At 70.6% G+C, this 56,039-nt stretch carries 54 protein-coding genes and 1 pseudogene (2 of these 55 only partly in view); 27 read left to right on the top strand and 28 right to left on the bottom strand.

Annotation, left to right across the window (positions count from 1 at the left end):
* On the bottom strand, positions 1–2,364 hold the 5' portion of the coding sequence (locus AA23TX_RS00795; protein WP_155540688.1) for a sacsin N-terminal ATP-binding-like domain-containing protein. 456 nt of this gene lie to the left of the window's left edge; only the first 2,364 of its 2,820 coding nucleotides appear in the window; its start codon is at positions 2,362–2,364; its stop codon lies beyond the left edge, outside the window.
* Positions 2,345–4,282: a DUF3027 domain-containing protein gene (locus tag AA23TX_RS50905; protein ID WP_338422480.1), complete on the bottom strand. Its 1,938-nt coding sequence runs from the start codon at positions 4,280–4,282 to the stop codon at positions 2,345–2,347. The genes AA23TX_RS00795 and AA23TX_RS50905 overlap by 20 nt, the downstream gene beginning before the upstream one ends.
* Positions 4,283–4,332: 50 nt before the next feature.
* Between AA23TX_RS50905 and AA23TX_RS00785 the strand changes: the two genes are divergently transcribed.
* From AA23TX_RS00785 to AA23TX_RS00775, 3 genes are read left to right on the top strand one after another with little or no spacing between them, the layout of a single operon-like run.
* A complete protein-coding gene (locus AA23TX_RS00785) occupies positions 4,333–5,100 on the top strand; it encodes a glutaminyl-peptide cyclotransferase (protein WP_155540687.1) in 768 nt (255 codons plus the stop codon).
* Between the two features lie 49 nt (positions 5,101–5,149).
* Complete coding sequence (locus AA23TX_RS00780) at positions 5,150–7,036, top strand: MFS transporter (RefSeq protein WP_155540686.1); 1,887 nt, start codon at positions 5,150–5,152, stop codon at positions 7,034–7,036.
* A gap of 11 nt (positions 7,037–7,047) precedes the next feature.
* Positions 7,048–7,524: a DUF2771 family protein gene (locus AA23TX_RS00775; RefSeq protein WP_155540685.1), complete on the top strand. Its 477-nt coding sequence runs from the start codon at positions 7,048–7,050 to the stop codon at positions 7,522–7,524.
* Here AA23TX_RS00775 and AA23TX_RS00770 read toward each other — a convergent pair.
* Positions 7,521–7,910, bottom strand: coding sequence for a cold-shock protein (locus tag AA23TX_RS00770; RefSeq protein WP_155544163.1), 390 nt, complete (start codon positions 7,908–7,910; stop codon positions 7,521–7,523). The genes AA23TX_RS00775 and AA23TX_RS00770 overlap by 4 nt on opposite strands.
* Positions 7,911–8,142: 232 nt before the next feature.
* On the opposite strand from AA23TX_RS00770, the gene AA23TX_RS00765 reads away from it, so the two are divergent.
* Positions 8,143–8,385 (top strand): hypothetical protein, encoded by a 243-nt coding sequence (locus tag AA23TX_RS00765; protein ID WP_196425132.1) that lies wholly within the window; start codon positions 8,143–8,145, stop codon positions 8,383–8,385.
* On the opposite strand, the gene AA23TX_RS00760 is transcribed toward AA23TX_RS00765, so the two are convergent.
* A complete protein-coding gene (locus tag AA23TX_RS00760) occupies positions 8,382–9,005 on the bottom strand; it encodes an HAD family hydrolase (protein ID WP_155540684.1) in 624 nt (207 codons plus the stop codon). The genes AA23TX_RS00765 and AA23TX_RS00760 overlap by 4 nt on opposite strands.
* 94 nt (positions 9,006–9,099) lie before the next feature.
* Here AA23TX_RS00760 and AA23TX_RS00755 point away from each other — a divergent pair, with 94 nt between their 5' ends.
* Together AA23TX_RS00755 and AA23TX_RS00750 are read left to right on the top strand one after the other, a co-directional pair.
* Positions 9,100–9,699, top strand: coding sequence for a TetR/AcrR family transcriptional regulator (locus tag AA23TX_RS00755; protein ID WP_155540683.1), 600 nt, complete (start codon positions 9,100–9,102; stop codon positions 9,697–9,699).
* Positions 9,696–10,664, top strand: coding sequence for a R2-like ligand-binding oxidase (locus AA23TX_RS00750; RefSeq protein ID WP_155540682.1), 969 nt, complete (start codon positions 9,696–9,698; stop codon positions 10,662–10,664). The genes AA23TX_RS00755 and AA23TX_RS00750 overlap by 4 nt, the downstream gene beginning before the upstream one ends.
* A gap of 145 nt (positions 10,665–10,809) precedes the next feature.
* On the opposite strand, the gene AA23TX_RS00745 is transcribed toward AA23TX_RS00750, so the two are convergent.
* Positions 10,810–12,468, bottom strand: a complete 1,659-nt coding sequence (locus tag AA23TX_RS00745) for an AMP-binding protein (protein ID WP_155540681.1) — start codon at positions 12,466–12,468, stop codon at positions 10,810–10,812.
* Positions 12,469–12,597: 129 nt separating this feature from the next.
* Between AA23TX_RS00745 and AA23TX_RS00740 the strand changes: the two genes are divergently transcribed.
* The 11 genes from AA23TX_RS00740 to AA23TX_RS00690 all read left to right on the top strand — a co-directional run bounded on the left by AA23TX_RS00740 (position 12,598) and on the right by AA23TX_RS00690 (position 21,095).
* Positions 12,598–14,217, top strand: coding sequence for a Ycf46 family AAA ATPase (locus tag AA23TX_RS00740; protein WP_155540680.1), 1,620 nt, complete (start codon positions 12,598–12,600; stop codon positions 14,215–14,217).
* On the top strand, positions 14,214–14,438 hold the full coding sequence (locus AA23TX_RS00735; RefSeq protein WP_155540679.1) for a DUF2997 domain-containing protein: 225 nt from the start codon (positions 14,214–14,216) through the stop codon (positions 14,436–14,438). Before AA23TX_RS00740 ends, AA23TX_RS00735 begins: the two co-directional genes overlap by 4 nt.
* The gene (locus AA23TX_RS00730) at positions 14,426–15,001 is read left to right on the top strand and encodes a 4Fe-4S single cluster domain-containing protein (protein WP_155540678.1); all 576 of its coding nucleotides are present in this window, start codon (positions 14,426–14,428) and stop codon (positions 14,999–15,001) included. Before AA23TX_RS00735 ends, AA23TX_RS00730 begins: the two co-directional genes overlap by 13 nt.
* Positions 14,998–15,441: a hypothetical protein gene (locus tag AA23TX_RS00725; protein WP_155540677.1), complete on the top strand. Its 444-nt coding sequence runs from the start codon at positions 14,998–15,000 to the stop codon at positions 15,439–15,441. The genes AA23TX_RS00730 and AA23TX_RS00725 overlap by 4 nt, the downstream gene beginning before the upstream one ends.
* Positions 15,438–16,631 (top strand): hypothetical protein, encoded by a 1,194-nt coding sequence (locus AA23TX_RS00720; protein ID WP_155540676.1) that lies wholly within the window; start codon positions 15,438–15,440, stop codon positions 16,629–16,631. The genes AA23TX_RS00725 and AA23TX_RS00720 overlap by 4 nt, the downstream gene beginning before the upstream one ends.
* A 33-nt stretch (positions 16,632–16,664) precedes the next feature.
* Positions 16,665–17,357 (top strand): ESX secretion-associated protein EspG, encoded by a 693-nt coding sequence (locus AA23TX_RS00715; RefSeq protein WP_230862289.1) that lies wholly within the window; start codon positions 16,665–16,667, stop codon positions 17,355–17,357.
* A gap of 70 nt (positions 17,358–17,427) precedes the next feature.
* Entirely contained in the window at positions 17,428–17,922 is a 495-nt protein-coding gene (locus tag AA23TX_RS00710) for a hypothetical protein (protein WP_155540675.1), read from the top strand.
* A complete protein-coding gene (locus AA23TX_RS00705; RefSeq protein ID WP_155540674.1) occupies positions 17,922–18,473 on the top strand; it encodes a DUF3558 family protein in 552 nt (183 codons plus the stop codon). Before AA23TX_RS00710 ends, AA23TX_RS00705 begins: the two co-directional genes overlap by 1 nt.
* 14 nt (positions 18,474–18,487) lie before the next feature.
* Positions 18,488–19,903: a hypothetical protein gene (locus tag AA23TX_RS00700; protein ID WP_155540673.1), complete on the top strand. Its 1,416-nt coding sequence runs from the start codon at positions 18,488–18,490 to the stop codon at positions 19,901–19,903.
* 68 nt (positions 19,904–19,971) lie between these two features.
* The gene (locus AA23TX_RS00695; RefSeq protein ID WP_155540672.1) at positions 19,972–20,721 is read left to right on the top strand and encodes a PhzF family phenazine biosynthesis protein; all 750 of its coding nucleotides are present in this window, start codon (positions 19,972–19,974) and stop codon (positions 20,719–20,721) included.
* Positions 20,721–21,095, top strand: coding sequence for a YccF domain-containing protein (locus AA23TX_RS00690; RefSeq protein WP_155540671.1), 375 nt, complete (start codon positions 20,721–20,723; stop codon positions 21,093–21,095). The genes AA23TX_RS00695 and AA23TX_RS00690 overlap by 1 nt, the downstream gene beginning before the upstream one ends.
* Here the strand turns inward: AA23TX_RS00690 and AA23TX_RS00685 are convergent.
* Positions 21,092–21,892, bottom strand: coding sequence for a metallophosphoesterase (locus AA23TX_RS00685; protein WP_155540670.1), 801 nt, complete (start codon positions 21,890–21,892; stop codon positions 21,092–21,094). The genes AA23TX_RS00690 and AA23TX_RS00685 overlap by 4 nt on opposite strands.
* 37 nt (positions 21,893–21,929) lie before the next feature.
* Positions 21,930–22,724, bottom strand: coding sequence for an HAD-IIA family hydrolase (locus AA23TX_RS00680; RefSeq protein ID WP_155540669.1), 795 nt, complete (start codon positions 22,722–22,724; stop codon positions 21,930–21,932).
* Between the two features lie 192 nt (positions 22,725–22,916).
* Between AA23TX_RS00680 and AA23TX_RS00675 the strand changes: the two genes are divergently transcribed.
* Positions 22,917–24,689 carry a multicopper oxidase domain-containing protein gene (locus AA23TX_RS00675; RefSeq protein WP_155540668.1) on the top strand — a complete coding sequence of 591 codons (1,773 nt, stop codon included), beginning with the start codon at positions 22,917–22,919 and terminating at the stop codon, positions 24,687–24,689.
* A gap of 10 nt (positions 24,690–24,699) precedes the next feature.
* On the opposite strand, the gene AA23TX_RS00670 is transcribed toward AA23TX_RS00675, so the two are convergent.
* The 5 genes from AA23TX_RS00670 to AA23TX_RS00650 form a co-directional block, all read right to left on the bottom strand.
* A complete protein-coding gene (locus tag AA23TX_RS00670; RefSeq protein ID WP_155540667.1) occupies positions 24,700–25,767 on the bottom strand; it encodes a sulfate/molybdate ABC transporter ATP-binding protein in 1,068 nt (355 codons plus the stop codon).
* On the bottom strand, positions 25,764–26,528 hold the full coding sequence (locus AA23TX_RS00665) for an ABC transporter permease (RefSeq protein WP_155540666.1): 765 nt from the start codon (positions 26,526–26,528) through the stop codon (positions 25,764–25,766). Before AA23TX_RS00665 ends, AA23TX_RS00670 begins: the two co-directional genes overlap by 4 nt.
* A 61-nt stretch (positions 26,529–26,589) precedes the next feature.
* Entirely contained in the window at positions 26,590–27,399 is an 810-nt protein-coding gene (gene modA / locus AA23TX_RS00660) for a molybdate ABC transporter substrate-binding protein (protein ID WP_155540665.1), read from the bottom strand.
* Between the two features lie 59 nt (positions 27,400–27,458).
* Positions 27,459–27,863: a TOBE domain-containing protein gene (locus AA23TX_RS00655; protein WP_086675206.1), complete on the bottom strand. Its 405-nt coding sequence runs from the start codon at positions 27,861–27,863 to the stop codon at positions 27,459–27,461.
* Positions 27,864–27,896: 33 nt separating this feature from the next.
* Entirely contained in the window at positions 27,897–28,376 is a 480-nt protein-coding gene (locus tag AA23TX_RS00650) for a MarR family winged helix-turn-helix transcriptional regulator (protein WP_155540664.1), read from the bottom strand.
* 151 nt (positions 28,377–28,527) lie between these two features.
* Here AA23TX_RS00650 and moaA point away from each other — a divergent pair, with 151 nt between their 5' ends.
* The 3 genes from moaA (at position 28,528) to AA23TX_RS00635 (ending at position 31,419) form a co-directional block, all read left to right on the top strand.
* The gene (gene moaA / locus AA23TX_RS00645; RefSeq protein ID WP_155540663.1) at positions 28,528–29,535 is read left to right on the top strand and encodes a GTP 3',8-cyclase MoaA; all 1,008 of its coding nucleotides are present in this window, start codon (positions 28,528–28,530) and stop codon (positions 29,533–29,535) included.
* 1 nt (position 29,536) lies between these two features.
* On the top strand, positions 29,537–29,797 hold the full coding sequence (locus AA23TX_RS00640; protein ID WP_196425131.1) for a MoaD/ThiS family protein: 261 nt from the start codon (positions 29,537–29,539) through the stop codon (positions 29,795–29,797).
* A gap of 989 nt (positions 29,798–30,786) precedes the next feature.
* Complete coding sequence (locus AA23TX_RS00635) at positions 30,787–31,419, top strand: transglycosylase family protein (RefSeq protein ID WP_155540661.1); 633 nt, start codon at positions 30,787–30,789, stop codon at positions 31,417–31,419.
* A 244-nt stretch (positions 31,420–31,663) separates the two neighbouring features.
* On the opposite strand, the gene AA23TX_RS00630 is transcribed toward AA23TX_RS00635, so the two are convergent.
* The 6 genes from AA23TX_RS00630 to AA23TX_RS00605 all read right to left on the bottom strand — a co-directional run bounded on the left by AA23TX_RS00630 (position 31,664) and on the right by AA23TX_RS00605 (position 36,967).
* Positions 31,664–32,593, bottom strand: coding sequence for a molybdenum cofactor biosynthesis protein MoaE (locus AA23TX_RS00630; RefSeq protein WP_155540660.1), 930 nt, complete (start codon positions 32,591–32,593; stop codon positions 31,664–31,666).
* Positions 32,590–33,060 (bottom strand): cyclic pyranopterin monophosphate synthase MoaC, encoded by a 471-nt coding sequence (gene moaC / locus AA23TX_RS00625; protein ID WP_155540659.1) that lies wholly within the window; start codon positions 33,058–33,060, stop codon positions 32,590–32,592. Before moaC ends, AA23TX_RS00630 begins: the two co-directional genes overlap by 4 nt.
* A gap of 9 nt (positions 33,061–33,069) precedes the next feature.
* The gene (locus tag AA23TX_RS00620; protein WP_230862288.1) at positions 33,070–33,717 is read right to left on the bottom strand and encodes a hypothetical protein; all 648 of its coding nucleotides are present in this window, start codon (positions 33,715–33,717) and stop codon (positions 33,070–33,072) included.
* Complete coding sequence (locus AA23TX_RS00615) at positions 33,678–35,192, bottom strand: alpha/beta hydrolase (protein WP_155540658.1); 1,515 nt, start codon at positions 35,190–35,192, stop codon at positions 33,678–33,680. Before AA23TX_RS00615 ends, AA23TX_RS00620 begins: the two co-directional genes overlap by 40 nt.
* A gap of 77 nt (positions 35,193–35,269) precedes the next feature.
* Positions 35,270–36,658 carry an NAD-dependent malic enzyme gene (locus AA23TX_RS00610; RefSeq protein ID WP_155540657.1) on the bottom strand — a complete coding sequence of 463 codons (1,389 nt, stop codon included), beginning with the start codon at positions 36,656–36,658 and terminating at the stop codon, positions 35,270–35,272.
* 129 nt (positions 36,659–36,787) lie between these two features.
* Complete coding sequence (locus AA23TX_RS00605) at positions 36,788–36,967, bottom strand: hypothetical protein (RefSeq protein ID WP_155540656.1); 180 nt, start codon at positions 36,965–36,967, stop codon at positions 36,788–36,790.
* A gap of 90 nt (positions 36,968–37,057) precedes the next feature.
* Between AA23TX_RS00605 and AA23TX_RS00600 the strand changes: the two genes are divergently transcribed.
* Both AA23TX_RS00600 and AA23TX_RS00595 read left to right on the top strand, forming a co-directional pair.
* Complete coding sequence (locus AA23TX_RS00600) at positions 37,058–39,295, top strand: helicase-associated domain-containing protein (RefSeq protein ID WP_155540655.1); 2,238 nt, start codon at positions 37,058–37,060, stop codon at positions 39,293–39,295.
* 84 nt (positions 39,296–39,379) lie between these two features.
* Positions 39,380–39,973 carry a hypothetical protein gene (locus AA23TX_RS00595; protein ID WP_230862287.1) on the top strand — a complete coding sequence of 198 codons (594 nt, stop codon included), beginning with the start codon at positions 39,380–39,382 and terminating at the stop codon, positions 39,971–39,973.
* A gap of 43 nt (positions 39,974–40,016) precedes the next feature.
* Here AA23TX_RS00595 and AA23TX_RS00590 read toward each other — a convergent pair whose 3' ends face one another.
* The 6 genes from AA23TX_RS00590 to AA23TX_RS00565 all read right to left on the bottom strand — a co-directional run bounded on the left by AA23TX_RS00590 (position 40,017) and on the right by AA23TX_RS00565 (position 46,790).
* Complete coding sequence (locus AA23TX_RS00590; protein WP_439328761.1) at positions 40,017–40,631, bottom strand: DUF742 domain-containing protein; 615 nt, start codon at positions 40,629–40,631, stop codon at positions 40,017–40,019.
* 300 nt (positions 40,632–40,931) lie between these two features.
* Positions 40,932–41,348, bottom strand: a complete 417-nt coding sequence (locus AA23TX_RS00585) for a roadblock/LC7 domain-containing protein (protein ID WP_155540653.1) — start codon at positions 41,346–41,348, stop codon at positions 40,932–40,934.
* A gap of 380 nt (positions 41,349–41,728) precedes the next feature.
* Complete coding sequence (locus AA23TX_RS00580) at positions 41,729–42,337, bottom strand: GTP-binding protein (RefSeq protein ID WP_155540652.1); 609 nt, start codon at positions 42,335–42,337, stop codon at positions 41,729–41,731.
* Complete coding sequence (locus AA23TX_RS00575) at positions 42,318–43,106, bottom strand: DUF742 domain-containing protein (RefSeq protein ID WP_155540651.1); 789 nt, start codon at positions 43,104–43,106, stop codon at positions 42,318–42,320. The genes AA23TX_RS00580 and AA23TX_RS00575 overlap by 20 nt, the downstream gene beginning before the upstream one ends.
* Positions 43,107–43,131: 25 nt before the next feature.
* A complete protein-coding gene (locus AA23TX_RS00570) occupies positions 43,132–43,593 on the bottom strand; it encodes a roadblock/LC7 domain-containing protein (RefSeq protein WP_155544159.1) in 462 nt (153 codons plus the stop codon).
* Positions 43,594–43,607: 14 nt separating this feature from the next.
* A complete protein-coding gene (locus AA23TX_RS00565) occupies positions 43,608–46,790 on the bottom strand; it encodes a sensor histidine kinase (RefSeq protein WP_155540650.1) in 3,183 nt (1,060 codons plus the stop codon).
* A gap of 716 nt (positions 46,791–47,506) precedes the next feature.
* Between AA23TX_RS00565 and AA23TX_RS00560 the strand changes: the two genes are divergently transcribed.
* From AA23TX_RS00560 to AA23TX_RS00545, 4 genes are read left to right on the top strand one after another with little or no spacing between them, the layout of a single operon-like run.
* The gene (locus AA23TX_RS00560; RefSeq protein WP_196425130.1) at positions 47,507–48,514 is read left to right on the top strand and encodes an ABC transporter substrate-binding protein; all 1,008 of its coding nucleotides are present in this window, start codon (positions 47,507–47,509) and stop codon (positions 48,512–48,514) included.
* A 1-nt stretch (position 48,515) separates the two neighbouring features.
* Positions 48,516–49,286, top strand: a complete 771-nt coding sequence (locus AA23TX_RS00555; protein WP_155540648.1) for an ABC transporter permease — start codon at positions 48,516–48,518, stop codon at positions 49,284–49,286.
* Positions 49,283–50,116, top strand: coding sequence for an ABC transporter permease (locus tag AA23TX_RS00550; RefSeq protein ID WP_155540647.1), 834 nt, complete (start codon positions 49,283–49,285; stop codon positions 50,114–50,116). The genes AA23TX_RS00555 and AA23TX_RS00550 overlap by 4 nt, the downstream gene beginning before the upstream one ends.
* Positions 50,117–50,135: 19 nt before the next feature.
* On the top strand, positions 50,136–50,996 hold the full coding sequence (locus tag AA23TX_RS00545; RefSeq protein WP_155540646.1) for an ABC transporter ATP-binding protein: 861 nt from the start codon (positions 50,136–50,138) through the stop codon (positions 50,994–50,996).
* Positions 50,997–51,062: 66 nt separating this feature from the next.
* Here the strand turns inward: AA23TX_RS00545 and mdlC are convergent, their stop codons facing one another.
* The 4 genes and pseudogenes from mdlC to AA23TX_RS00525 form a co-directional block, all read right to left on the bottom strand.
* Complete coding sequence (gene mdlC, locus AA23TX_RS00540; RefSeq protein ID WP_155540645.1) at positions 51,063–52,649, bottom strand: benzoylformate decarboxylase; 1,587 nt, start codon at positions 52,647–52,649, stop codon at positions 51,063–51,065.
* A 60-nt stretch (positions 52,650–52,709) separates the two neighbouring features.
* Positions 52,710–53,543, bottom strand: a complete 834-nt coding sequence (locus tag AA23TX_RS00535) for a helix-turn-helix domain-containing protein (protein WP_155540644.1) — start codon at positions 53,541–53,543, stop codon at positions 52,710–52,712.
* Between the two features lie 84 nt (positions 53,544–53,627).
* Positions 53,628–55,274: a S53 family peptidase gene (locus AA23TX_RS00530; protein WP_155540643.1), complete on the bottom strand. Its 1,647-nt coding sequence runs from the start codon at positions 55,272–55,274 to the stop codon at positions 53,628–53,630.
* A 167-nt stretch (positions 55,275–55,441) separates the two neighbouring features.
* A pseudogene (locus tag AA23TX_RS00525) lies at positions 55,442–56,039 on the bottom strand (NsdA family TPR-like regulatory protein) (its annotated part continues 530 nt past the right edge of the window); the annotation flags it as partial.

The following is a 56,039-nucleotide window of genomic DNA, read 5'->3' as shown; positions in this document are numbered from 1 at the left end:
CGCTTCCGGCGGCCGGGGCTGGAACCCGGACTCGACAACGGCGTCGTAAGCGCGGGTGGCCAGTCCGGCCGAGATCGTCCGGTCCGGGTCGGCGAGCCGGTTCAGGACGTCTTCGGCTTCGTCCACACTGGACAGTTCCAGGTCGGTGCGCACGCCGGCGACCCTCAGGAGGTCTTCGCCAAGGCCAAGTTCGGGAACCTCGTCGTAGAGCCCGGCCAGGTCGGCGCCGGGCAGGCGCCACTCGCTCGGGGCGAGCCCGCCGAGCACGGCGTACTGCGCGATCCACCAGGCCGCGTGCCCACGGGGTACGCGCAGGGCGCGCAGCGTTTCGGGCCGCGCGGCGAGCAGGCGCAGCGCGGCGGGCCAGGCGCCGTCGGCGACGAGGTCGAGGTCCCGGATCGCGACGAGCGTCGACGGCGGTTCCGGCAGCGAGTCCCACCAGGCTTCCTCGTCCGGCAGGTCGTGGTCGGGCTCGTGCGGCTCGTCGTCGACGACCAGCGCGAACGAGTCGAGCACGCCGGCGGCCTTGAGCGTGTCGTCCAGCCAGTCTCCGGCGAAGTCCTCGTCGAGGACGTCGAGCGCACCGTCCTCGTCGAAGACCTCCTCGTCGAAGACGTCCAGCAGCGGCGACGCGGGGAGCACGAGCTCGTCGGCGCGTCGCCAGGTGTCGGTGGCGGGCAGGGCGAGGGCGCCGACCCACCGCGGGGCGTCGTCCCCGCAGTCGGCGATCAGCCGGAGGACGGCGCCGGCGAGCGTCGTACCGTCCAAACCGGACCGGACGTCTTCGACACTGCGCTCGACGGCGTCACGCAGCTGATCGGCGTTGAGCAGCTCACGGGCGTCGGCTTGCTTGGCGCCCAAGCGTTCCAGCAGCGGGTGCGACGCGGCGGGGTGCACCAGCCGCAGCCCCGGAATGTCCACATCGGACAGCAGTTCGAGCAGTTCGGCCGAACCTTCGACCAGCAGGCAACCCCGCGCACCGGGCAGCGTCCGGCCGTCGGAGAGGGGCACGGGCAGCCCGTCGAGCCGCTCACTCGCGAGCGCGTGCGACTCGACCGCCTTGGCGAGCGCCGCGTAGACGTCGTGCCACCAGGTCGGCTCACGGGAGGCGCCAGTCAGCGTTTCCAGCACCTCTTCGATGCTGACGACCTGCGCCGCGACGGCCTTCAGCACCCCGGCGGGCGCCGAGCCCTTGAGCAGCCCGGGAACGACGTCGGCGATCAGTTCGGGCAGACCGGGCACGTCGACGTCGAGGACCTTGGCCTGCCGACCCGCGACTTCGCCACCGTCCTGAGTGGACAACCACGGCTCGGCGCTGAGGTTCGCCAGCACTTCTTCGCGCAGCTTCGCGTCCACAGTGGACTTCGGGAACCCCGGCACGGGTACGAGCGCGAACCGCTGTTCGGCCGGCAGCAACCGCACCAGCCGAACGTATTCCTTGGCCGCGTCCTCGAGTGCCTTGTCGAGTTCAGCCCCGGGCAGCGCCCGGCGTCGCGAAGGTTCGACGGGCACGGAGGCGATCAGCCTGGCCGGCAAGGAAAGCCCGTCGTCGGTCGGAGTGGGCGCGCGCAGGACATCGTCGCCGAGCGGCTTCGGGACTCCGTCGGAGTCGACCGGTACCGCCCAGACGACGTCACCACGATGGGTGAGCCACCGGGTTTCCTGCTGCGGGCCACGGATCTCGACCAGGTCGCCGTCGGTCGTTCGTGTCCAAACGCGACCGTCCACATCGGCCTCGGCCAGCCACGGCAAGGCGAGGAGCAGGTCCCCGATGTCTTCGCCGAGCTGATCGAGCAGAGCTTGTCCGTCGACGTCATCCCGGAGCGGAAGCCGGACTTCGGTGTCGAAGCCCTCCGGCGGGCTCGCCTCGACCGGCCAAGGCAGCCGCAGGACGGGAACGTCCCCCTGGATATCGGCGGCATCGCGGGTCTTCTCGGCGGAGAAGGCGACGCCACCCGTGGTGGAGACGACGCTGGGAGCGTCGGAAACGGTGCGGACGGCGGCAAACCCGACCCCGAAGCGCCCGACGGTGTCCCCGGTCTTCCCGGAAGCCCGCAGCGAGGCAAGGGAAGCAACCCCGCGCGCGTCGAGCGGGGCGCCGGTGTTGGCGAACCTGAGTTCCCGGTCCACAAGGGACACCCGGATCCGCCCGGGCCGCCCGGCGGCCATGGCGGCATCGGCGGCGTTCTGGGCAAGCTCGACGAAGAGCCGATCCCGATAGGCGCCGACGCGCAGGTCCTGCTCGACGTTGGTGTCCTCGAGCAGCCGGGTGGGCGAGTCCCGCCAGGAACGCAGGGTGGAGTCACGAAGCCGCGCGGCGCCGAAGGGATCGGCCCCGTGCGGCTCAGAGGTTCCGCTGCTCACCGGAGGAATCGCGAGCGGCGTCGAGGTGCGCGGTCTCGGCCGCGGCGGCATCGGCCTGGGCTTCGTCGGCCTGGGTGGGCTCAGTTGTCTCGGACTGGGCTTCGTCGGCCTGAATGGAATCCGCCGCAGTCTCATCCGCCTCGGCGGGCTGCGCCGTCTCGGTCTGAGCGGGCGCAGCGTCGCCCTGGGCGGACTCCGCCACGGGCTGAGCGGATTCCGTTTCGGGCTCATCTGCTCGGGCGTGTTCACGCGCCTCGTGGGCATCGCTCCGCGCGGTTTCGGGCTCGTGAGCGCCAGTCGGCTCCTCTGCCTCGGTGACCACACTGTCGGTGAGCGCAGCCTCAGGCAGCTCATTGACCTGCGCCACGTTCCCGACCGCGAGAACCGCATCGGTGACCTCGGCCTGAGTGGGCTCAGCCTCGGCAGGCTCCGGCACGGAAGCCTCGACCGGCGCGGCACCCGCATCGGTTACCTCGGTCCGCCCAGAGTCCGCGCCGGCGGTCAGATCGGTCGCCTCGGCTTGCGCCGGCCCGGCGGCCGCATCGGCCTGGGCCGGAGTCACCTCGGAAGCCTGCGGTTCGGCAACCACACCGGCAGCCTCAACCGACTCGGGCGCCGCAGGCTGCTCCGCCCCGACCGGCTCAGCCGCCACACCAGCTGCCTCAACCTGCGCCGAGTCGGACTCAGCTGCTTCAGCCTCAGCGACAACCGGCTCGGCGACCGCGCCCGGCTCAGCCGCCACCGGCTCGGCAACCACATCAGCCCCCGCTTCGGCGACCCCGCCAGCCGATTCGGCCGCCGCCGAGTCAACCTCAGCCGCGCTCTGCTCCCCCGCAACCGGCTCAGCAACTCCACCAACCACGTCAGGCTCAACCGCCGCCGGCTCGGCAACCACGCCGGCCACCTCAGACCCAGCCGACTCGGCGACCACACCCGCGGCATCGACCTGCGCCGACTCGGCACCGGCGGCAACCGCACTCTGCTCAGCCGCTTCGGCCTCAGCCGCAACCGGCTCGGCAACTACGCCAGCAACCTCGGCCGGCTCCGCAACCCCGCCAGCCGCGTCAGCGGCGACCTCCGGCTCCACCTCGGCCGGCGACACGTCCGCCTCCGCGATCGCCGTCTCGGGCTCGGCCGCCGGGGTCTCCACCACTTCACCCGGATCCGGGGTGAAGTCCAGCAGCGAGTCGTCGTAAACCAGCTCGGCCACCGGGATCGAGGATGTCACCTCGACCTCGACCTCCGAGTGCGCTCCGCAGCCGTACTCCACGTCCACCACGTGGCCGTCCGCCGGGGAGATGTCGTTGGTGCACACCCCGAACGCGCCGCGCAGGGAGCCCGCCAGCGGTACGAAGAACCCGCACGTCCCGCACACGTCCGGCGCGCTGCGGGCCATGTCGGACCGGGGCCCGAACTCGCCGCCGTGCCAACGGGACGCTGCCTCCGTACGGCCGAAACGGGACAGCACGTGGACGCGGCCAAGGCCCGCGTCGTGGGCGACCTCCTCCACCGCCGGGTCGTCCGACTGCAGGTACGCCGGGACCAGACGGGGGTCGTTCTCGTCCGTCGGGAAGATGTCGCCGACGCCAAGGTCGCCCGCCCGCACGCGGCGCTCCCACGGCACCCATGCCGGCGCGATCCGCGCCTCGGGTCCGGGCACCAGCACGACCTCGCTGACCGTCACCGGCTCGTCGTCGCCCGCCAAGGCGACCGTCACGCACCAGCGCCAGCCGCGGTAGCCCGGTACCTGGGCCTCGAACAAGTGACTCGCCGTGACCGCGTCCTCACGCGAGACACCCACGTGGGTGCCGATCTGCTCCTCGGGCGTTTCGTCGAGCACCGCCGCGCGCGCGAACTCCACCGCATCGGCGAGCTTGCGCTGCACGGAACCGTCATCGAGGGTCAGCAGCAGCGTCATGCGGCCAATTGTGCCGCACGCATCCTCGGCGCCCGTGCCAGGCTGTTCATGTGCGCACGCCGATCATCACCACGCTGCTGGTGGCCGCCGCGCTGGGCGGCTGCGCCGGGGCCCCCGGCCAGGAGACGAGCCCGGAACAGCTGACCGTCGAAGTGGTCTCGACCCTGCCGCACGACCCCGCCGCCTTCACCGAAGGCCTCGAGTTCGCCGGCGACACGCTCTACGAGAGCACCGGCCTCGCCGGGCAGTCGATGCTGACCGCGGGGCCGCCGGGCGGACCGCCGAGAACCACCGCCACGCTCCCCTCGCCCCTCTTCGGCGAGGGCGTCACCGTCCTCGGGCCGACGCTGTGGCAGCTCACCTGGCAGGACGGCTTCGCCATCGAACGCGATACCAAAACCCTCGCCGAGCTGCGCCGGGTGCCGTTCCAAGGCGAAGGCTGGGGGCTCTGCCACCAGGCCGACGGCCGCCTGGTGATGAGCAACGGCTCGTCCCGGCTGACCTTCCGCGATCCGAAGACCTTCGCCGTCACCGGCAGCGTCGACGTCGGGCGCGACCAGCTCAACGAGCTCGAATGCGTGGGCGGCGACGTCTACGCAAACGTTTGGCACACCGACACCATCCTCCGCGTCGACGCCGCCACCGGGCACGTCACCGGAACGATCGACGCAGGTCAGCTGCGCGCGCAGCTGAACACAACCGGCGCCGAGGACGTGCTGAACGGTATCGCCGCCGTCCCGGGCACGGACGAATTCCTCCTCACCGGGAAGCAGTGGCAGATCACGTTCCGGGTGAGGTTCGTCCCGAAGAGCGCGTAAAGCACGGATGAGCAGGCGGAACCGACCCCCGGTAAGGCAGGATTGAGACGTGGCACTCTTCGGCTCCCGCTCCGACGGCTCCGGCTCGCAGCAGCGCGGCCGGAAGCCGAAGCGACGCTGGACGCCGGAGCCGGGCGCCGCGCAGGCCAAGCCGTGGCGGGAGGCCGTCGCCGAACACACCCGCGCCGAGCACCGGAGCGCGCCGCCGCCCACCCGCGTCGAACGGCCCGTCCCGCCGCCTCCGCCTCCTCCGCGGGGCGGCTACTACGGCGACCCCGTGCCGAACGCGAACGAAGCCCCGACCGCCGCCGCGCCGATGGGGCACCGGCCGCCGCCCCCGCGTGGCGCCCGGCCGTACGACCCGAACCGCACCGAGCCGGTCCGGCGCGAGCAGCCCGGCTTCTACCAGGGCGAACGTCGTCCCGGCAGCGGTGAGTACGAGCACTACGACACCGGCGGCTACGCGGGCGAGCCACGGCCGCCCGAGCCGGAACCGCTGCCGCCGCGCGAAGAGCCGCTGACGCCGGGCGGCACACCGAAGCTGCCGAAGAAGATCACCGTCACGCGGGTCGCGGCGATGCGCAGCCGGCAGCTGACCGGCCAGGCCGTCGGCGCCTTCCAGCGCGCGACGAAGGCCGACGGCGCCGAGAAGTCGGGCCTCACCTCGCTGACCTACGCCGTGATGCTGAACTACGCCAGCGACGCGGCGATGGCGATCGCGCTGGCCAACACCCTGTTCTTCGCCGCGACCAGCGGCGAGAGCAAGGGCAAGGTCGCGCTCTACCTGCTGATCACGATCGCGCCGTTCGCGCTGGTCGCGCCGGTGATCGGCCCCGCGCTCGACAAGGTGCAGCGCGGACGGCGGCTCGCGATGTGCGCGTCTTCGGTCGGCCAGGGGCTGATGGCCGTCGTGATGGCGCTGCACTTCGACGACTGGCTGCTCTACCCCGCCGCGCTCGGGATGATGGTGCTCTCGAAATCGTTCACCGTGCTGAAGGCCGCGGTGACACCCCGGGTGCTGCCGTCGGAGATCACGCTCTCCAAGACCAACGCCCGGCTGACGACGTTCGGCCTGGTCGCCGCGGGCGCGTTCGGCGCGGTGGCCAGCGGCATCAACGCGATCTCCGGCTCGGCGGGCGCGCTCTGGTTCACCGCGCTGATCTGCGTCGCCGCCGCCGTGCAGTCGATGCGGATCCCGGCCTGGGTCGAGGCGACCGAGGGCGAGGTGCCGACGTCGCTCTCGGCGCACCCGACGGAGAAGAAGCGGCGCCAGCCGATGGGGCGCCAGATCGTCGTCGCGCTGTGGGGCAACGGCTCGGTGCGCGTGCTCACCGGCTTCCTCATGATGTTCGCCGCGTTCGCGGTGAAGGCCCAGACCGAAGGCAGCGGGCAGACGCCGTTCATGCAGCTGCTGCTGCTCGGCGTGATCGGCGCCGCCGCGGGGGCCGGCGGGTTCCTCGGCAACGCGCTGGGCTCGCGCCTGCACTTCGGCAACCCGGACCAGGTGATCGTCGGGTGCGTGGCGGGCTGCGTGCTGGCCGCGCTGGTCGCGACGATCCTGCCCGGCCTGGCCACGGCCGCGATCGTCGGCCTGGTCGGCGCGACGGCCAGCGCGCTGGCGAAGATCAGCCTCGACGCCGTCATCCAGACCGACCTGCCCGAGGAGTCGCGCGCGTCGGCGTTCGGCCGCTCGGAAACCGTGCTGCAGCTGGCCTGGTGCCTCGGCGGCGCGGTCGGCCTGCTCCTGCCGCCGACGTACTGGATCGGCTTCCTCGTGATCACCGTGCTGCTGGCGGTCGGGACGACCCAGACGTACCTGGTGCGCCGCGGCGGTTCGCTGGTGCCGGGCCTCGGCGGCGACCGGCCGCTGCGCCCCGAGCCGACCGGCAGCTTCCCCGCCCAGGGCCTGCCCAGGGACCCGTCGGCCCGCCGGTAGGGTCTGAGCCCATGCGACGTTCCCGGGTGGTGGCCCTGCTTGCGGCCGGTGGGTTCGCGGTGGCCGGCTGCTCGGCGCCCGGCCCGGCCGAGGTCACCTTCTACGCCGACGGTCACACGATCAACACCACGCCGGTGCTGTCGTGCGACTACTCCCAGCAGCTCGCGCAGCCGTGCAGCGCCAAGGGCGACACGAAGACGCTGAAGGTCCGCCCGGGCAAGCCCGTGCAGATCTCGGTGCCCGGCGAGGTCGCGGACGCGCCGTGGCAGATCGTCTACGAGTACGTGACCCCGCAGGGCGAGTTCAAGCAGAGCGACCCGATCCCGTTCACCTCGCTGGACCGCTACGCCTACACGGTCACGCCGCCGACGCCCGCGGACCGCATTTCGGCGGTCGACGTGCAGCGCTACACCGCCGTGCTGAACTCGAACACCGGCGAATCGGGCCTGCTGCCCAGCGACGTGTGGGGTCTCCGGCTGGAGGCCTAAGGATCGATGTCCCGGGCCACCGCGCGCATGATCTCGCCGATCTGCTTGGTGTGCTTGCGGTCCGGGTAGCGGTTGCGCCGCAGGTCCGGCTGCACCTTCAGCTCGAGGAGCTTGATCATGTCCTCGATCAGGCCGTGCAGTTCCTCCGCCGGGCGACGGCGCGCCTCGACGACGGACGGCGGCGCGTCGATCAGCCGGACGGAGAGCGCCTGCGGCCCGCGGCGGCCGTCGGCGACGCCGAACTCGAGCCGCTGCCCGGCCTTGAGCCCCTCGACGCCCTGCGGCAGCGCGGCCTTGCGAATGTAGACGTCGGCGCCACCGTCATCCTGCGTGACGAACCCGAAGCCCTTCTCCGCGTCGTACCACTTGACCTTGCCGGTCGGCACTTCCCTCACCAGTCCTTCTGCTGTCCGCTCACGACGAACGCGCCCGGGGGCGTACCCAGGGCGCGCTCCTGAAAGGGTATCTCGCCACCTGCCCCGGAGAGAAGTCGATACTCTGCCGTTCGGTGCCGATCCGACCTCAGCCACGGCCGATGGCGCTCGTACCAGCGGTTTCTCACCGCTGGGGGTCGGCCTGCTTCCAGTCGGATCGATACCGCCGGATACCCTCTCCGTCATGAGTAAGGCGACGAAGGAGGGCACCGTGTCCGCCCCCGGCAAACCGTTCCTGATGCGCCTCGGCATCGGCTTGTTCGGCATCGGCATGCTGGCCGTGCTCGCCGTGTTCATCATGTTCGCCGCCGGTCTGGAGAACCTGCCGATCTGGCTCTCCGTCGGCGCCGGTGTCGTCACCCCGCTGGGGCTTTTGCTCGGCCTGCTCGCGCTGGTCTTCGAGGCCAGGGGCAAGAAAAAGAGCTAGGGCACCACGCTCCCCGCGAAGGTCCGCTCGAACCAGTCCGGGAACTCCGTCAGCGAGTCGAACACCACCTCGGCGCCTTCGCTCAGCAAGAGCGTGCGGTCACACGGGCCCGTCGTGACGCCGACCGCGATCGCCTTGGCGGCCAGCGCGCCGCGGATGTCGCCGGCGTGATCTCCGACATACACGCGCGCGTCGTGCGCCAGGAGCGCCTCGGCCTTCCGCGTCGACCACAGCTCGCCGACGACCTCGTCGACCTCCAGGCCGAGCGCGTCGACGTGCAGCTGCGCGTTGGGCCCGTACTTGCCGGTGACGACCAGCGTGCGCCCGCCCGCCTCGCGTACGGCCCGCAGGGACTCGACCGCGCCCGGCAGCGCGACCGTGCTCGGCACGACCATGTCCGGGTACAGCGCGCGGAACCGGTCGACGAGGCCGGGGATGCGTTCCTCGGGCGCCTCGAAGCCGCGCAGGATGTCGTCCAGCGGCGGGCCGAGGTTGGCCGCGAACGCGTCGCCGTCCAGCGGCAGGCCGGACTCGACGCCGAGCGCGTTCATCGCCGCGGCCATGCCCAGCCGCGCGTCGATCAGTGTCATGTCGAGGTCGAACCCCACCGTGATGCCCACACCAGCACCGTAGCCGGGACCACCGACAGATTTACACGTCACCTGATCATGTACAGCGTCTTGACAGCGGAGACATCTGTGTCAAGGTGAGGGTGTGACCAGCTTCACCGACCGGACGAAGGCGTCCCTCCGGGAATCCCTGCTCGACGCCGCCGCGGACCTGCTGCCGGAGGCCGGCTACGCGGGACTGCGGATGGCCGACGTGGCGGCCAAGGCCGGGGTGAGCAGGCAGACCGTCTACAACGAGTTCGGCAACAAGGCGGCGCTGACCCAGGCGGTGGCGCTGCGCACCGCGTCGGAGTTCCTCGACGGGATCCGGCAGCGGTTCGAAACGGCGGACGGGCTCCTTCCGGGCATCCACCACGCCGTCGTCTACACGATCGAGCACGCGCGGGAGAACCGCCTGGTCGCGGCGGCGCTCGGCACCGAAGCCGGCGAGGACCTGCTACCCCTGCTCACGACCAGGGGCGAGCCGATCCTCAGCGCGGCCGCCGAGCTCGCCGCCGAGCAGTACCGCGAGCTCGAACCGGGCCTGTCGGCCGAATCCGCCGCTCTGCTCGCGGAGACCGCGGTGCGGCTTTCCCTGTCGCACCTGGTGCTCTCCACGCATTCGGCGGCGGAGGCGGCCGACGCCGTCACCGCCGTGCTGGCACCCGCCATCCGCCAATTCGTCCACAATGGAGTGAAACGATGACCGACACGCTCTCGGAACTGCGGACCGGTTTTTCCTCCCTGCGCAAGGGTGGCCTGAACTGGGACTCGTTCCCGTTGCGGCTGTTCGTCAAGGGCAACAAGAAGTTCTGGAACCCCGCCGACATCGACTTCAGCCACGAGCGCGAGGGCTGGGACACGCTGAACGACGAGCAGAAACGCAGCACGACGTACCTGGTCGCGCAGTTCATCGCCGGCGAAGAGGCCGTCACCGAGGACATCCAGCCGTTCATGCGGGCAATGTCGGCGACCGGCCGCTTCGGCGACGAGATGTACCTGACGCAGTTCTGCTTCGAAGAGGCGAAGCACACGGAAGTGTTCCGCCGCTGGATGGACGCGGTCGGGCTGACCGAGGACCTCCACCCGTACGTCGCGGAGAACCCGCACTACCGCAAGCTGTTCTACGAGGAACTACCGCAGTCGCTGCGGGCGCTGGAGGACGATCCCAGCCCGCTCAACCAGATCCGCGCGAGCGTGACGTACAACCACGTGATCGAGGGCAGCCTCGCGCTGACGGGTTACTACTCGTGGCAGCTGATCTGCACCCAGAACGACATCCTGCCGGGCATGCAGGAGCTGGTCCGCCGCATCGGCGACGACGAGCGCCGCCACATGGCGTGGGGCACGTTCACCTGCCGCCGCCACGTCGCGGCGGACGACTCGCTGTGGGACGCGGTCCAGCAGCGGATGGGCGAGCTGCTCCCGCACGCGCTCAACATGATCCAGTGGGTGCAGGACCAGTTCGAGGAAGTGCCGTTCGACAACGACCCGGAGGAGATCATCCGGTACGCGGCGGACCGGGCCCAGCGCCGGCTGGGCGCGATCGAGTCGGCGCGCGGGATGCCCGTGGAGCAGATCGACCTGGACTACTCGCCCGAACACCTCGAAGACACCTTCGGCGAAGAAGACGCGAAGGCGATCGCCGAGGCCGCGGCCGCGGTTTCCTGACGACGAGCCGTGCATGGCCCATCGAGGGACTCGAAGTCCCTCGATGGCCGTTCACGGACCGCTCACCAGTCCCAGCTGAGGATGATCATCTTCGCCCTCCCTTCGCACGATCGCGAAGGGAGAACGCCCGGACGTCCCGCGCGGTTTAAGCGTGCTTCGCGGACGCGGCGGCTTCGAGGCCCAGCAGCGTGATCGACTTCTCGCGCATCTCGACCTTGCGGACCTTGCCGGTCACCGTCATCGGGAACTCCTCGACGACGTGCACGTACCGCGGGATCTTGTAGCGCGCCAGCTTGCCTTCGCAGAACTCGCGCACCTTCTCCGGCGTCAGCGGCTCCGCGCCTTCGCGCATCCGGACCCAGGCCATCAGCTCTTCGCCGTACTTCTCGTCCGGGACGCCGATGACCTGCGCGTCGAGGATGTCCGGGTGCGTGTAGAGGAACTCCTCGATCTCCCGCGGGTACAGGTTTTCGCCGCCGCGGATGACCATGTCCTTGATGCGGCCGGTGATGTTGAGGTAGCTGTCGGCGTCCATGACGGCCAGGTCGCCGGTGTGCATCCAGCGGGCCGCGTCGATCGCCTCCGCCGTCTTGTCCGCCTGCTCCCAGTACCCGAGCATCACCGAGTACCCGCGCGTGCACAGCTCGCCCGGCTCGCCGCGCGGCACCGTCAGCCCGGTTTCCGGGTCGACGACCTTGACCTCCAGGTGCGGCCCGACCCGCCCGACGGTCGACACACGGCGCTCGATCGAGTCGTCCGCGCGGGTCTGCGTCGACACCGGCGACGTCTCGGTCATGCCGTAGCAGATGGACACCTCGGCCATCCTCATCCGGTCGATGACCTGCTTCATCACCTCGACCGGGCACGGCGAGCCCGCCATGATCCCGGTCCGCAGCGACGACAGGTCGAAGCTCGCGAAGTCCGGGTGGTTCAGCTCGGCGATGAACATCGTCGGCACGCCGTAGAGGGAGGTGCACTGCTCGGCGGCGACGGCTTCGAGCGTCGCATTCGGGTCGAACGCCGGCGCCGGGATCACCATGCAGGAACCGTGGGTGGTGCACGCGAGGTTGCCCATCACCATGCCGAAGCAGTGGTAGAAGGGCACCGGGATGCACACCTTGTCCTGCTCGGTGTAGTTGCAGAGCTCGCCGACGAAGTAGCCGTTGTTGAGGATGTTGTGGTGGCTGAGGGTGGCGCCCTTGGGGAAGCCGGTCGTGCCCGAGGTGTACTGGATGTTGATCGGGTCATCGGCGGAGAGAGCGGCTTGGAGCTCGGTCAGCGACGACGGATCGCCCTGCCAGCCGGCGTCCATCAGCGCCTGCCAGCTCGCGCTGCCGAGGATCACGACGTGGTTCAGGTCCGCGCACTTTTCGCGGACTTCGTCGACCATCGCGGGGTAGTCGGAGGTCTTGAACTTGTCAGAGGCGACCACCAGCTTCACGCCGGCCTGGTTGAGCACGTACTCGAGCTCGTGCGACCGGTAGGCGGGGTTGATGTTGACGAGGATGGCGCCGATCTTGGCGGTCGCGTACTGCAGGAACGTCCATTCCGCCCGGTTCGGTGACCAGATCCCGACCCGGTCCCCCTTCCCGATGCCCTGCGCGACGAGTCCGAGCGCGAGCGCGTTCACCTCGGCGGCCAGTTCCCGGTAGGTCCACCGCCGTCCGGCGGTCCGATCGACGAGGGCATCCCGATCGGGGTGCGCCGCCACCGTCCGGTCGAAGTTGTCGCCGATGGTGTCCCCGAGCAGCGGAACCTCGGAGATCCCCGAGGCATAGCTCGGCAGTGCGGGCGCGTCAGGCATGGTGCCTCCCGTAGACGTCTTCGTCGGGCGACCCGAGTCTAGGAAGCGAACCCGCCGGTCGCGACTGCTCGGGGCCGTTCCGTGATCGAAGCGCTGGTAATGTCCGGGCGGGATTCGAGGGGGCGATCGATGGCCGGCCAGGGGTTTCGCGATGAGCTGACCCAGTTGCTGCAGGCTCGGTACCCGCTGCTGGTCGTCGAGACGCACGAAGAGCAGCGCGTGCTGCGGGAGATCCGCGCCGTCGCCGAAGACCAGACCCGGCTTCGCACGCCTCGGCGCGTCTACGTCTGGTCGTCCACCACCGGGCTCGCCCCCGCCGGCGGGCCGCCGATCTCCGAGACGCGGGCCGCGTCCGCCGCGCTCGAGCGCGTCTACGGCTGGGGCGAACCCGCCGTCTTCGTCTTCGCCGACCTGCACCCCCAGCTCGTCTCCGAGGGCGGCCACCGCCCCGATCCCGAAGTCGTGCGCCGGCTGCGGGAGCTCGCCGCCGCTTTCAAGACGCGGCCGGTTCCGCTCAGCCTGATCCTCGTTTCGCCCTCGCTGCCCGTGCCGCCCGAGCTGGAGCACGACGCCACCGTCGTCGACTTCCCGCTGCCCGACCAGCGCCAGATCGGCGAGCTGCTCGACGGCATGGTCGCCGCGCACCGGCAGAACGTGCGGATCAGCATCGACCGCGACGACCGGGACATGATCGTCGCCGCCGCGCGCGGCCTCACGCTGCCCGAAGCCGAAAACGCGTTCGCCAGGGCGCTCGTCGAAGGCGGCGGCCTCGACCCCAGCGACCTCGAGCTGATCCTCGCCGAGAAACGCCAAGCCGTCCGCCGGTCCGGGATGCTCGACATCGTCCCCGCGGAAACCAGCTTCGACGCCGTCGGCGGCCTCGACCGGCTCAAGCGGTGGCTCACCAAGCGCACCGGCACCTGGACGCCCGCCGCGTCGGCGTACAACCTCGCTGCGCCGAAGGGCCTGCTGCTCACCGGCGTCCCCGGCTGCGGCAAGAGCCTGTCCGCGGTGTGCGTCGCGAACATGTGGCGGCTGCCGCTGCTGCGCCTGGACCTGGGCCGCGTCTTCGCCGGCCTGGTCGGCTCGAGCGAGAAGAACATCCGCACGGTCATCCGCACCGCGGAGGGCATCGCGCCGTGCGTGCTGTGGGTCGACGAGATCGAGAAGGGCCTCGCCGGCGCGGGCGGCGGTGGCGACGGCGGCACCGCGCGGCGCGTCTTCGGCACGTTCCTGTCGTGGATGCAGGAGAAGTCGGCGCCGGTGTTCGTGATGGCGACCGCGAACCAGGTCGGCTCGCTGCCGCCGGAGTTCCTGCGCAAGGGCCGCTTCGACGAGATCTTCTTCGTCGACCTGCCTTCGGCGCCCGAGCGCGTCGCGATCTGGCGGATCCACCTGCGCCGTCGCGTCACGGACGACTTCGTGGCCAGCGAGCTCCGGCTAAACGACGCGCTGTTCACCGAGCTCGCCGACGTCAGCGCGGGCTACAGCGGCGCCGAGATCGAGCAGGCCGTGCTGGCCGGCCTGGTCGACGCCTTCGCCGAGAAGCGGCCGCTGCGCCGCGAAGACCTCGTGCGGGCGGTCAAGTCGACCGTGCCGCTGTCGGTCACCCAGGCCGACGAAATCCTGGCCATCCGGAACTGGGCGGAGACCCGGGCCGTCGCGGCGACGGACACTTCCGGCGACGTCGAGGCTCCCGTCGCACCGCCGCGGCCGGAGTCCCCGAGGGGGAGGACGATCGACGTATGACGCACCGCGTGACCGTCACCATCGGCAAGGACGGCTCGATCAGCGCCGAGACGCACGGCGTGACCGGGTCGAAGTGCCTCGACTACATCCCGCTGCTGGAGGACCTGCTCGGCGCGGAGACCGTGACGTCGGAGTTCACCGAGGACTATCGGCGGACGTCCGCTTCCACCGAAGACACTGCGAACACGGCTTCGCGGCAGCAGTCGCAATGGAACTCCTGAACCTCCACCGGATCGTCGACGTCACCGCGGCCGAAGGCCCGGGACTGCGGTGCGCGGTGTGGACGCAAGGCTGCTCGGTGCGCTGCCCCGGCTGCTTCAACCCGCAGACGTGGACGACCCGCGGCGGTTTTCGGCCGGCGTGGCCGGACCTGGCGTCCCGGGTGCTGGCGATCGACGGCATCGAAGGCGTCACGCTGCTCGGCGGCGAGCCGTTCGACCAGCCGGAACCGTTGGGGGAGTTCGCGGCCGCGGTGCGGGCCGAAGGACTTTCGGTGATGACGTTCACCGGGCACGTCCTCGAGGAGCTGCCGCCGTCGAAGCTCCTGGACTCGACGGATCTGCTGGTGGACGGCCCTTTCCTGGCCGACCGGCCCGAGACCTCGCGGCCGTGGGTGGGCTCGGTGAACCAGCGGTTCCACTTCCTGACCGGCCGCTACGACGAGTCGATCTTCACCACCCCGAACCGCCTCGAACTCACGATCGCCCCGGACGGCGCGATCGAGCTGAACGGGTTCGCCACCACCGAAGTGCTCGAAGCGCTGCTCGAAGGGGACCGCCGATGAGTGTCACGCTCAAGCTGCGCAGCGAAGCGCTGGCTCAGCTCAACGCCGCCACGATCGCCGCGCACACGCAGGCGCAGCCCGGCGTCGTCACCGTGCGGACCCGGATGCGCCACCGCGACCTGCTGGCCCGCGCGCTCACCGGGCTGCGGGCGCAGGTCACCGACGACGGCAATTCCGTCGTCGCCGCGTGGGAAGGACGGCGGATCACGTTCGTCTACGGCCCCGAGGGCGTCCAGCTGGCGCACGTCGACGGGCCTGGCCTCGCCGAGGCCGAAGCCCAGCGGCTGGTCCTGTCGGTCGACGAGGCCTACGCCGCCCAGGTGCAGCAGGCGGTGCTCGCGCGGCTCAAGGAGCGCGCGGCGTCGAACGGCATGCGCGTCGAGTCCGAGCGCGTCAACGCCGACCAGTCGATCAGCGTCACCCTGGCCGCCACGTCGTGACCGAGGTCAGGGTCGGGCTCATCGAGTTCGGCAAGGCGCTCAACGACTCGGTCGCCCTCCCCGGCCTCGGGGAGCTGCCCGGCGGCCAGGTGAGCCTCGGACGCGCGGTGCGCGGCGCCCGCGCGCGGTTGAAGCGCGCCGACCGGATCCTGGCGGACAACCTGCGCCTCGGGATCATGGTGCGGAAGAAGTTCTTCTCCAGCGACGTCGAGCCGGTGACCGACGCCGGGTTCCTCAAGGACGTCTTCGTCGCGGTGGGGCGGCGCGACCTCGGGAATGGCGACGCGCTGGAGCTGTACACGGATGACACCGTCGGACCCGACATGAGCCGTCAGGACGGTGTGGCGCAGGTCGTCGCGCCGGCTTACGACGAGCTGACCGGGTTCCGCGTGCAGGTGCTCGTCCGGGACGGTGTCCTGCGCTTCGGCGCGTTGACGGCGTTCTCGCGCGGCGGCCAGCCGATGCGGGTGCTCGGGCTGTTCGGCCCCGGACCGGTGGACGAACTGCCGGCGGGCCGGCCGGGCACGGTGCTGCTCGGCTTCCAGTGCGACGTGCCGCCCCTGGCGGGCGACACGCTGACCGCGTTCGACGAGCCGTCGCACGACCACTTCGAGCGGCGCGAAGGCGTCGCGGTCGTGCACGGCCTGAACGACCTGGGCAACGGTTCGGTGGTCGCGGCGGTCGAAGTCCCGGAGGGGCGCGGGTCGGTGTTCACGGTGGGCACGCGGGCGCGGGTGCTGCGGCCGGCGGGAACGACGTTCAACGAGCGGAGCACGGTCGTCGCCGCGGACCTGCGGATCCTGTCGCTGGCCCGGGGCGGGGTGGCCGTGCGGACGAACGGCGGGGTGCGGACGTTCACCGTCGGGCTGGCGTTCCGCGACCTCCGGCAGAACGACGTGATCGAGGCTTATGTCCCGGCCGACGCGGTCGCGCTGGCGCCTCCACCACCTGCTCCTGCGCCGCTGGTGGACGTCAACGCGGCTTCGGGGCCGGAGCTGGCTCAGCTGCTTTCGCCGGAGCAGGTGGCCAAGGCGCTGGAGCTGCGGCAGCGCCAGGGCGGGTTCCCGGACGTGGAGGCGTTCGGCGTCGCGATCGGGTTGCAGCCGCACGAAATCGTCCGCTTGCGCAAACGGGCGACGGCCGGTCGGGTGGCGTTGCGCGAGACCGGCGTGCGGCAGCTCGACATCTGAGCGCGGGGTGGCCGTTCCGCTACGCTCGGGGACGTGCCGGAGGAATTTTCACTGGGCCTGGCTGAGGTCGACACGGCGGTCCGGCGTACCGGTCTTCCGGCGAACTGGCACCCGTTCGAGATCCGCAGCCCCGGCCGCACGCTCGCGGAGAACGAGCGCATCGCGGCGGCTTCGTGGGACGCCATGCGGGCGCGAGGCCTGGCCGGTCCGGACAAGCTGGACATCGAGGTGGAGCAGACGCTTCGGGCGTGGACCCAGCCGGACGTGCTGGTGATCGTCCGCGCGGTGGAGGAGGGCCGCCAGGTCTTCTACCGCGCGGCGGTCGGCCACGGCCTCGGGGTGTTTTCGGAGCTGGTGGGCGAAGAGATCCTGTTCGCCCAGACCCGCCCCGACCGGCTGGCCGACCTGGTGGTCGGCATGCTCCCGGTGTACCGCCCGGTGCCGCTGGCCGAGCTGACGTTCATCGAGCCGGGCAACCGCCGCGACGCGGACGCGGCGACGGAGTTCTCGTCCTGGCCCCTGCACCGGTACGGGACGTTCGAGCTGTCGGTCCGCGTTTCGGGGGCGTTGAAGCCGGCGGGAACGGTGACGTTCGTCGACAACGCGGGCGGGCGGTTCCTGATGTTCAGCGAGGCTTTGCCCGGCGGCGAGACCCGGGTGACGTTCACCCCATCGGATGGTTCTCACCTGCGGACGTGGCTCGCGGAGGGTGGCCGGAACCACTGACGCGGCCGGTTCGTCACTAGTACAGTGCGAGAGGACCACGCAGGGTGGTGTTGACGGCTGGGAGGGCGTCATGGGCGGATCACAGTTCGGCGCGCCGGGGTCGTTCACGCCGCCGGCCGGTGAAGGGGACGCGGGGTCGAACTTCCTCTCTGGGCTGCTGGCCGGTCCGGTGGACTCGGCGGCCGCGCAGAAGGTCAGCACGGGCGGCAGCCATCTGAAGTCTCTGGCCGAGAACGGTCAGTTCGCGGTGAATGAAGAAGGTTTTCAGGCGTACATCAAGGCCTGCGATTTCTTCATCGATGGCATCGGCGAGATGATCACGAACGTCTTCAAGCTGGCGAACCCTGCCCAGATGGGTGGTAGCGCGTACGCGCAGGCTGTCGCCGGCTTCAACGCGCAGGTCGCCAACGGCGACCCGCAGTCACTGATCCCCAACCTCGAGAAGATGCGAGACGGTGTCGAGCAAGCTCGCGAGGCCATGGTGATCGCTCGCAAGAACTACCGCGAGACCGAGGATGCCCACAGCATGACCTTCGCCAAGATGACCAAGGGGCTGCAGGAGTAGTGATCGCACGACGCGTTCCAGTCGCGTTCGCCGCCCTGGCTCTGGGTCTCGGCCTCACCGCCTGTACGAGCGAGGTCGGTGGACAGGCGAACCCAAGTTCTCGGGCTTCCACGCCGAGCAGCACAACGGCTGATCCGAGCGATCCCTTCGAGGGCCTGAGCTCATGCACGATTCTCGACCAAGCCCTTGCCGGACAAGGTTTCCCCCAGGCCGAGAAAACGGTCGCGGACCCGAACCACGGCTGCCACGCCAACAAACCCAGGTCCGGTGACACGCCAGCCGTGGATGTCGGCCTGTTCCTGCAGGCAGGCGGGAACTACCGGGACAACGTCAACAATCCGGCCAAGGCCAGCGACGGGAAGGTCAACGGGCGCCCGGCGATCGAGGAGCAGGAACCCTTGAACGTCAAGGGTCAATGTTCCGTCCGGTTCCAGGTGCGGGACTCGCGAGCCCTGCTGTCGCTCACCTTCGGATCGGACACCGCCGGCGCCTGCGGACAGATCGATGAACTCGCTCCGAAAGTCGAGCCCCTGCTGCCGAAGAACAACTGATACGGAGTCCAGCCATGAGTCAGCCGCACCGGGCGCAGCACCGCCAGTCCGAGGGTGACTACTACGCGGCCACCGAGCAGAAGCTTCAAGGCCAAGGCGCCGACGCACAGGGGATCACCCAGAAAGCCGCGTCGGACTATTCAGTTGCGCAGGGAAAGCTCTTGCAGGAAGGGCAAGCCCTGCGGGGCGACGCGCCGGCTCCTGGTGAGAACTACGCGAACCAGCCACACGAAGTTCTGTACGACATGGTCCACAAAAACATGAACCTCGAGGACCTCAACGACCGCAGCCGCGTAGCGAACGTCTATGGCAACTGGCTCGCCGACGCCTCCAACCAGTTCCGCGACGCAGCCACCGCAGCAGGCGGCTCATGGCAAGGCCCAGCAGCAGACCAGGCCAACGGCTTCTTCCAAAGCACAGCCGGGCACACCGAACAAACCGGCAACGCGATGCAACTCGCCTCGAACCACTACTCCCAGCAATCCGCGGCCGCCCACTACGCCAAGACCAACATGCCCGAGCCCACCGGCTTCGACCAGCAAGCCGAGCTCGACAAGGCCAAGCAGCAGTACAACTCCGGCGATCTCATCGGCATGAGCGGCACCATGGCCGGCATCCAGGCCAAGCAACAACAAGCCGACGCCGCGCACCAGCAGGCCGTTCAAGTTCTGCAGAACCTCGACGGCACCTACCACGAGACCGCCAGCTCCCAACCCACCTACGCGCCGCCGCCGCAGCTTGGTGGGGGGAACGACGCCACCTCCGTCTCCGGCTTCCACGGCACCAGCAGCACCTCCTTCACCGGCACCCCCACCATCGGCGGCACCGGCCCCGGCGGCACGAGCGGGAGCTTCGTCCCCGGGGGAACCAGTGGCGGCATCACTCCGCCCGGCGTGACACCACCGGGCACCACGCCGCCGAACTTCGTGCAGCCCGGGGTCACCAGCGGGACCGGGAACTTCGGCGGCGGCAACACCGGCTTCCGCGGCGGTCCCGCCCCGAGCGCCTTCCCCAGGATGACCCCGGACGGCCTCGCCATGCCCGGAACGGCCGGCGGCGGAGGAGGCACCGGCAGCGGCGACATCACCCGCGGCAAGTCCGGCGCCGGACGCGCCGGGAGTGGGTTCGCCGGGTCTCGGGTGTCCGGTGGTGGGTACACCGGTGACCCGAAGGAAGCCCCCGGCGAAGGCAAAGCGGGCAAGACCGGCGGAAAAGCGCCGGGTGAGCGGCTCGAACGCGGGGCGACCGCCGCCGCGGCCGCGAAAGGCAAGGGCGGAAACACAGCGGGTGCCGCCGGAGCGGCCGGCAAGAAGAAGGACGACGACAAAGAGCACAAGAACAAGTACGCGATCGACGAGGACGCCTTCGACCTCAAGCCCGAACGCGGCCCGGACGGCGAAAAGATCGTCAAGCCCACCATCGGGGAGTAGTAAGGGACATCCCCTGGATCTCCCGGATAAATGATCAACACACCCAGGTCGCGGGCTACATTGGGGACATGCGCTTCTTCGTCGTCGACGCCTTCACCGACCAGGCCTTCGCCGGGAACTCCGCGGGCGTCGTCCTCTTGGACGAGCCCGCCGACCCCACCTGGATGCAAGCCGTCGCCACCGAGATGAAGCACGCCGAGACCGCCTTCGTCGTCACGAACTCCGATGGCCCGAAGTCGCTCCGGTGGTTCACCCCGGCGGTCGAGGTCGCGCTGTGCGGGCACGCCACCGTCGCCGTCACGCACGTTCTCGGCGGCGAGCAGACCTACACCACGAAGAGCGGTGAGCTGCGCGCCAGGGCCGACGGCGACTGGGTCGAGCTGGACTTCCCGTCGGACCCGCCAACGCCCACCGACGACGATCTGTCCGAGATCCTCCCCGGCGTCGAGATCGAGTACGTCGGCCGCGGCGTCGAGAACCTCTTCGCCGTCCTCCCCGACGCCGAGACGGTCAAGAAACTCGAACCCGACCTGGCGAAACTCAAGACGACCTGGACCGGCCGCCTGCTGGTCACCGCGAAGGGCGACGACTACGTCAGCCGCTTCTTCGCCCCGGGCGTCGGCATCGACGAAGATCCGGTCACCGGCTCGGCGCACTGCATCCTGTCGCCGTATTGGTCCGAAAGGCTCCAGAAGAAAGAACTCACCGGACACCAGATTTCGGCGCGCGGCGGGGTCGTCCGGACCCGTCAGGACGGCGACCGCGTCCACCTCGCCGGCCAAGCCGTCACCATCGTGAGTGGGGAGCTGCACGTCTGATGCGCACGCTGCTGAACATCATCTGGCTCGTCCTGTGCGGCTTCTGGATGGCACTGGGCTACCTGCTCGCGGGCGTGATCTGCTGCGTCCTGATCGTCACGATCCCGTTCGGGCTCGCGTCGTTCCGGATCGCGAACTACGCGCTGTGGCCGTTCGGCCGCACGGTGGTGGACCGCCGCGACGCGGGCGCCGCGTCCTTCCTCGGCAACGTCATCTGGTTCATCTTCGCCGGGCTCTGGCTGGCCATCGGGCACGTGTTCACGGGCATCGCGCTGTGCATCACGATCATCGGCATCCCGCTGGGCGTGGCGAACTTCAAGATGATCCCGGTGTCCCTGATGCCGCTCGGCAAGGAGATCGTCGAGATCCCCTAGGACTCCGGCTCGTACGGCAGCTCCACCACCAGGCACGGCCCGCCGACGAACAGGCCGCCGTCGACGCCGAGGGCCTTCCCGCCCGCGTACAGGAACGGCCCCTCGATCTGCGTGGGGTGGATCCCGAGCTGGTCCGCGATGACGCTGTGCCCGTGCACGATCCGGGACCCGCCCAGCGCGTCCATCAGCTTCTGGGCGTTCTCCTCGCCGTCCGGGCCGCGGAACGCGTAGCGCGTCGTCATGCGGCGCCACACGTCCCACCACGCCTCGATGTCGGAGCCCGTCAGGATCTCCGTCGCCGCCGCGTTGATCTCCTCGACCGTGGACCCCCAGTCCAGGTACTCCAGCGTGTCGGAGTGCAACAGCAGGTGATCGGCCGCCACCGCCGCCAGCGGGCGGGCCGCCAGCCACTCGATGTGCTCGGGCGTCAGCCGGTCCTGGTCCGACAGGAGGCCGCCGTTGATCTCCCAGCTGCGGGCGAAGCTGCGCGGCCCGAAGTCGGACGGCACCGGTTCGTCGCCGAAGTGGTACATCCCCAGTGCCAGGATCTCGTGGTTGCCCAGCAGCGTCTGGACCTGGCCGCCGGCCTCGGCGGCCTGCTCCTCCAGCCGCATGACCAGGTCGATCGCGCCGACGCCGTCCGGGCCCCGGTCGACGAAGTCGCCGAGGAACCACAGCTGGTCCTCTTCCCCCGACCAGTTGTCTTCGTCGTCGACCAGGCCTTCGGCGCGTAGTGCCTCGGCCAGTTCGTCACGGTGGCCGTGCACGTCGCCCACAACGTAGGTGGACTTGCTCATCCGGTGACGATAAGCCCTCCGGCCACCCGGCCCACCGTCAGCCTTGGCCGAACGGGTCGCCGGTTCGCCCGATCAGGTCGGCGATCGAGTCGAGGACCAGCGTGGGCCGGTACGGATAGCGTTCGGCCGACTCCCGGGTGGAGATGCCGGTGAGCACCAGGATGGTCTGCAGCCCGGCCTCGATGCCCGAGTGCACGTCGGTGTCCATCCGGTCGCCGATCATCAACGTCGACTCCGAGTGCGCGCCCAACCGGCGCAACGCCGAGCGCATCATCAGCGGGTTCGGCTTGCCGACGTAGTACGGCGAGCGCCCGGTGGCCTTCTCGATCAGCGCCGCGACGGACCCGGTGGCGGGCATCGAGCCCTCGACGCTCGGGCCGGTCGCGTCCGGGTTGGTCGCGATGAACTTCGCGCCGCCCTCGATCAGCCGGATCGCGCGCGTGATCGCGCTGAAGCTGTACGTGCGGGTCTCGCCCAGCACGACGTAGTCCGGGTCGCGCTCGGTGAGCACGTAACCGACCTCGTGCAGCGCCGTCGTGAGGCCCGCTTCGCCGATGACGTACGCCGAGCCGTTCGGACGCTGCGACGAGAGGAACTTCGCGGTCGCGAGCGCCGACGTCCAGATCGACTCCTCCGGGATGTCGAGCCCGGTGCGTTCCAGCCGGGCCCGCAGGTCACGCGGGGTGTAGATCGAGTTGTTCGTCAGCACCAGGAAGTCGATGCCGTTCGCCTTCAGCTCGGCGAGGAACTCGTCGGCCCCGGGGACGAGGTGCTCCTCCTTGACCAGGACGCCGTCCATGTCGGAGAGATACGTCCACCGGCGTTCGTTCATGCGCGGAACCTATCACGCGCGCGAGGCACCTGCGGCCCACGACGAAAACGGCTACAGTGGGAATTGTCGGTATCGCGAGGGGAGTCGCGTGCTCGGCCACCGAGGGGGTTCGGGGGAATTCTTTTCGACGTCACTGGCGTAATCGCCGGGGCGCAATTCGTCCTGCCCCCCGAACATGGAGGGGGAAACCGCATGACCGAAATCATCGAGCGTCCGGCCAAGGCCGAAGCCGTCACCGGGCCGAACTGGGGACTCACCAAGTTCCTCGACGCGCTACCGGTTCCACCGGTGCTCCGGCCCCGCAGCCGGGAGATGATCACCATTCCGATGGTGACCAAGAAGCAGCGGCTGCACTCGCAATTGCCCGAAAGTACCTTGTGGACCTATGCGGGTCATTTCCCGGGTCCGACGATCGAAGTGCGCAGCGGTAAGCAGCTGCGGATTTCGTGGTCGAACGAAATCGACGGCGAGTTTCCGTTGGTCGCCGTTCAGGGCCCGGTGACGGACGCGCCGACCAGCCGCCCGGGCCGCGAGCTGGACCGGCCCGGCTACTCGATCGTCGAGGGCGTCGCCGACCTGCCGGCGTGGACCGTCGTGCACCTCCACGGCGCGCGCACGAACGCGGGCAACGACGGCTGGGCGCACAACGCGGGCCTCAAGGGCACGTCCCAGCCGGCCGAGTACCAGAACCGCCAGCAGGCGATGCCCCTCTGGTACCACGACCACGCCATGGCGATCACGCGTTTCAACGTCCACACCGGCCTGGCCGGGATGTACCTGATCCGCGACGACGAGGAAGACGCGCTCGAGCTACCCCACGGCGACCGCGAGATCCCGCTGATCATCACCGACCGCAACCTCGACACCGACCCGGCGACCGGCGCGCTCACCGGGCAGCTGCTGTTCAAGTTCCCGTACGTCCCGAACGGCCCGATGATCCCGTTCTCCGGACCGTTCAGCCTGGTCAACGGCGTGATCTGGCCGCACCTGGACGTCGACGCGAAGTGGTACCGCTTCCGGCTGCTCAACGCGGCCAACTCGCGGTTCTTCACGCTCAACCTCGTCGACGAGAACGACAACCCGGTGAACGACGCCGTCCGCCTGATCGGCACCGACGGCGGCCTGCTGCCCGCTCCCGCGCAGCTGCCCGCCAACGGCCTGACCGTCGCCCCTGCCGAGCGCTTCGACGTGCTGATCGACTTCAGCCGCTTCAAGGGGCAGAAGCTCAGGCTGCGCAACGCCGACCCGCGGCTGGGCGGGATCGAGCCGGACCTCATGGAGTTCCGGGTCGACGGCCGCGCGAAGCACGACTCCTTCACGCTGCCGGAGAAGGTCTCGACGTCCTACACGCGGCTGGTGCACGGCTCGACGCTGCCGGAGGACCACGACCACGTCTGGGTCGCGCTGCTGCTCAACGCGGAGGGCCACCCGGAGATGTGGGACCTCGAGCAGGTCGACGCGGACCCGGGCGGCGCGGGGATCATCCAGGTCCAGGACCCGGCCGGCGGGCTGAAGACGTTCCGGATGATCGGACGGCTCTTCGACGACACGACCGGCATCTTCATCGACCACGACCGGTGGGCGGTGTGGAACCTCGTGCACGTCGCCAACGGCGGCCCGGCGCACCCGGTCCACATCCACCTGACGGAGTTCCAGGCCCTGTTCCGGCGGAAGTTCACCACGACGTTCGACCAGGCGACCCAGCGGACGACGGCGCCGATCGGCGGCTTCACCGACGTCCCGCTGGAGAAGTACGAAGAGGGCTGGAAGGACACGATCATCGTGAACCCGGGCCAGTGGGTGAGCGTGGCCGGGCGGTTCGGCGGCGGCACCGGCGAGTTCATGTACCACTGCCACATCCTCGACCACGAGGACGAAGGCATGATGCGGCCGTTCGTCGTCCACCCGCCCGAGGTGGCGAAGTTCCACGTCCACCCGGGCGGCGGCCACCACCACGACGGCTGAGCCCCGTCGGCTAGGAGGCCGCGGCCGGGTGCACCACCACGGTCGCGGCCTTCACCGACAGCGTCACCGCGGAGCCGGGCTCCAGCGCGAGCTCGGCCACGGCGGCCGGGGTGAGGTCGGCGGTCAGGCCGTGCGCCCAGCCGTCCCCCTCGGTGCGGACGCGGATCACCGGCCCGTGCGGCTCCAGGGCCGCGACGACGGCGTCGGCCGTGTTGCGCGGGCTGCCGCGGTGGTCACCGTCGTGCGGGTAGACCGCGACGGCGTTCGGTGGGAACACCGCCACCGCCGGCTCCCCCGGCACCACGTCGGCCGCCGGGATCCCGCTCACGATCGCGCCGGTCGTCGTCCGCAGGCCGTCGTCGACCGCCGTGCCCGCGACCAGGTTGAGGCCGGCGATCCGCGCGGTGAACGCCGTCCGCGGTGCCGAAAGCACTTCGCGGGTCGGCCCGCGTTCGACGATCCGGCCGCCGTTCATCACCGCGACGTGGTCGGCGAGCGCCAGCGCGTCCAGTGGGTCGTGCGTGACGAGCACGGTCGTCGGCCCGGTCTTGAGGACGCGCCGCAGCAAGCCGCGGATCGCCGGTGCGGCGTCGACGTCGAGGGCGGCGAACGGCTCGTCGAGCAGCAGCAGGTCCGGCTCGGCGGCGAGCGCCCTGGCGATCGCGACGCGCTGGGCCTGGCCGCCGGACAGCTGGCCGGGCCGGCGGTCGGCGAGCGCGACGGCGTCCACTTCGGCCAGCCAGTAGAAGGCGCGCTCCCGCGCGGCACGGCGACCGGCGCCGGTCGAACGCGGCGAGAACGCGACGTTGTCGGCCGCGGACAGGTGCGGGAAGAGCAGGGCGTCCTGGGAGAGCAGGCCGATCCCCCGGCGGTGCGGTGCCACGCCGGCGAGGGCGCGCCCGGCCACGGTGATCTCCGCCGACGTCGGCGTGATCAGCCCGGAGAGGCAGCCCAGCACCGTCGACTTGCCGGAACCGTTCGGGCCGAGCAGCGCCAGCACCGAGCCGGCGGGGACGTCGAAGCCGACGTCCAGCGAGAACGAGCCGCGGACGGCTTCGATCCGGGCGGCCAGGCTCACCGCAGGCCACCTTCCCACGACCGCGGGCGGGCGACCGCGATGACGACGACGGCCACGACGATGAGCAGCAAGGAGAGTGCGACGGCGCTGTCGATGTCCACTTCGGCCTGCGTGTAGACCTCGAGCGGCAGCGTGCGCGTGACGTCTTCGAGGCTGCCGGCGAAGGTGATCGTCGCGCCGAACTCGCCGAGCGCGCGAGCGAAGCTGAGGACGACGCCGGAGCCGAGCGCGGGCAGCAGCAGCGGCAGCGTCACGCGCCGGAAGACGGTCCACGGGCGCGCGCCGAGCGTCGCGGCGACCTGCTCGTAGCGGTCACCGGACCCGCGCAGCGCGCCTTCGAGGCTGACCACGAGGAACGGCATCGCGACGAACGTCTGCGCGATGACCACCGCGGTCGTGGTGAACGGGACGGACTCCCCGGTCAGCGTGGTGATCAAGGCGCCGAGGAAGCCCTTGCGGCCGAGCAGGTAGAGCAGCGCGAGGCCGCCGACGACCGGCGGCAGCACCAGCGGCAGCAGCACGATCGAGCGCAGCAGCCGGACCCCGCGGAACCGGGCCCGGGCGAGGACGACGGCCAGCGGGACGCCGAGCACCACGCAGGCCGAAGTAGACAAAGCGGCCGTGATGAGCGACAGCCGCAGCGCGTGCCAAGACGACGGCGTGGCGATCAGCGACGGCAGCCGCGTCAGGTCCGAGCGGACCAGCAGCCCGACGACCGGCAGCACGACCAGCGCCAGCGCGAGGGTGGCCGGGATGCCCAGGACCCACGGGACGCGCGAACGGCCGGCCGGGACGGATCCCGGCCGGCCGCTCGAGGGACGCTTACTGCGCAGGGCCGAACCCGACCTTGCTCAGCTCGGCTTTGCCGTCGGCGCCGAGGACGAAGTCGTCGAACTCCTTGGCCAGCGCGCCCTGACCGCCCTTGACCACGGCGATCGGGTAGGTGTTGATCGCGCCGCTCGCCTCGGGGAAGTCGACCTTGTCGACCTTGCCCGCGGCCGAGGTGGCGTCGGTGACGTAGACCAGGCCCGCGTCGGCGTCACCCGAGGCGACCTTGTTCAGGACCTGCTTGACGTCCTGCTCCTCGCTCTTCGGCTTGAGCGTGACGCCGGTCGCGGTCTCCACCTTCTTGGTGGCCGAGCCGCACGGCACCTGCGGGGCGCAGGTGATCACGGTCAGGCCGGCCTTGTTCAGGTCCGCGAAGGACTTGATGCCCTTGGGGTTGCCGGGCGCGACCGCGATGGCGAGCTTGTTGGTGGCGAAGACCGTCGGCTGGCCGTCGATCACGCCACCCTGGACGGCTTTGTCCATGTTGGCCTGGTCGGCCGAGGCGAAGACGTCGGCCTTCGCGCCGTTGGTCAGCTGCTGGACCAGGCCGGACGAGCCCGCAAAGCTGAACTTCACGGTGACGCCGGGGTGCTTGGCCTCGAACTGCTTGCCGAGTTCGGTGAACGACTCGGTGAGGGACGCGGCGGCGAACACGGTGAGCGTGCCGGAGCCGGCGTCGCCGCTGCCCTTCGGCGCGGGAGCGCTGGCCGACGCGCCGCCGGTCTGCGTGCTGGGCTGGTCCGAGCTGCTGCAGGCGCCCGCGAACAGGGCGACGGCCGCGACGGCGAGAGCGAGCTGTGACATCCGGGGCTTCGCCCCGGGCCGGGGGCTTCGCCACCCGAACCCCCGAAAAGCGGGCTTGTTCATCGACTTCCTTCCGGTGTTTCCACCACGACGGTGGTCGCTTTGACCACGGCGACCGCGAGCACCCCGGGCCGTAGGCCCAGCTCGCGGACGGCTTCGGTACTCATCAGGGACACCACCCGGTGCGCCCCGCACTGCAGTTCCACCTGGGCCATCACCTTGTCGGCGATGACCTCGGTGACCAGCCCGACGAACCGGTTGCGGGCGGAGCGGCCGACGGTGGAGGGGTCTTCGGGGCCGGAGGCCTGGGCGCGGGCGAAGCCCGCCAGCTGGGCGCCGTCGACGACCTTGCGCCCGGCGGCGTCGTCGGTCGCGGTCAGCTGCCCCGCGCGCACCCACCTCCGGACGGTGTCGTCACTGACGCCGAGCAGACGCGCGGCCTCGGACAACCGAAATTGCGGCATGCCGCAGACATTATCTCCGCAGTTGAGGAAAAGCTACGCAGGGCGGGAATTGTGCATGACTTCGGCGCGCAGCTGTTCGAGGATGACATTCTGATAACGCTCGATCGCTTTCCGCTCGGCCGGGGAGAACTGCGCGAGCGTCTCGCGGAGGGTGTCGAAGGCCGACTGGAAGAGGGGCGCGAAGCGGTCGGCGGCCCCCGGCACGACCTCGACGAGGACCTTGCGCCGGTCCTCGGGATCGCGGACCCGGCGGACCAGGCCGACCTTCTCCAGCCGGTCTATGACGCCGGTCACGGCGCCGGTGGACAGGCCCGTCAGCTCGGCGATCCGGCCCGCGGTCAACGGTCCGCCCGATTGGATGACCAGGTCGAACGTCTTGTGGTCGGTGCCGGACAGACCCATCCGCTCGGCGATCCGCGCGTGCCGCAGGACGGTGAACGTGCTGCCCGCGCGACCCAATTCCGCGAAGCGGAAGAGCTCCTCTTCGGTGACCGGGTAAGTCTTTTCCGTCACAGGCCCTCGTTAGTTCGGCAACTGAACCACTCACTCGGCAAAGGATCCTACTTGGCACGACGGGATCGTGCGTTCCGGAGCTACTCTGTGCGTAATGACAGCAGTGGATCTCGGGTTTCCTCGCGTCCCCGGTACACGAGGGTCATCTCGCGTGCCCAGGCCCGAGAACCCGCAACTCATCGACACCTTCGGCCGGGTGGCCACCGATCTCCGGGTTTCCCTGACGGATCGGTGCAACCTGCGCTGCACCTACTGCATGCCCGCGGAGGGCCTCGACTGGATGCCGGGCGAGCAGGTGCTGACCGACGACGAACTGGTCCGGCTCATGCGGATCGCCGTCGAGCAGCTCGGCGTCACCGACATCCGGCTCACCGGCGGCGAACCGCTGCTGCGGCCCGGGCTCGAGGACATCATCGCGCGGGTCACGGCCTTGACGCCGCGCCCCCGGCTGTCCATGACCACCAACGGGATCGGGCTCGCGAAGCGCGCGGCCGGCCTCGCGGCGGCCGGGCTGAACCGGATCAACGTCTCGCTCGACACCGTCGACCCCGAGACGTTCGTGAAGATCACCCGCCGCGACCGGCTCTCCCACGTGGTCGCGGGCCTCGCGGCCGCGCGGGACGCGGGGATGACGCCGGTGAAGGTCAACGCCGTGCTGATCCGCGGGCTCAACGAGAACGAAGCCGTGCCGCTGCTGAAGTTCTGCCTCGCCGAGGGCTACCACCTGCGGTTCATCGAGCAGATGCCGCTGGACGCCCAGCACGGCTGGAACCGCGGCGAGATGATCACCGCGGCCGGGATCCTCGAGATGCTGGAGGCGGAGTTCACGCTCACGCCGTTCCCGGTCGCCCGGGGCGGCGCGCCGGCCGAGCGCTGGCTGGTCGACGGCGGGCCCGGTGACGTGGGCGTGATCGCGTCGGTGACCCGGCCGTTCTGCGCGGCGTGCGAGCGGACGCGGCTCACCGCGGACGGCGCGGTGCGCTCCTGCCTCTTCAGCAACGACGAGACGGATCTTCGCTCCCTCGCGCGCGCGGGCGCGCGCGATGAAGAGATTGCCGATGCCTGGCGCGCGACGATGTGGGGCAAGCTCGCGGGACACGAGATCAACGAAGCCGGGTTCGCGCAGCCGATCCGGCCGATGAGCGCGATCGGCGGCTGAGATGTCGACTTTGACCATCGTGGTGCGGTACTTCGCCTCGGCGCGGGCCGCGGCGGGCGAAGAAGAGGAGAAGGTGCAGCTGCCGGCCGGCGCGTCGGTCGGCGACGCCGTGGCCGAGCTGCGCCGGCTCCACCCGGACGGCCTCCCGCGAGTCCTGGACGCCGCCAGCTACCTGCTCGACGGCATCGCGGTGCGCGATCTCACCCGCCCCCTGCGGGACGCCGCGGAGCTGGACGTCCTCCCGCCCTTCGCCGGCGGCTGACCCGCCGTGCGCCGACGGTCGACACGCGTGATTGAAGGGTCAACACGCGTGATTGAAGGGTCGACACGGCGCTGGTGCCCCGGTTTGCCCGTGTCAACCCCCTGATCACGCGTGTCGACCTCCCAGACACGCGAGTCGACCGCTCAATCACGCGTGTCGTCCAGCCAGGTACGCGTGTCGTCCTCCTGGGGACGCGTGCCGTCCGTCTGTGTACGTGAGTTCGTCCTCTCTATATGTGCGCCGACCGTTCGAGTGCCGCGGCCGACCGCTCGGCGAAGCCGTTTCCGGCTCCCCGGCGTGGCGCGTCACCGGATCCGGCTGTTCGCGAGAAGCTGATCCCGTCCCGCCGCGACGCCATCCGGTGACGTGTTTCGCCTGCTCCGTCGCGGTGCGTTGCCCCCCTTCGGCACCGGCACCGGCCGGAGTCGCTCCAGGTGGGGGTTCAAACCCCCCGAAGGGGTGGGACCAATGTGACGCAAGGGGCTCCTGAGGCGCAGTTGTCAAGTCTGGCGCTCTCTCGCGGGCGGCCATAAGATGCGCGCTTCAATCGCGCGGAGGGCGTTGCGAATGGGCCATTCGCCGCGCAAAACACGTGATGCAAGCCTCACGATCCGTGTTTTATCTCGACTAGGAAACGGCCAGATAACGGCCCGCTGACCTGCGCAGATACCCACATCGACGGGGGTTGCGTGCTGTTACTGTGACGTAGGTCACGCCTCGAATAATTTCCGATCACGGCTCTCGTTACGTACCGTCGCTTTTCGGTTGGCCCCGACCAACCAGCACGACCGGGAATCCGTAGCGCCTAGCCCTGTCCGACGGATCCCCGGACCCATACCCCGAGCGAAAGCATTTCCGGACAGGGACGAGGGGACGAAGAAGACGCGCCGTGCGTCGGACTCGTCTGCCGGTCTGAGACGGCCGGCGCCAGGACCCCGATCCTGACCCTCAGCACAGTCTCGTAGGCGCAGGGAGCGAGATACATTCAGATGTCTTACCGAGGCAAGCACCGCAAGATGTCCGCTGCCACCCGCACCGTCGCTCGCGTCGCCATCGCGGGCATTGCGGTCGGCGCGCCCCTCGCTATCGCCGCGACCCCCGCGTCGGCGACCAACTGGGACGCCATCGCGCAGTGTGAGAGCAGCGGCAACTGGAACACGAACACCGGCAACGGCTACTACGGCGGCCTGCAGTTCTCGCAGAGCACGTGGAAGGCCTACGGCGGCACCGGCAGCGCGGCCAACGCTTCGCGCGACCAGCAGATCGCCGTCGCCGAGCGCGTCCTGCAGGGTCAGGGCATCGGTGCGTGGCCGGTCTGTGGCAAGAAGGGCGGCGGCTCGTCGGCCCCCAAGGCCACCCACAAGTCGACCACCAGCACCGCCAAGAAGTCGACCGCGCCGAAGAAGAGCACCGCCCCGAAGCAGGCGGCGGCTCCGGCGGCGACCGGTGTGGCCAGCTCGAACCCGGCCGGTGACTACACCGTCGTGGCGGGCGACACGCTGTCCAAGATCGCCAAGCAGTTCAACGTCGATGGCGGCTTCAAGAAGCTGCAGGACCTGAACGCGAAGTACATCCCGAACGCGGACCTGATCCTCGTCGGGCAGAAGATCGCCACCAAGTGACGATCGCGCAGTGATGCGTAGGTCCGGCCTGGTGCCGTGACATCACGAGCCCTCCACCGCCGATCCCCCGGGCGGTGGAGGGCTCGTGCGTTTGCGCTGTGGGCCTCGGGCCGCTCTTGCCCGCGCAAGGCGCCCTGAGCGGCTCTCAGCGCGCCCACGAGCCCGCCTGGGCCTCTTGGCGGCCCGCAGAGCGTGCGGACCCTCTCAGCCGCCTTTGCCCCGCCCCGCGTCGCCGTCTTCCGGGTTACGGCGAGTTGACCCACTCGTCCGTGCCGTCGGCGAAGTGCTGGTGCTTCCAGATCGGCAGCCGCGCCTTCACCTCGTCCACCAGGTCCGAGCACGCCGAGAACGCCTGGCCGCGGTGCTCCGCCGCCACCGCGCACGCCAGCGCCACGTCCCCGATCGCCAGGTGACCGATGCGGTGGCTCACCGCCACCGCCCGGACGCCGGTCCAGCGCGCGGCCAGCTCCGCGACCACGTCCGCGATCACCTGGCCCGCACTCGGGTGCCCCTCGTACGTCAGGTCGCGGACGCCCTTGCCGCCGTCGTGGTCGCGGACCACCCCGGCGAACGTCACCACCGCGCCCGCCGCGTCGTCCTCGACCAGGCGGGCGTGCTCCTCGACCGACAGCAGGTCCTCGGTCACCAGCGCCCGCGCGACGCGCACCACAGGCTTTTCGGGGGTCCGGGTGGCGGGACGCGGGTGGTCGCCGCCGGCCAGCTGGTCGACCGCGTGGTCGAGGATGCCGTCGAGCACGCCCAGGCCGTCCTTCACGCCGCCGCTGGAGCCCGGGAGGTTCACGACCAGGGTCCGCCCGGCCACGCCCGCGACCCCGCGCGAGAGCACCGCCGTCGGCACCTTCGGCAGCCCGGCCGCGCGGATCGCGTCCGCGACGCCCGGCAGCTCGTGGTCCAGGAGCGCGCGCGTGACGTCCGGGGTGCGGTCGGTCGGCGAGATGCCGGTGCCGCCGGTGGTGAGCACCACGGCGACGCCGTCGGCCAGCGCGGCCCGCAGCGCGACGCCCACCGGGTCGCCGTCCTCGACGACGACCGGCGCCGGCACGTCGTACTCGCGCCCGGCCAGCCAGGCGACGATCACCGGGCCCGTCTTGTCCTCGTAGACGCCCTTCGCGGCGCGGTTGGACGCCACGATGACGCGTGCGGTGCGCTTCACGGCCGCTCCCAGGTCCCGGTCTTGCCGCCGTCCTTGCGGAGCAGGCGGACGTCGTCCAGCGTCGCGGCCGGGTCGACGGCCTTGATCATGTCGTGCAGCGTGAGCCCGGCGACGGCCACGGCGGTCAGCGCCTCCATCTCGACGCCGGTGACGTCGGTGGTCTTCGCCGTCGCGCGGATCCCGACCTCGGCGTCGCCGAGGGTGAACTCGACCTTGACCCCGGACAGCGCGATCTGGTGGCACAGCGGGATCAGCTCGGGCACCCGCTTGGCGCCCATGATCCCGGCGATGCGGGCGGTGGCGAGGGCGTCGCCCTTGGGGAGGCCGTCGGTGGCCAGCAGCCGGAGCACCTCGGCGGTGGTCCGCACGGTGCCGGCCGCGAGCGCGGTGCGCGCGGTGGCGGTCTTGCCGGAGACGTCGACCATCCGGGCGGCGCCGGTCTCGTCGACGTGGCTGAGTTCACTCACACGGCGAGGCTACTTCCGACGCCGGCGGACGGTGTCGGCACCACCGCGACGAAGGACGCGGTCATCGCCGGTGGCGATGACCGTGGGACGCCGCATCTCCGTGATCGTCGCGGTTCCCGCGACCGGCGATCGTTCGTGCATGGTGATCGAGTCCCCGGGGGCGAGGTGGCGCCAGCTCGGCGGCGTGAGCGGGGCGAGCCTGACCGAGCCTCGTCCGCCAGGCTCGAGGGCGGGCGCGAACTCGACCCAGATCTTCGCGACATGCAGGTCACCGCGCCCGCCGGAAGCGGACTGGCCGAGTGCCCACATCGGCCGCAGCCGCCCGTCCCCGGGAATCGGGGTGCGACGGCCGCCGGCTTCGGGGGCGACCAGCCGGAGGTCGGCTCTGATGACGCCGTGGCGGGTTTCCCATCCTCGCCACCGGCACCAGGCGGCCTTCCGCTCGAGGTACATCTGCCGGGCGGCCTCCGCGAGAAGGTCCCAGTATTCGACGGTCTGCCACGGGACGCCATCGAAGTCCTCGAGGATGTCGAGCGCGACTTCCCATTCGTCCTGGCGGAGGCAGTCGTGGACGTCGACGGCCCCGAACCCGGCGTCGCTTCGGGCGTTGTCCGGGATCAGGACGGTGGCGCGTCGAAGAAGCTCCGAAGTGTCCATGGGTCGATTCTCGGCCCTGGTGTCCGGCTCGCCGGCTCGGCCGCGCACGCCAGGTCCCGCGAGGGACGGACGCCACTGGCCAGGAACGTCGTCGCCGCGTCGTTCGCACAGGTGTTGGCTCCGAACAGGTACGTCCCGTGGCCGCCCTGGTCGGCGGTCACCAGGCGCGCCCGGTCACCGAACGCCTGCCTCAGCCGGAGCGCTCCCGTCAACGGCGTCGCCGGGTCGCGGAGGTTCTGCAGCATCAGGACGTCCGACGGGCCGCGGTCGCCGATGCGAACCCGCGGTTCCGCCGGCTCGGACGGCCAGAACGCGCACGGCCAGACGTTCGCCGCCGCCGGGCCGAACATCGGGTGGCGGATCCGGTCGACCGCCACGTTCTTCTGGTACGTCCACACCGATTCCGGCCAGTCCGAGTCGCCGCACACCACGTGCAGCTGGCTCGACAGCACGTTCTCGACGTCCGGGACCGTTCCGCCCGGCGGCTGCGAAATCGGCGCGCCGGTGTCGAGCGCGTGCCACGCCGAAGCCAGGTACGGCAGGGTCGCGTCGTAATAGAACATCCCGAAGGTGATCTGGCGGAACAGCTTTCCGTCGACACCCTGGGAGTTCGGCTGGGCGTCCAGCCGCCGGGCGAGGTCGAAGTACTTCGCCTTCACCTCCGCCGGCGTCCGGCCGAGGTCGTACTCCGGGTGCGCGACGGCGAAGGCCGCGAAGTCCGGGAAGCGGTCGTCGAAACCCTGGGCCAGCAAGCGCGACCCCGTGACGTCCAGGCCGCCCGGCGCCAGGTTGCTGTCCAGCACGATCCGGTCGCTCCGCTGCGGGAACAGCGTCGTGTAGACCGCGCCGAGGTACGTGCCGTAGGAAACCCCGTAGTACGACAGCTTCGGCTCGCCCAGCGCCGCGCGGATCCGGTCCATGTCGCGGGCCGTGTTCGCCGTCGTGATGTACGGCAGCATCGACGCTGTCCGCGACGCGCCGCACTGCCGCGCGACACCCTTCGCGTACTCGGCCTGCGCGGTGACGTCCGCCGGGCCGAGCGCGTACGGCGGGACGTTGCTCCGCAGCTGCGCCGGCGTCAGGTCGCACGTCACCGGGGTGCTGTGGCCGACGCCGCGCGGGTCGAACCCGATGACGTCGTAGGTGTCGAGCACGCTCTTCGGCCACCCGATCCGCGCCAGCACCGCCGGCAGGTCCAGGCCCGGCCCGCCGGGACCGCCCGGGTTCGTCAGAAGCACGCCCCGCCGCCGGGCCGGGTTCGTGCTCGCCAGGCGCGAGATAGCGACCTGGATCTTCGTCCCGTCCGGCTTCCGGTAGTCCAGTGGGACTTCGAGCGTCGCGCACCGCAACCCCGGCGCCGTGACGTCCGCCGGGCACGCTCCCCAAGTCACCGCGTCCGGCGCCGCCGAAGCCACTCCCGGCGCGACGGTCACCGCGACGGCCGCCACCAAGGCGGCCAGCATGATCCTGCGCATTCCGAACTCCCCCCACGCGAGCCGAAACCTCAGCGTAGGGGGACGCCCGTGCTCCCGGTGTCCGCCGGACGGACGACTCAGCGCTCGGCGCGCACGGCCTTCCGCACGGCCTCGGCGACCGCCGGCGCCACCGCGCTGTCGAACACGCTCGGCACGATGAACGACGCGTTGAGCTTGCCGTTGTCGACGACGTCGGCGATCGCGTCGGCCGCGGCGAGCAACATGGTGTCGTCGATGTTGTTCGCGTGCGCGTCGAGCAGGCCGCGGAAGACGCCCGGGAACGCCAGCACGTTGTTGATCTGGTTCGGGAAGTCGCTGCGGCCGGTCGCGACGACGGCGGCGTGCTGCTGCGCTTCGAGCGGGTCGACCTCCGGGTCCGGGTTCGCCAGCGCGAAGACGACGGCGTCGTCCTTCATCGTGGCGACCTGCTCGGCGCCGAACAGGTTGGGCGCCGAGACGCCGATGAAGACGTCCGCGCCGACGAGTGCCTCGTGCAGGGTGCCGCTGACCTGGTCCTTATTGGTGTGCGACGCGATCCAGGCGAGGTTGTCGTCGAGGTTGCCGCGCGCGGAGTGGACGATGCCGTCGATGTCCGCGGCCACGATGTCGCCCGGGTTCTTGTGCAGCAGCAGCCGGATGATCGCCGAGCCGGCCGCGCCGACGCCGCTGACCACGATCTTGCAGTCCTCGATGTTCTTCTTGACCACGCGCAGGGCGTTGCGCAGCGCGGCGACGACCACGATCGCGGTGCCGTGCTGGTCGTCGTGGAACACCGGGATGTCCAGCTGCTCGCGCAGCCGCTTCTCGATCTCGAAGCAGCGCGGCGCGGCGATGTCCTCGAGGTTGATCCCGGCGTACACCGGGGCCAAGGCCTTCGCGATCAGGATGATCTCTTCGGTGTCCTGGGTGTCCAGGCAGACCGGCCACGCGTCGACGTCGGCGAACTTCTTGAACAGCGCCGCCTTGCCCTCCATCACCGGCAGCGCGGCGGCCGGGCCGATGTTGCCCAGGCCCAGCACCGCGGAGCCGTCGGTGAGCACCGCGACGGTGTTGCGCTTGATGGTCAGCCGGCGCGCGTCCTCGGGGTTCGCCGCGATCGCCTGGCAGACGCGGGCGACGCCCGGCGTGTAGGCGCGGGAGAGGTCGTCACGGTTGCGGAGCGCGACCTTGGGGGTGACCTCGATCTTGCCGCCGAGGTGGATCAGGAACGTCCGGTCGGAGACCTTGCGGACCTTGACGCCGGGCAGCGAGTCGAGCGCCTGGGTGATGTCGTTCGCGTGGTTCTCAGACAGCGCGTTGGCGCTGATGTCGACCACGATCGAGTCGGAGTGGGACTCGACGACATCGAACGCGGTCAGGACGCCGCCGACGCGCCCGACGGCCGTGGTGAGGTCACCGGCCGCGCTGGACGAGGCCGGGGCCTCCACCCGGACGGTGATCGAATATCCGGGACCGGGAACCGGCATGGCGCTTACCCCCGCGTGGGAAAGGTGGGTTGGGACGGGAGCGAACCTACTCCCGTGACCGCCCTCACGAGGCCCCGATACCGGTACTGACCAGTAACTCTGCTGCTGGTTGCCGCCCCGGCCGCAGGGTCAGCGGTTGATCTCGGTCTCCGGGTGCACGTACGGCACCGTGTCGAGGGGGAAGGTGATGTCACCGAACGGCGACAGCGAGCCCTGGCGGTCGGACGCGAGCTCGGTCACCGGGTGCTCACCCGCCTCCCCCGGCCAGGTCGGGTCGACGCCCTTGTGCTTCTTCTCACCCTTGGCCACAACGTCCTCCACAGCCGCGTTCGGTTCCAGCCTGGACAGTCTGCCTGAGCCGCGGCGGCTTGTCTCAACCGCCCGGTACGCTGGCCTTCTATGCCCGCGACCTCCTTGGCGGACTGGCTGCGCGCGGAGTCCGACGCCGCTCTCGAAGAGCTGCTCCGCACGCGCCGCGACCTGTCCACGCCGCCACCCTCGGACAGCACCGTGCTGGCCACCCGAGCCGGCACGCCGGGCTCGGTCGCGCGCGCTTGCGAAGACCTGGACACGGTCACCATCGCCGTGCTCGAAGCGTGCCTGCTGGCCGGCGCGGACCGCGACCCGGTGCCGGTCGCCGAGGTCACGGGCCTCGTCGGCACCGACATCACCCGGCCGCTGGCCCGGCTGCGCGCACGGGCGCTGGCCTGGGGCCCGGACGACGCGCTGCGCGTGCCGCCCGCGGTCCGGGAGGTGCTCGGGCCGTTCCCGGCCGGGCTGGGGGCGTCGTCGCCGTCGCTGGCCGGCGAGGACCTCGGGGCGCGGCTCGCGGAGCTGCCCGACGACGAACGCGGCGTGCTGAACGCCCTCGCCGCCGGCCCGCCGATCGGCCGCACCCGCGACGCGGGCGCCGACCTGACGCTCGAGAAGGCCGGGACACCGGTGCAGAAGCTGCTGGCTCGCGGGCTGCTGCTGCGGCGCGACGACCAGACCGTCGAGCTGCCGCGCGAGCTCGGTGTCGCGGTGCGCGGCGGGGTCTTCGCCCCGGACGCGCTCACCGAGCCCGAGCTGCCGGACCACCCGCACCAGCCGTCCACTTTGGACGAGGCCGCGGCCGGTGAGGCGATGGAGTTCCTGCGCCACACCGAATCCCTGCTCCGCTCGTGGTCCGCGGCGCCGCCGCCGGTGCTCAAGTCGGGCGGGCTCGGCGTGCGCGAGCTGAAGAAGCTGGCCAAGGACCTCGAGATCGACGAGACGCAGGCGATCCTGCTGGCCGAGCTGGCCGTCGGCGCCGGGCTCGTCGCGGACAGCGAAGCGACCGTGCCCGAGTGGGTGCCGACGACGCTGACCGATTCGTGGCTCGCGTCGCCGACCGCGCAGCGGTGGATGACGCTGGCCCAAGCCTGGCTGGAGCTGCCGCGGCTGCCGGGGATGGCCGGCGGGCGCGACGCCAAGGACAAGCCGATCGCGCCGCTGTCGGAGGAGCTGCGCCGCCCGCTGGCGCCGGTCGCGCGGCGGCGGGTGCTGGCCGCGCTGGCCGACCTGCCCCGCGGCGCCGGGGTGAAGAGCGTCGACGAGCTCGTCGCGGTGCTGGCCTGGCGGGCCCCGCGGCGCGGCGGCCGGCTGCGGGACGAGACCGTCCGCTGGACGATGTCCGAGGCCTCGGCGCTGGGGATCGTCGGGCTCGGCGGCCTCACGACGGCGACGCGGGCGCTGCTCGCCGAAGACCGGCCTGGTGCCGTCGAGGCGATCATGGACGCGCTGCCCGCGCCGGTGGACCACGTCCTGCTGCAGGCCGACCTGACGGTCGTCGCGCCGGGTCCCCTGGAACCGGAGCTGGCGGCGGAGATGGACGCCGTCGCGAACGTCGAGTCGGCCGGCCACGCGACGGTCTACCGGATCACCGAGACGTCCGTCCGGCGTGCGTTGGACACCGGCCGGACCGCGGACGAGCTGCACGCGCTGTTCAGGAAGAAGTCCGCGACACCGGTCCCGCAGTCGCTGAGCTACCTGGTCGACGACGTCGCCCGGCGGCACGGCCGGCTGCGCGGCGGCGTCGCGGCGTCGTTCCTGCGGTGCGACGACGAGGCGTTGCTGGCCGAGGTGCTGGCCCACCCGGTCGCGGCGGAGCACGACCTGCGGCTGATCGCGCCGACCGTCGTGATCAGCCCGGACCCGCTGCACGAGGTCCTCACCGGCCTGCGCGCGGCGGGGTTCGCACCGGCGGCGGAAGGCCCGGACGGCCGGGTCGTCGACATCCGGCCGGGCGGGCGGCGGCTGCCGGCGAAGGCCCGCGCGGCCCGGCGCAACCCGGGTGAGCAGGCGGTGCTGACGTCCGACCAGGCCACCCGGATCGTTTCGAACCTGCGGGCGGGCGACGCCGCGTCCGCCCGGCGCCGGGGGTCCGCGGTGCGGGCGCCGGTCGGCGGCGGAGCCGACACGTCGGCGACGCTGGAGCTGCTGTCGCGGGCGACGCTGGAACGCCGTGAGGTCTGGATCGGGTTCGTCGACTCCCGCGGGACCGCCAGCCAGCGGGTCGTGCGGCCCGTGCGCGTCGGCGGCGGTGTCCTCGAAGGCGACGACAACCAGCGGTATTCGCTGCACCGGATCACCTCCGCGGCGCTGGTCGAGGAGTAGCGCCGGATTTGGTGAATCCCCGACGGAACGCCTGACCACGTGGTAAGCCTGGTTCTCCGGATCTTCGGGAACCAGGGAGGGACCATGAAGTGGGGAACGCGCGTGACCGCGCTGGCCGCGGCGACCGTCGTCGCCGGGGTCGGGTTCGCCGGGGCGGCTGAGGCGATCGGGCCACCCGTCTACACCAAGTACGACGTCAACGGCACCACGCACGTGGCCAAGCCGAATGCGAACGTCACGCTCGGGCCGGGGATCGCCGAGCTGTACACCGACATCGGGCCGTACTCCTTCTCCGGCACGATCACGCTGCCGCCGGTGACGATCACCCGGACCGTGCCGGGCGTGGGGACCGTCAGCGGCAAGCTCACCCTGGGCCCCGGCGCCGTCACCGGGCAGGCCTTCGGCGGGTTCACCGCCACCGCGAAGTGGCCGGTGAAGGTCTCGGACGTGACCGTGAACGGCAAGCCCCACGACGTCGGCCCGGCGTGCGGCACGGCGGAGCCGGTCACCACCGAGCTGACGTCGACCGACTGGCAGCTCGACAAGGGCGGCCACCTGACCTCGACGTACACCATCGGCGACTTCGCGAACTGCGGGTCGGCGACGGCTTTCGTCAACGCGGCCGTGCCCGGCCCCGGCAACACCCTGGCGCTCGCTCTCACCTGGCCCAAGGCCTGACGACGCGCGGGGCCGGGGATCGCCTCGGCCCCGTCCGCCGGGACTAGAGCGCCCGCAGGCCGGCCAGGACGCGTTCCATGAACTCACGGGACGAGCGGTCCCCGAGGATCAGCTCGGTCTGGTGGATCAGCACCAGGCCGATGTCGGCCATGTCGCCGACCAGTACCTTCACCACGCCCAGCGGCAGCCGCAGGTGGGCCGCGATCTCGGCCACCGAGCGCGTGTCCAGGCACAGGTCGCAGATCCGGCGGTGCTCGACCGACCGGACGCCGCGGTACCGGCGCCCGTCGTCGGACGTCGAGACGAGCGCTTCCAGCGCCAGGTTGTGGTCGGACCGCGTGCGGCCGCCGGTGCGCGTGTACGGGCGCACCCGGGACCGCGCCGCGGCGACCGGCGGCGGGCTCAGCACGCGGGCCGGTTCTTCCCACGGCTCCGGCTGCGGGATCCAGCGGGTCTCCGGGTCCGGCGGAGGTGTCCAGCCGGTGCGCGGGTCGATCGGCGGAGCCCACGAAGGCGGGGGCGCCGCCTGGGGTCTGGACACCGGGGGCCTCGGGGCCGGCGGCCGGGGCACCGGGGGTGCCGGCGGGCGAGGCGGGGCGGGCGGCCGGGGCGGGGCCGGCGGGCGCGCGCCGCGCGGAGGTGTCCACGCGGGCTCCAGCGGCGGGGGCTCCGGCTCGTACGTCTCCTCGTCCTGCCACTCGGGCGCGGCGGGATCGTAACCGCCGTCGTCGTAGCCCTCGTCGAAGTCGGACGACGAACCCCACTCGCGGGTGTCCTCGTCGGTGTAGCCCTGCGGGTCCGGCTGGGGTCGCGCCGGCTTGCGCTTGGGCATGATCGTCGACAGCGTCGACATGTCGAACTTGCTGGGCGAATCGAAACCCTCGCGCTCGGTACCGCGGTGCAGTGCGTCCCAGCCGCTGGAGTCCGGATCGTCGAATCCCGAAATCCTCATCTCGCCCTACCCACGCAAGCCGCCCTGGAGCTGCGCGCGCAGCTCAGGGGTGATCTGCTGGCCGACCCGCTCGACGAGCAGCGTCATCTCGTACGCGACCGTGCCGATGTCGCACGTCGGCGCGGCCAGCACCGCCAGCGACGAACCGTCCGAAACGGACATCAGGAACATGTAACCGCGCTCCATCTCCACCACGGTCTGGTTGACGCCACCCGCTTCGAAGCAGCGCGCGGCCCCGTGCGTCAGGCTGATCAGCCCGGACGCGACCGCGGACAGCTGCTCGGCGCGCTCTTGGGGCAGGCCTTCCGACGGCGCCAGGAGCAGGCCGTCGGCGGACACCAGAACGGCGTGCGCGGCGCCGGGTACCCGGCGCACGAAGTCCGTGATGAGCCAGCCGAACGAGCCCTGGCCGGATGCCGTCACTACTGCCCCTCCTTGCTCCTGCGGCGCCGCACGCCGCACCCCGGAGTGGCCGGCACGGCCCACGCTCAAGCGTATTCGCCCCGCCGGTGGTGTCGAGTCGACCACCGACCGGCCGGTGCGCACCCTACGTGTGCGCGCGACCGCGCTCCGCACCGACCCGGTGCGGCCAGTGCGGCCGGAACTCGCTCCGCGGCCCGCGGTGGCGGGGTGTCCGCGCAGGTCAGCCCGGTGGACGGCGGGCCCGGCCGAGGACGCCCCCTTCGACGTTACCGAACCGCGGCGACCGTTCCGTCCTCCGGACGGCGGCAAGGCTCCCCGAAGTGGGTGAAGCCCGTGGAGTTCACTCCAACGGCCGCATCCGCTCCGGGGCATCCGCACCCTCAGCCTGCGCGCAGCGCCGAATCGTGCGCGATCGCGTGCTGGACGACGGAGATCAGCACCTGCTTGGCGGAGTCGCGCTCACGCGCGTCGCACGCCATGATCGGGACCGACGGCGCGATGGTGAGCGCGTGCCGCACGTCCTCGATCTGGTGGTGCAGAAGCCGGTCGAAGCAGTTGATGGCCACGACGTAGGGCAGCTTCCGGTTCTCGAAGAAGTCGATCGACGGGAACGCGTCGGCGAGCCGCCGCGTGTCCACCAGCACGACCGCCCCGATGGCGCCGACCGCGAGGTCGTCCCACATGAACCAGAACCGGTGCTGACCAGGGGTGCCGAACACGTACAGCACCAGGTCCGAGTCCAGCGAGATGCGCCCGAAGTCCATCGCCACGGTCGTGGTGGTCTTGTTGGGCGTGGCCGTGGTGTCGTCGTGTCCGACGCTCGCCTCGGTCATCATGGCCTCGGTGGTCAGCGGATCGATCTCCGAGATCGCCCCGACCATTGTTGTCTTCCCCGAACCGAACCCGCCGGCGACCACGATCTTGGCCGACGAGGTCGGACCCGTCACCTGCGGCGCGTTCGCGTCGGAGTCAAATTCTCCGAAGCCCACTGAGCACCCTTTCCATGAACTCGATACTCGGGCGGTCGCCCACGGTCGGGCTGCTGGAGTGCACCAGCACCAGCCCGAGGCCCGCCACGTCACCAATCAACACCCGCACCACACCGAGCGGCAGCCGCAGCAGCGCGGCCACCTCGGCCACCGACCGGGTGTCGAGACACAGGTCGCAGATCGACCGGTGCTCGGGCACCCGGACCCGGTCGAGCATCCGGCCCTGATCACTCGTCGAGATCAGCGCCTCGATCGCCAGGTCGAGGGTCGCCTTCGTCCGGCCCCGGGTCCGGAAGTACGGCCGGACCAGGCCCGAGGTCTCCATCTCGGTCGGCGCCGGCTCGTCCACGTACTCCTGGTTGGCCTGCCGCGGCAGGGCCGCCGCGAACTCGCCGGAGTCAGGCCCCTGCGAGTAGTCGCGGTCGCGGCCGTTGCTGTACGCGGCGAAGTCGTGCGCGTCGTACAACGGCCCGCTCGACCCGCCGAACAGCTCGGCTCCCGGGCCGCCCAGCAGCCGGTCGCGGTATTCGCCGCTCCCGGGCTGGATCGGCCGGATCGGTTCCTGACCGGCGTTGCTGTCGGTCAGCCAGTTCGGGGGTTCTCGCACGGGGTCGTTGTCGGACGCCTGCACCCGGCGTGACCGCCACTCGCGGTCGACCCGTTCCCGGAACGACTGCCAGTCCTCCCGGCCGTCGTCCGATTGCTCGGACCACCCGCCGGAGAAGTCGTCACCGAGCCGGCCATCGCCCCTCAAGCGCCCGTCGTCCACGGCTCTCTCCTCGGTTCCCGTGTCCTCAGCGGCGGACTGCCGAGCCCTGCAGCTGGGCCCGCATCTCCGGTGTCAGCTGCTGACCGACCCGCTCCACCAGCAGGGTCATCTCGTAGACGACCAGGCCGATGTCGCTCTCCGGCGAACCGAGCACCGCCAGGCACGAGCCGTCCGAAACCTGCATGAGGAAGAGGAAGCCGTTGGCCATCTCGACCACGGTCTGCGCGACCGTCCCGCCTTCGAACACCTTGGCCGCGCCGCGCGCGAGGCTCGTGAGCCCCGACGCCACCGCCGCCAGCTGGTCCGCCCGGTCCTTCGGCAAGCCTCGCGAAGCCGCCAGGAGCAGGCCGTCGGCCGACACCACGACCGCGTGGGCCGCGCCGGGCACCCGGTGCACGAAATCCGTGATCAGCCAAGCGAAGCTGCCGGCGTTGTTCGTCTTGGCATGCGCTTGGCCGTTCGGCTGCGCGGAGCCACCCGGCTGCATTGCACCCGCCCGTGTCACTTTCGCTCCTCACTGCTGTCTGTGGTGTTGCCACGCCCCGGAACCCTGCTGCTTTCCAGCTGTTCTTCGGCCGGGAGCTCCTTCAAAGCGTGCCGTCCCGAGGTGTAGCCCCGCTGGAAGCTTGCCATCCTGCTCCGCGCCGCGGACGCCGAGCGGGTGATCGCACCCGTTCCGGGCATGCCCGCGGTGTTGTCCGCGAAGTTGTTCTGGGCCGGCGCGCCGGCAGAAGGACTGTTGATCGACCCCGGAACCAGGTAGGCGTTCGGGACGCGCTTGGGCAGCCCGGCCGTGGTGATCTCCTCGTTCTTGGACTCGAGCAGCGACTGCGCCTTCTGCCAGCCGTCGTCGGAGGCACTGTGCCAGCCGTCGTCGGGCGGGAGGAGCGGGTGCCGGGTCGCCGCGGTCGGCAGCAGCTCGTCCACCTGTTCGCGCGGCTCGCGCTGTTCGCGCTCTTGGCGCCGCGTGACCGGTTCGGCGACGACGGTCCGCTCCGCGACCGGCTCGGAGGAGCCGGTGAGCGGCGGCAGGTTCGGGTCTTCACCGTCACCCTGCGCCGGAACCGGGTCGGCCGGCGAGTCGTCGCCTTCACTGAACCAGCGTGACAGCACCGACTGGTAGATGGGCAGCCGCCGGGTGGGTACATCGTCCTCGAGGGCCGACGGACCGACCTCCTCCGCACGCGGGGGGGGCGGTGGCGGCTCTTCCGGCGGGACGTACTTCGGCTCGCGCTTCGGCAGGACCAGCGGCGCGAACTGCGTGTCGCCCGCCCTGGAGCTGGCGCCGTCGCCGTTCGCCGACGGCGTCAGCGGGGCGAGGTCCTCGGCGGTCGGCCAGGCCGGCGTCTCGGGCTTCGGCAGCTCGGGCGACAGGAACGGGCCCGCCGCGCGGCCGCCGCTGACCAGGTCGTCCAGGCTGATCGGCTGGTCGAGCGGGACCAGCCCGCCCTGGTTCGCCACCGGCTCGTGCGCCGGTGCCGGCGGGGGCGGCGGTGCCGAAGGCGGGACCGGCGTGTGCGACTGCGTCTGGTCGAAGTCCGAGCGAGCGGCCGGGATCGGGATGCTCGGCATGGACATCGACGTCTCGGAGCGGTTGGGCGGCAGCGGGGTCTGCCGCGCCATGCCCGGGCGGAGGTGCGTGAGCAGCTCGGCCGGGACGACGACGCGGGCGATCACGCCACCCTCGATGTCCTCGTTCTCGCGCAGCCGCACCTCGATGCCGTGGCGCTTGGCCAGCCGGGAGACCACGTACAGGCCCATCCGGCGGGTCACCGACACGTCCAGGTCCGGCGGCTCGGCGAGCCGGCCGTTGACCTCGGCCAGCCGCTCTTCGCTCATGCCGACACCGTGGTCGGTGACCTGGATGGCCAGTGCCTTCCGGCGGGTCACCACGGCGCGCACGATGACCTTCGTCTCCGGCTCGGAGAAGTAGGTCGCGTTGTCGAGCAGCTCCGCGAGGACGTGCACGAGGTCGTGGATCGCCAGGCCCTGGACCGCGACGTCGGGCACGATGCCGACCTCGATCCGGGCGTACTGCTCGATCTCGGACACCGCGGCGCCGATGACGTCGGCGGCGGGCACCGGCTTGGGCACGGACTTGGCCAGGCCGGCGCCGGAGAGCACCAGCAGGGACTCACCGTTGCGCCGCAGCCGGGTGGCCAGGTGGTCGAGCTCGAACAGGCTGGCCAAGTGGTCCGGGTCCTGCTCGTCGGCCTCGAGGCGGTCGATGACGCCGAGCTGGCGTTCCACCAGCCGCTGCGACCGCCGCGAGAGGTTCACGAAGATGCCGTTGACGTTCTCGCGCAGGAGGGCCTGCTCGGCGGCCATCTTGACGGCTTGTTCGTGGACGATGTCGAACGACCGCGCGACTTCGCCGATCTCGTCGCGGGAGGTGACGGGCACCGGCTGGACGGCCTTCCTCGAGGCGCCGACCGGGTCCGGGTCGTCGAGGATCGCCTGCACCGTCTCGGGCAGTCGCGTGTAGGCGACGTCGAGCGCGCTCTTCCGCAGCACCCGCAGCGGGCGCAGCATCAGGCGGGCGACGACGAGCATCAGCGCGATCGCGGCCGCCAGCGCGGCGAGCACCACGCCACCGCCGACCCACGCCGAGTTGACCGCCGCCGTGGCGAGGTCGTCGGCCCGGGTCTTCAGCTGGGCCAGCAGGTTCGACTCGACGGCGTGCAGCTTGTCCGCCGACACCGTGCTGTCCTTGCCGAGCGCCGTCGTGTCGATGCTCGGCGCGTCACCCGTCTGAGCGAAGGCGAACGCCGCGGTCTGGATCCGCCGCCGGTCGTCGACCTCCGGGCCGGAGTAGGTGTCGTTGTAGAGCTGGCGCTGGTCGTCGTCGGCGTTCGCGAGGAAGGCCGAGACCGAGGCGTCCGCACTGGAGGCCGACGCGCGCGTCTGGTCCAGGAGGTCACCGGGGAAGCTCCCGCGGAACGCCGCGATCTGCAGCTCGGCGTCGGCGCGGGTGGTGAACTCCTTGGCCTCGCTGATCGCCTGCGTGCTCGTGCCGAGGCGCAGCACGTCCCGGTCGGTGACCGCGGTGGTCACCTCGCGGCCGAGTTCGATCAGCGCGTCGAGGATGCCGGAGTAGGCGGTCATCACCGTGATGTCGGGCAGGCCGTTCGCGGTGTTGAACGCCGCCCGCAGCGGACGCAGCGCGTCGAGGCGCTGGATACCGCGGGCGTACCGGTCCTTGGTCGCCTGGTCGTCGTAGGTGAGGGTCGAGGCCGCGCTGCGCAGGTTGGTGACCTCTCGGTCGACCTTCGCGATCTGCGAGTCGAGCCCGGTCTGCAGCAGCGGGTTCGCGGACGAGATCCGCGCGACCGCCAGCGACCGCTCGTTCTGCAGTTCGTGCACAACCGTGGTGACCTTGACGGCGAACGCGACCTGGTCGGCGGTCTGCTGGAACTCCGTCGCCTGCTGAGCGTCGTCGACCACGCGCAACGTGCCCAGCACGAGCGCGGTCAAGGTCGGGATCAGGAGGATCGCGGCCAGCTTGGACCGCACCCTCCAGTCGCGCATGCCGGAGAACAGCCCGGCCTTCCGGCCCGGAGCATCTCCGGGCGACTGCGCGGGGGGCCCTCCTACCCCCGCGGCGTCTTCGTTCGGCACCGCCGCACCACCATCATCGTTCGTGCTCGTGAAACCCTGGTCGGTCCAGCGCCCGCCAGGGCGCATCGCGTTCTCCTCAGCCACTCGTCAGCACGCTCCCGGCGCTCCGGCTCATCGACCGATCGGTAGGAGCCCAGCGCGAGACGCTACCCGTACGGGTGAAAAGATCGTCTTCGACGGGGGTTCCTGAACCCCGCCCGGTCGGGCGGAATCGGTTCAGCTCGAGCATCACGGTCGGGTCCCTGCGCTGGTCCTGCATCGGTCTTGGTTCGTTCGCCTAGCCCACCGGCACAGCGGCGGGGCACGGCCAGGCGGCGGTCTCTGCGGGGGAGATTCTCTCAGGAAAAGCACAGCGTGCCCTGGTAAACCGGGGATCGACTTGATCGGCCATCCAGGCACTCTCTCTCACTACATCGGAGGTTGATACCTCCCCGCAGGTGCAGAGGGTAGCGAACGGCCGGGGAAGATGTAACCCTCCCGACGCTTCGTGCCCGATGTTGCACAGCGTTCGCTCAGTCGGCGCACAGCTGGTGATCCCTTAATCAAGAACTCGGCCCTACGCTGGGTGAACAGCTACGGCGAGTGGAGCAGTGGGTCTAGACCAGAGGCCAAAAGAGTGACCTGCACCACCCTCTCGGGTATTTAACCCACCCGTTGTGAGCGAGCTGTCACCGCCTCTACAGTGACCCGCGTACTCCCGAGAATGAGTCACGTACTTCCCCGGGATTCGGTCCACCAACCGTCAATTTTCACTCAAGGAGCAGGCCTTGCTTGGAAACGCCATGAGCAGTGGCCGGGTTCGCACTCGCCGCGCCGCGCTCGGGCTCGCCCTCACCGTCGCAGCCGCGACAGCCCTCACCGGCTGCAGCGCGCTCGGCTCGGACGACTCGAACGCCTCGTCGAACGGGGGCGGCCTGGAGAAGTCGAAGATCAAGGTCTCGATTCTGCCGACCACCGACCTCGCGCCGTTCTGGCTCGCCCAGGACGGCGGTTACTTCAAGGCCGAGGGTCTCGAGGTCGAGCAGGTCATCGCGCCGAGCGGGCAAGCTTCGATGACGAAGGCGATTTCCGGGGAAGCGGACATCGCTCTTTCGACTTACACGCCGTTCTTCGTCGCCAAGAGCACCGGTGCCGCGGACGTGCAGCTGGTGGCCGACGGCACCTCGGTGAACGCCAAGAGCAACGCGATCGTGACCGTGCCGAACTCGCCGGTCAAGACGGTCGCGGACCTGGCGGGCAGGCGCATCGCGATCACCGCCAAGAACACCGCGTCCGACATCCTCACCAAGTCGGTGATGAAGGACCACGGCGTCGACTACTCCAAGGTCAACTGGGTGCCGATCCCGCTCCCGAACATGGCGGCCGCGCTGCAGCAGGGTCAGGTCGACGCGGCCTACATGCCGGAGCCGCAGCTCTCGCAGGCGGCGAAGGTGGCCGGCGCCACGCCGATCATCGACATCAACACCGGCGCCACCCAGGACTTCCCGCTGACCGGCTACGGCGCGGCGACGAAGTGGGTGCAGGCGAACCCGAAGACCCTCGCGGCCTTCCAGCGCGCCATGAAGAAGGCCACCCTCGACGCGATCAACGACCGCGCGAAGGTCGAGCCGCTGTTGGTGAAGTACGCGAAGATCGACCAGGACACGGCCAAGCTGCTCACCCTGCCGGGTTACGGCTCCACCCTGGACGCCCGGCGCCTCCAGCGGGTCCCCGATCTGCTGCTGCAGATGGGCGTCATCACCAGCAAGGTGGACGCCGCGCCGATGATCGCGCCGCAGGCGAACAACTGACGTGACGAAGCTGTTTCGCGGCCTGGCCGGCCTGGTCGGTTTCCTCCTGCTCTGGGAGGTCGTCGTCCAGGTCGGCCTCGTCAGTAAAACGTTCATCCCCCCGCCGAGCGTCGTCCTGGTCACCGTCGGCGACCTGCTGGGCGACCCCGACTTCATCCGCGACATCGTCGCGACGATGCTCGCCTGGCTGATCGCCATCGCCATCGCGATCGCCGTCGGCGTGCCCGCCGGGCTGCTGCTGGGCAGTGTCCCGGTGCTGCGCACCGCCACCGCCGCGATCGTCGAATTCCTCCGCCCGATCCCGGTCACCGCGCTGGTGCCGCTGGTGCTGCTGGTGATCGGCTCCGGTCCCGACGCCAAGATCTCCCTCGCGGTGTACGCCTCGCTGTGGCCGATCATGTTCAACACCATCTACGGCATGGGTGAGATCGACCCGGTGCTGATGGAGACCGCGCGCGCGTGCGGGACCAGCCGGTTCCGCATCCTGTCGTCGGTCGCGCTGCCGCAGACCGCGCCGTTCGTCTTCACCGGCCTCCGGCTGTCGGCGACCATCTCGCTGATCGCCGTCGTCAGCGTGGAGTTCCTGGCCGGCTCCGAAGTCGGGCTCGGCAGCTTCATCCTCGTCGCCAGCTCCGGTTCGATCCGGTTCGACCTGGTCCTGGCCGGTACCGTGGTGGCCGGGGTACTGGGGTACCTGATCAACGAAGGACTCGAACAGCTCGGCAAGCGGCTGTTCCGGTGGAGCACCGTCGACCGGGAGGCGATCGCATGACCGCGGCGACACTCACCGGCCGGGTCGGCAGGCGGGCCGCGCGCGGTGCCGCCACCATCGTCCGCAACTGGCTGCTCTTCGCGATCCTCGTGGTCGTCTGGGAGTTCGCCGCCCGCGCGGGCGGCAGCAAGTTCTTCCCGCCGCCGACGGAGATCGCGGTCGCCGCCGCGAAACTGTGGTTCACCGGGCCGGCCTCGCACCTCTTCCTCACCGACGCGGTGTTCGACAACGTGTTCCCCAGCCTCGGCCGGATGCTCGGCGGCTGGGCGCTCGCCGCGGTCGTCGGCATCACGCTCGGTGTGCTGGTCGGCCGGTCCGCGAAGGCGATGGACTACCTCGGCCCGCTGTTCGCGTTCTTCCGCTCGATCCCGCCGCCCACGCTGATCCCGGTGTTCGCGGTGCTGTTCGGGCTGAGCTCCGGGATGCAGATCGGGTCGATCATCTTCGGCTCGATCTGGCCGGTGCTGCTCAACACGGTCGACGGTGTCCGCTCGGTCGACCAAGTGAAGGTCGAAACCTCACGGTCCTTCCGCACGCCGAAGCGGTACTGGATCACGATGGTGGTGCTGCCCGCGGCGGCGCCGAAGATCTTCGCCGGTCTGCGGGTCAGCCTGTCCATCTCGCTGCTGCTGATGGTGGTCTCCGAGCTGGTCGGCGCGTACAACGGCATCGGGCGGTCGCTGATGAACGCCCAGCAGGACTTCGACTTCCCGACCATGTGGTCGTGGCTGGTGCTGCTCGGCATCCTCGGCTACCTCTTCAACACGATCTTCCTGGCCGCCGAACGGCGGGTGCTGGCCTGGCAGCCGGCCCGTCTCGGCCGCGACTGACGCTGGAAAGGCCTCTCCCATGTCAACCATGCTCGAAGTTTCCGGCCTCAGTCACCGCTACGGCACAGGCGCGAAAGCGCACATCGCGGTGAACGACCTGTCGTTCACCGTCGAGGCCGGGCAGCTGGCCAGCATCGTCGGCCCGTCGGGCTGCGGGAAGTCGACGCTGCTGCGCTGCGTCGCCGGGCTGACCCCGCCGACCGAGGGCACGGTGAGCCTGCACGGCGACCGCGTCAACGGCGTTCCGGACGACCTCGCCGTCGTGTTCCAGGACTACAGCCGGTCGCTCTTCCCGTGGCTTTCGGTGCAGAAGAACGTCGAGTTCCCGTTGCGCTGGCGGTCGATCTCCCGCGCGGAACGGCGTTCGCGGGCGGCCGAGGCGCTGGAGCAGGTCGGGTTGTCCGCCGTGGGCGGGAAGTTCCCGTGGCAGCTGTCCGGTGGCATGCAGCAGCGGGTGTCGATCGCCCGCGCGCTGGCCAGCCGCCCGTCGCTGCTGCTGATGGACGAGCCGTTCGCGTCGGTCGACGCGCAGACCCGTTTCGAGCTCGAGGACCTGACCCGGCGGGTGCAGCGCGAGCAGGGCACCACGATCCTGGTCGTCACGCACGACATCGACGAGAGCGTCTACCTGTCCGACCGGGTGCTGGTGCTGTCGAAGTCACCGGCGTCGATCGTGGCGGATCTCCGCGTGGGCCTGCCGGCCGAGCGCAACCAGATCACCACGCGCGAGTCGGCGGAGTTCGTGACGCTGCGCGGCGAAGTGGCACGGCTGCTGCAGGGCGGCACCCCGGCGGACGCCGTCGCGGCCGCGTCGGACGCCGCCGAGTGGGACCTGGCCGAGCGGGCCAAGAACGTGACGGGGTCCAAGACCGGGAGCTGACCGTACCGTCCACAAGAGACACACGGAAGCCGCGGCGGGGTCCCCCGCCGCGGCTTTCGTTTCGCGTCAGTAGAGCGTCCGCTCCGACGCGGCGACCCGGACGTGCACCAGCGTCGGCCGGAGGTCGGCGAGCGCCGCGGTCAAGCCGGGGACCAGGCCCGACGGCTCGGTGATCGTCACGCCCTGGCAGCCCATGCTGGACGCCAGCGCCGCGAAGTCGATGCCGCCCAGGTCGGTGCCCGGCAGCTTCGCGCCGCCGATCGTCTCGCCGAGGATGCGGACCGCGGCGTACTCGGAGTTGTCCAGGATCAGGATCGTCACCGGGAGCTCCTGGCGCGCGGCTGTCCAGAGGGCCTGGATGCCGTACATGCTGGAGCCGTCGCCGACGACGCCGACGACCTTGCGGTCCGGCCGGGCGAGCGCCGCGCCGACCGAGCCGGGGACGCCGTAGCCGAGCGTGCCGCTGGCGATCGTCAGGAAGCCGGTGTCGGTCTGGGTGATCGGCAGGTGGTCGTGCAGGATGCCGCGGTGGCTCGGCGCCTCCTCGACGACGATCGCGTTGTCCGGCAACAGGTCCGCGAGCGTCGCGTAGACGAACTCGGCGGTGAGCTTCTCGCCGCCGGGCTTCGCGGGGCGCTCGATCGGCGCCGGCGCGGGCCGCGTGCTCCGGTCGACGACGTTCAGCAGGGCGCGGACGCCGAGCTTCGGCGTCGCCCGGATACCGGTGCCTTCGAAGGCGCGCGCGAGGATCTGCTCGTCGTCGCTGACGATGAACAGCGGCGGCAGCGGAGCTTCCCCGCGGCCGCGGTCGACGTGGTAAGTGAAGGCGGGTGCTCCGAGCACGACGACGAGGTCGTGCGCCGCGAGCTTGTCCGAGACGGCACCGCGCTCGGGGTCGAGGAAACCCTGGAACAGCGGGTGGTCCTCGGGGAACGAGCAGCGGAACGACATCGGAGCGACGTACACGGCCGCCTGGAGTCGTTCGGCGAGCGCGACGGTTTCGATGACGGCGGCGTCCTGGTCGACGGCTCCCCCGACGACGATCGCCGGCCGCTCACTCGTTTCGAGCGCGGCGGCCAGTTCGTCGATCGCCTCGGGATCCGGTGCGAAGCCGCGGATCCGCGGACGGCTGATGATCGGGCGTTCGGTGGTGGCGGTCCAGTCATCGGCCGGAACGGACACGAAGACCGGCCCGGCGGGCGCCTGCGTCGCGACGTGGTAGGCCCGGGCGAGCGCCGCCGGGACGTCCTCGGCGGTGGCGGGCTCGATCGACCATTTGACGTAAGGCTTGGGAAACTCGGGAGCGTCCACGGCACCGAGGAAGGGATCGTGCGGCAGCAGTGACCGGTTCTGCTGCCCGGCGACGACGATGAGCGGCGTCCGGTTGCGGTAGGCGGTGAAGAGGCTGCCGAGCCCGTGCCCGACGCCGCCCGCGGAGTGCAGGTTGACGAGCACGGCCTGGCGCGTGGCCTGGGAGTAGGCATCGGCCATCGCCACGACGGCCGACTCCTGCAAGCCGAGGATGTAGTCGAAGTCGTCCGGCCAGTCGGTGAGGAACGGGACCTCGGTCGTACCGGGGTTGCCGAACACCGTGGTGAGGCCGAGTTCGCGGAGGAGTTCACGGGTGGCGTCCAGCACCGTTCGCTTGATCATGCCCTCAGACTAATGCTTAGTCTTGCGAAGGAAAGCCCGCCAAGCGGCCGCATTGATCGATCACCGCCCCAGCTCGACGAGCACCGTCTGGATGAACCGGTGGGAATCGAGTTCGGTCAGCGCGAGGGAGGTCATGGTCGTGGCCGCCACTCGGTAGTCGGTCACGTATTCGCGGTCGTAAAGGTGCGAGTTCCCGCGCAGGTGCTCGATGTGCACCACCGGTGGGAGCTGCGCGAAGTCGAACAGCACGAACGATCCTTTGAGGCCTGGGTGGTACCCGGAGTCCGAGGGCACCACACGGAGACTGATGTTCTCGAGTCGCGCAGCCTGCACCAGGTGCCGGAGCTGGCCAGCCATGGTCTCGGGATCGCCGAGAGTGCGGCGGAGAGCTTCCTCGCCGACCAACACGGAACAACTCAGCCTGTGCCGACCGGTGAGCACCTCCCGCCGACGCAGGCGGATCCGGGTCAGCCGATCGACCTCCTGACGCGGCAAGCCGTGCGATCCGAAGATCACCTGGGCGTACTCGGAAGTCTGCAGCAGCCCCGGGACGAGGTGCGGCTCCCAGTTGACCATCGCACTGGCGGCTCGCTCGTACTCGAGGTAGCTGCCGAGTGCGAACGACGTGCGCTCGAGCCAGTTGGGCTCCTTCGCGTACTCCGCCAACTCGAGCAACCGACCGCGCTCCACCGGCTCCACCCGCATCGCCCCGAGGATCAACCCCACCTGCTCCACCCGGGGCACCCTCGTCCCGCTCTCCCAATGCGACAGCACCTGCGGCGCGACATCCACCAGCCGCGCCAGTTCGCGCAGGCCGAGGCCGCGCGCCACCCTCGCCGCGCGGAGGCCGAAGCCCAGCGCGCGGGACCTCGGTGTCGCTACCAGTGTTGCCATGCACGCAGTCTGTCACCGGGCACCGACAAAAACCGGAACCGGGGCTGTCGCACCAACGCGACAGCCCCGGCCCACAACCAGGACTCAGCCGATCAGGCCCGACAAGCCGCTGCCCTTGAACGACCCCCAGCCCGTCACCTGGTCATACCCGGTGCCCGCGCTGAAACCCGTGGTCCCGTGCAGGGTGTTGTTGCCCGTCGTCACGTCGTGGAAGCCCGTTCCGTACGACGATCCGTTGCCGATCGAGTAGAACTTCGGGTTCAGGTTGCCCAGGCCGCCGCCGTGGACCTGGTTCTGCAGCGTCGCGAACGCCGCCCACAGCGGGGCCGCGCCCGACGTTCCCCACACCGTCTCCCACGAACCCGCCGTGTAGATGTAGTAGCCCGAACCGCTCGCCGCGTCGGCCGAGACGTCCGGGACCTTGCGGTACGTCGTGCTCTGCGAGGACTGCCACGACGGCGCCGTGAACACCGTCGAGATGCCGCCACCCGTCGAACCGTTGGACGCGCCGTCGTTCCAGGCCTTCTCGCTGCTGTACGCGTTCGACGACGTCACCGTCAGCTGCGTGCCGCCGACGCCCGTCACGTTCGGGCTCGACGCCGGGAAGTCCACGGCCTTCGCCGTCGACCCGGTCTGGCGGTAGCAGTCGGTCGTGCCGTCGTCGCCCGCCGCCGCGAAGTACGAGATGCCCTCCGCCGTGCCCGTCGCGATCGCGTTGCTGACGCTCTTCGCCGCGCTCGAACCCTCCGCGGATTCACAAGCACCCCAAGAGATCGAGACGACGTTGACCGTGTGGTCGGACGCGATCTTCTGGTACATCGCCAGCTCGCCGGCGCTGCTGTTCGGCGCCTCGTACACGTAGTCGTTCGCCGCGGCCGCCAGCGCGTGCACGACCTCGATGTCGAGCTCGACCTCGATCTGGCCGTCGCCCGGCGCGGAGTCGTAGTTCGCGCCGCTCACCGGAACCGTGGTCACCGAGCCCGCCGAAAGGCCGTACGTGCTGTCGTACTGGGTGACGTCGGCCTTCTTGTAGCCGTCGAACTCGACGAAGCCGACCTTCACGCCGCTGCCGGTCGCCGAGAGACCGCTGGTGCCGTAAGCGGTCTTGAGCACCGGCGGGGTCACCGCCTTGACGACGTTCGGCTTCGCGACGGCGGCAGTGTGCGTCCGCAGGGCGTGGTTGTCGAGGCCGACGACGTTGCCCACGACGCCCGAGACGTCCGCCGGCACGGTCGGCGCGGCGTCGTTGGCGAAGAAGTTCCGGCCGGAGGCCTGGTCGTGGTAGGTCCCGATCCGGGTGTGGAACGCCGATTCGAGCTGCGCCGCCGAGCCGGTGAACGTGATGGCCTGACGGTTGCCGGAAACCTCGATCCCGGTGGCACCCGCCTTCTCGAGGAATGAGACGGCCTTGCCGACGTCGGCCTGGGTCGGACCGAACTCCGCATTGAACTGATCCGGGGTCAGAAAACGGTGGTATTGCGGAGATGCCGGGTTCTGGACGTCGGCGAGGAACTTTTCCAGCGCCTGCTGGTTGTGCAGTTTCAAGGAGAGGGCCGCGGTGATCCGCTGCCCGTCCGCGACGTCTCCGGCACGGGCGCTGCCGACGAGCGGGGCGGCGTTGTCGGCCAGGGTGACCAGGGGTTCCGTCGCCGCGGCGGCGGGGACGACCACGGCGAGGCCGAGCAACGCCGGCAGCGGCACGGCGGCCGCGACGAGCTTGCGCAAGCGCATGGGGAATTTCCTCTCGGCGGTGGGGACCGGGCCTGCGTCGCAATACTCGCCGCAGGTTGCCGAGAAGCATAAGAAACCGCTGTCACACCGAGGAACCTACTTTTGTCTGCCCTTTCGCGGTTCCCATTTTCATTTTCCGGACGGTTTACCTCGCCATGGCCATTCGATTATCGTCCGGATTGCCCGAGATCGCCGACTCGGTCGACGATCTCCCTTGCGTCCGCATTGCCGGAAAACCGGCGGGCCGCCGCCGACAGCGAGTGCAGCCGGTGCCGCGTCCGCGGTGACCGCAGGACGACCGCCAGCTCGATCGCCTCCTCGCCGACGGCGGTGGCGACGTCGAGGTCGCCGTCCAGCGCGTGCACCGTGGCGAGCCAGATCAAGGTCAGCGAACGGCTGCGCGTCATGCCCCGGCCGTACCCGGCGATCGCGTCGGTGAGCGCGGGGATGCCGTCGCGGCCGTGCCGGATGTCGACCACCTGCGCCAGTTCGCCGTGCACCGTGCCGACCATCGCCGCCATGTCAGCGGCCCCGAAGAACGCGTCCCACGGCGACGGCTCGCGGCCCTCGGCCTCCGCGAACTCCTCGCGGGCGCGGCGCAGGTAGGTGAGCGCCTCGGCGACGTCGGCCTTCTTGGCGTGCGCCCACGCCTGGTTGGCCGACAGGATCGCCAGCGCGAGCTTGGAGTGCGCCAGCAACGCGGCCTCCCGGCCCCGCGCGAACTCCGCCAGCGCCGCGTCGACCGCGCCGTAGTGCAGGTGCAGC

The organism is Amycolatopsis camponoti, from assembly GCF_902497555.1.
GTDB classification, from domain to species: domain Bacteria; phylum Actinomycetota; class Actinomycetes; order Mycobacteriales; family Pseudonocardiaceae; genus Amycolatopsis; species Amycolatopsis camponoti.
Note: the sequence above shows the minus strand (reverse complement) of the source record. Positions and strands in the feature narration are given on the sequence as shown.

What these genes read in the sequence shown, in the direction of transcription:
- AA23TX_RS00740 (WP_155540680.1), top strand. Translation starts at nt 12,598, where the DNA reads ATGGCCGGCCAGGGGTTTCGCGATGAGCTGACCCAGTTGCTGCAGGCT.
- AA23TX_RS00545 (WP_155540646.1), top strand. Translation starts at nt 50,136, where the DNA reads ATGTCAACCATGCTCGAAGTTTCCGGCCTCAGTCACCGCTACGGCACA.
- modA (WP_155540665.1), bottom strand. Translation starts at nt 27,399, where the DNA reads ATGTCACAGCTCGCTCTCGCCGTCGCGGCCGTCGCCCTGTTCGCGGGC.
- AA23TX_RS00730 (WP_155540678.1), top strand. Translation starts at nt 14,426, where the DNA reads ATGGAACTCCTGAACCTCCACCGGATCGTCGACGTCACCGCGGCCGAA.
- AA23TX_RS00640 (WP_196425131.1), top strand. Translation starts at nt 29,537, where the DNA reads ATGTCGACTTTGACCATCGTGGTGCGGTACTTCGCCTCGGCGCGGGCC.
- AA23TX_RS50905 (WP_338422480.1), bottom strand. Translation starts at nt 4,282, where the DNA reads ATGACGCTGCTGCTGACCCTCGATGACGGTTCCGTGCAGCGCAAGCTC.
- AA23TX_RS00610 (WP_155540657.1), bottom strand. Translation starts at nt 36,658, where the DNA reads ATGCCGGTTCCCGGTCCCGGATATTCGATCACCGTCCGGGTGGAGGCC.
- mdlC (WP_155540645.1), bottom strand. Translation starts at nt 52,649, where the DNA reads ATGATCAAGCGAACGGTGCTGGACGCCACCCGTGAACTCCTCCGCGAA.
- AA23TX_RS00735 (WP_155540679.1), top strand. Translation starts at nt 14,214, where the DNA reads ATGACGCACCGCGTGACCGTCACCATCGGCAAGGACGGCTCGATCAGC.
- AA23TX_RS00595 (WP_230862287.1), top strand. Translation starts at nt 39,380, where the DNA reads ATGAAGTGGGGAACGCGCGTGACCGCGCTGGCCGCGGCGACCGTCGTC.
- AA23TX_RS00710 (WP_155540675.1), top strand. Translation starts at nt 17,428, where the DNA reads ATGGGCGGATCACAGTTCGGCGCGCCGGGGTCGTTCACGCCGCCGGCC.
- AA23TX_RS00600 (WP_155540655.1), top strand. Translation starts at nt 37,058, where the DNA reads ATGCCCGCGACCTCCTTGGCGGACTGGCTGCGCGCGGAGTCCGACGCC.
- AA23TX_RS00680 (WP_155540669.1), bottom strand. Translation starts at nt 22,724, where the DNA reads ATGAACGAACGCCGGTGGACGTATCTCTCCGACATGGACGGCGTCCTG.
- AA23TX_RS00565 (WP_155540650.1), bottom strand. Translation starts at nt 46,790, where the DNA reads ATGCGCCCTGGCGGGCGCTGGACCGACCAGGGTTTCACGAGCACGAAC.
- AA23TX_RS00620 (WP_230862288.1), bottom strand. Translation starts at nt 33,717, where the DNA reads ATGGACACTTCGGAGCTTCTTCGACGCGCCACCGTCCTGATCCCGGAC.
- AA23TX_RS00550 (WP_155540647.1), top strand. Translation starts at nt 49,283, where the DNA reads ATGACCGCGGCGACACTCACCGGCCGGGTCGGCAGGCGGGCCGCGCGC.
- AA23TX_RS00765 (WP_196425132.1), top strand. Translation starts at nt 8,143, where the DNA reads ATGAGTAAGGCGACGAAGGAGGGCACCGTGTCCGCCCCCGGCAAACCG.
- AA23TX_RS00530 (WP_155540643.1), bottom strand. Translation starts at nt 55,274, where the DNA reads ATGCGCTTGCGCAAGCTCGTCGCGGCCGCCGTGCCGCTGCCGGCGTTG.
- AA23TX_RS00725 (WP_155540677.1), top strand. Translation starts at nt 14,998, where the DNA reads ATGAGTGTCACGCTCAAGCTGCGCAGCGAAGCGCTGGCTCAGCTCAAC.
- AA23TX_RS00685 (WP_155540670.1), bottom strand. Translation starts at nt 21,892, where the DNA reads ATGAGCAAGTCCACCTACGTTGTGGGCGACGTGCACGGCCACCGTGAC.
- AA23TX_RS00690 (WP_155540671.1), top strand. Translation starts at nt 20,721, where the DNA reads ATGCGCACGCTGCTGAACATCATCTGGCTCGTCCTGTGCGGCTTCTGG.
- AA23TX_RS00615 (WP_155540658.1), bottom strand. Translation starts at nt 35,192, where the DNA reads ATGCGCAGGATCATGCTGGCCGCCTTGGTGGCGGCCGTCGCGGTGACC.
- AA23TX_RS00570 (WP_155544159.1), bottom strand. Translation starts at nt 43,593, where the DNA reads ATGCAGCCGGGTGGCTCCGCGCAGCCGAACGGCCAAGCGCATGCCAAG.
- AA23TX_RS00775 (WP_155540685.1), top strand. Translation starts at nt 7,048, where the DNA reads ATGCGACGTTCCCGGGTGGTGGCCCTGCTTGCGGCCGGTGGGTTCGCG.
- AA23TX_RS00675 (WP_155540668.1), top strand. Translation starts at nt 22,917, where the DNA reads ATGACCGAAATCATCGAGCGTCCGGCCAAGGCCGAAGCCGTCACCGGG.
- AA23TX_RS00535 (WP_155540644.1), bottom strand. Translation starts at nt 53,543, where the DNA reads ATGGCAACACTGGTAGCGACACCGAGGTCCCGCGCGCTGGGCTTCGGC.
- AA23TX_RS00745 (WP_155540681.1), bottom strand. Translation starts at nt 12,468, where the DNA reads ATGCCTGACGCGCCCGCACTGCCGAGCTATGCCTCGGGGATCTCCGAG.
- AA23TX_RS00700 (WP_155540673.1), top strand. Translation starts at nt 18,488, where the DNA reads ATGAGTCAGCCGCACCGGGCGCAGCACCGCCAGTCCGAGGGTGACTAC.
- AA23TX_RS00635 (WP_155540661.1), top strand. Translation starts at nt 30,787, where the DNA reads ATGTCTTACCGAGGCAAGCACCGCAAGATGTCCGCTGCCACCCGCACC.
- AA23TX_RS00695 (WP_155540672.1), top strand. Translation starts at nt 19,972, where the DNA reads ATGCGCTTCTTCGTCGTCGACGCCTTCACCGACCAGGCCTTCGCCGGG.
- AA23TX_RS00560 (WP_196425130.1), top strand. Translation starts at nt 47,507, where the DNA reads ATGAGCAGTGGCCGGGTTCGCACTCGCCGCGCCGCGCTCGGGCTCGCC.
- AA23TX_RS00655 (WP_086675206.1), bottom strand. Translation starts at nt 27,863, where the DNA reads ATGCCGCAATTTCGGTTGTCCGAGGCCGCGCGTCTGCTCGGCGTCAGT.
- AA23TX_RS00750 (WP_155540682.1), top strand. Translation starts at nt 9,696, where the DNA reads ATGACCGACACGCTCTCGGAACTGCGGACCGGTTTTTCCTCCCTGCGC.